This window comes from Undibacterium sp. FT79W (genome assembly GCF_014284215.1).
Classification (GTDB): Bacteria; Pseudomonadota; Gammaproteobacteria; order Burkholderiales; family Burkholderiaceae_D; genus Undibacterium; species Undibacterium aquatile.
This window is the reverse complement of record NZ_JACOGB010000010.1, coordinates 1-57671: the sequence shown is the minus strand read 5'-3', so window position 1 is coordinate 57671 and position 57671 is coordinate 1. Positions and strand designations below refer to the sequence as shown.

Genomic DNA, 57671 nt, shown 5'->3' with positions numbered 1-57671 from the left:
CACATGACCGTGTTCGCCGGCGTGGGGCTGACGCTGCTGTTCGACGGTGCGGCTGAATGGGCCATCCTCGTACTGCTGGCTGGTGTCAGCGTCGCGTGGGCACGGGTGTTCCTGGGCGTGCATTTTCCGCTCGACATGGCGGGCGCGGTCGTCGTAGCGGCGCTCGCCTATGTGACGGTGACGCCGCTGTGGCGCAAGACGGGCGGGCCGATGACCAACCTTGCCGAACGGCTGTATCGGAAGGGTCTTGCCTTCATCCCTTAACTATCGGATCGGTGCCAGTGTCAGCTTCCGCCTTGGCGCGGGCCGCGAAGCGCTGGTAACACTCTAACCCGCAGAAGTGTTCGACGTATTCCGCGCCTTCTGGTGTGAAGGCTGCATCGAGCGGGATTTCCTTGCAGCATACACAGCAGGCGACGGTCGGTTCGTCGACGTTCATGGCGGTGTCCCTCCATTGCTTGACGAAGGCGGCGAATGCCGCCGCCGGCATTGGTTTGGCGAACAGGAAACCTTGTCCTGCGTCGCAGCCGGCTTGCCGCAACAGATCAAGACTCACCGCCGTTTCCACGCCCTCGGCCACAACCTCCATGCCCAGCCCATGCGCAAGCTGGATCACGGCCCGGACAATGGTCCGGTCGTGGGCGTCATCGGCGAGTCCCGCGACGAACGACTGGTCAATCTTGAGCGTGGTGATCGGACAGCATTTCAAATGTTGCAGACAGGAATAGCCTGTCCCGAAATCATCGGCGGCGAAGCGCACGCCGATGGCGCGCAAGGTATCGAAGGTGGAGAACAGGGCCGGATCGCCGAACGCGACCGATTCGGTCAGCTCGATTTCCAGATACTCGGCGGGCAACTGCGCATCGGCCAGCACGCCCTTAACCCACTTGTCGAAATCCGGCCCCACCTGGCTTGCGGAAACATTAACGGCTAGCCGGAACGGCCGCCATTGCAGCGGCAGCCAGTCGCGCATCTGGCGGCAGGCTGCGCCCAGCACCCAAGCGCCGATTTCCGGCATCAGACCGGACGATTCGACCACGGGCAGGAATTGGCCCGGCGGCAACAGTCCGAGCGTCGGGTGACGCCAGCGCAACAGGGCTTCCGCGCCGACAATCTGGTCACTGCACAAATCGACTATCGGCTGGTAGTGCAGCTCAAGCTGCCCGCGCCCGACAGCCTGCGCCAGTTGCGCTACTGTCCATTCCGCTGGCGGGGAAGCGGTCATGATCTTCCCTTGAAGGCCCGTAGCAGCCGCGCCACGGACAGGACAAATAAGCCTGTCAGCGCGAGGGCTGCAACACCCCAATGGTCCCCGATGAACGCACCGGCGGTCGTGCCGGCGAGTACGGCAGCGAGAATCGGCAAATGGCAGGGACAGGTGAGCACGGCCAGCGCGCCCCATAGGTAGCCGGTGAACGGCTTGTGCGTCTCGGCCGGCATGCGCTCGGGGCTGTTCATGGCAGACTCTCCGCATGCTGTGCTGGCGCGGTCGGCATCGCGGCCAACTGCACTTCCAGATCGGCCAACGCTTCGCGCCGGCGTTCGACGAGCTGACGCAGCACGGCAAGCTGCGCAGCCGCTTCATCGCCATCCGCCGTATCCAGTGCCCGACATAGGCGAGCCAACGCGCCGAGGCCGATGCCCGCTTCGAAGGCGGCCCGCACGAAGCACAGCCGTTGCAAGGCGGCGTCATCGAACAAGCCGTAGCCGCCCGTGGTGCACGCGACCGGCCGCAGCAATCCGCGCAGCAAGTAGTCGCGCACGATATGCACGCTCACCCCTGCATTGAGGGCCAGCCGGGACACCGTGTAGGCGTTCATTGAACACCTCCCTTTTCCTCATCCGGCGCAGCACGAAAGCTGCTTCACGTCCTTGCTGAAGGTCTGCGCCGCGAGCTTCAACCCCTCGACCATCGTCAGGTAGGGGAACAACTGGTCGGCCAGTTCTTGCACCGTCATGCGGTTGCGAATGGCGAGCACCGCCGTCTGGATCAGTTCGCCCGCTTCCGGCGCGACCGCCTGCACGCCGATGAGCCGTCCGCTACCTTCCTCGATAACCAGCTTGATAAAGCCGCGCGTGTCGAAGTTGGCCAGCGCGCGCGGCACGTTATCCAAGGTCAAGGTGCGACTATCGGTCTCGATCCCGTCGTGATGCGCTTCCGCTTCGCTGTAGCCCACGGTCGCCACTTGCGGATCGGTGAACACCACGGCCGGCATCGCGGTCAGATTGATGGCAGCGTCGCCGCCGGTCATGTTGATCGCGGCACGGGTGCCGGCCGCCGCCGCCACATAGACGAATTGCGGCTGGTCGGTGCAGTCGCCAGCCGCGTAAATGTGTGGTGTGCTGGTGCGCATGCCTTTGTCGATGACGATGGCCCCCTGCGCATTGACGGCGACCCCAGCCGCTTCCAATGCCAAGCTGCGCGTGTTCGGTGTCCGCCCGGTAGCGACCAACAGCTTGTCGGCGCGCACATCGCCGTGTCCGGTGGTCAACACGAACTCGCCATCCGCATGGGCGACCCGGCTGGCTTGCGTGTGTTCCAGCACCGTGATCCCTTCGGCACGGAAGGCGACCGTAACGGCCTCGCCGATGGCCGGGTCTTCGCGGAAGAATAGCGTGCTGCGCGCTAGGATTGTCACCTTGCTGCCGAGCCGGGCGAAGGCTTGCGCCAGTTCCAGCGCCACCACCGACGAGCCGATCACCGCCAGGCGCTCGGGAATGGTGTCGCTGACCAGCGCCTCGGTCGAAGTCCAGTAAGGTGACTCTTTCAGGCCCGGAATCGGCGGCACGGCCGGACTGGCGCCCGTGGCAACCAGGCAGCGGTCGAACACCACGACGCGCTCGCCACCCTCGCTCAAACGGACGACAAGGCTCTGTGCGTCTCTGAAACGTGCTTCTCCGTGCAGCACGGTGATGGCCGGGTTGCCGTCCAGGATGCCTTCGTACTTGGCGTGGCGCAGCTCATCGACGCGCGCCTGCTGCTGGGCCAGTAGTTTGCCGCGGTCGATCTCAGGTACAGTCGCCGCGATGCCTCCGTCGAACGGGCTTTCCCGGCGCAGATGGGCGATATGGGCAGCGCGGATCATGATCTTGGACGGCACGCAGCCGACATTGACGCAGGTGCCGCCGATGGTGCCGCGCTCGATCAGCGTGACGTGCGCGCCTTGCTCGACGGCCTTCAGCGCTGCCGCCATCGCGGCTCCACCGCTGCCGATCACGGCGACTTGCAACGGGCGCTCGCCGCCGCTGCCCTTGTCGGCGGCACCCATCCAGCCGCGCACCTTGTCGAGCAGCCCGCTGCGGCTGCCCGCCGGAAGTGCATCGGCGAGCGTTGCCTTGTAGCCCAGTCCGGCCACGGCGGCAGTCAGCGCATCCGGCGATGTTCCCGGCTCGATGGCGAGTTGCGCTGTGCCCTTCGGATAGGACACCAGTGCCGACTGCACGCCGGACACTTTTTCCAGCGCTTCCTTGACGTGCGCCGCGCACGAGTCGCAGGTCATGCCGGTGATTTTTAGATTGGTCATGCAACAACTCCTATTTTTCCATGTTGGCAACGGCCTCGACTGTTAGCCGCGCTGGGGAGGCAATTCGCAGCCATCCGGCCCGCAACGACGGTTGGCTGGCGAGACGAAATCCCAGACCGACACCCCAACCATCAAGGCCAGGCCGACATACATCAATCTCGCTGTCCACCAGTTGCCGAGAAGCCAGACCGTTGCCGCGAACACGATGGCTGGCCCGATCATGCCGAGCAGACTGCGGTGCCATTGCCGATGACTGAGCCAGCCCAGCGCATTCGCCACGAACGCGAGCGCGGCAAACAGCGGCAGTAGTCGGCTGATGAACAGGCCCTCGTACTGGCTCAGAAAGCCTAGCCCGATGGCCGCGCCGAAGCTGGCGAGCGCCGGAAAGCAGGCCGCGCAGCCCATCGCGGAAACGACGCTGCCGAGCGCGCCGGTTTTATCGGCAATGCGTGTCATCCAGCCCATGATGTCGCTCCCGGTTCAGCGGCTCACTGCTTGACGCTGGATGGATATCCCGCGTCTTCGGTGGCCTTGGTCAATTTCTGGGCGTTGGTTTTGGCATCGTCGAAGGTGACGACGGCTTCGCGCTTCTCGAAGGTCACGTCAACTTTGCTGACGCCTTCGACCTTGGAAATCGCCTTCTTGACAGTGATCGGACAGGCGGCGCAGGTCATGCCGGGCACGGACAGCTTGACGGTTTGGGTGGCGGCCCACACGGGGGCAACGACGGCGACGAGAGCGAGGGAGGCAAACAGCTTTTTCATGGTGAACTCCTGTGATTAATAGAAAAATGGCATGACATAGGGAAATCCGAGCGCGACTAGAACCAGCACGGCCACGACCCAAAAAATGAGCTGGTAGGTAGTGCGCACTTGTGGAAGCGCGCACACCTCGCCCGGTTTGCAGGCTTGCACCGGGCGGTAGATACGACGCCAGGCAAAGAAAAGCGCCACCAACGCCGCGCCGATGAAGAGCGGCCGATACGGCTCCAGCACCGTCAGGTTGCCGATCCATGCGCCGCTGAATCCCAAGGCGACCAGGACTAGAGGCCCGAGGCAGCAGGTTGAGGCGAGGATGGCGGCCAGCCCGCCGGCGAAGAGCGCTCCGCGCCCGTTTTGTGGTTCAGACATGCGCTTGTCCTTTCGAATTTGAATTGGATAGCGTAACCTTACTTCCGTAGTCATGTACGGAGTCAAGCGAAATGGAAAATATTTTGGAGAATCTGACCATCGGCGTTTTTGCCAAGGCGGCTGGGGTCAATGTGGAGACCATCCGGTTCTATCAGCGCAAAGGTTTGTTGTCGGAGCCGGATAAGCCTTATGGCAGCATCCGCCGCTACGGCGGGGCGGACGTGGCGCGGGTACAGTTTGTGAAATCAGCCCAGCGGCTGGGCTTCAGCCTGGATGAAATTGGCGAACTGCTGAAGCTGGAAGACGGCACCCATTGCAGCGAGGCGGCCGAAATCGCGGCGCTGCGGCTGGCCGATGTGCGCGCCCGCCAAGCCGACCTGACGCGGATGGAGGTCGCGCTGTCAAAGCTGGTGAGCGAGTGCTGCACGCAGCATGGTCATGTGTCCTGCCCGCTGATTGATGCACTGCATAGCGGCTGAACGATCAGATGGCGGCTGGTGACACGACTGTTGGGGCTACCCCTCATGGCGGGGGCCGGAGCGACGGAATTTTCTGGGGTTCCGGCTTACAACCCCTATATCGGCGTTGCCTGGACACGCAAACTGGGCAATACTGCCGATCTCAGCCGGCGGGCGGGCGAGTATGTCTCCGAACGACAGGTGGTGGCCGGGGTGCGGATATGGTTTTAAGCGTCGAAAGCGAGGATGCCGTTGAAAAAATGGCTTGTTGCGGTGGGCGTGACGGTAATCGCGGTTGCTGCAGGCGCCGGCATGTATCTCTACGCCGGTTTTTATGATATTGGCGCCGATACGCCGCATTGGCCAATCATCCATCAAGTCATGGAATCCACGCGAACTCGCGCTGTCCTCAGGCAGGCCCGGGATATCCAGGTGCCGTCAAACTTGAATGATACGCAGGTGATTGCGAAAGGCGCCGGACAATATGCCGCCATGTGCGTCAATTGCCATCTCGCGCCTGGCCTCGAAAGCACGGAAATCCGCGCCGGCCTTTACCCGCAACCGCCGAATCTGTCGACACATCAAATGGACCCCAGGGCGACATTCTGGGTCACCAAGCATGGCATCAAAATGAGCGGTATGCCGGCTTGGGGACTGACCCATGACGACGATACGATCTGGAGCATGGTCGCTTTCATCAATAAGCTGCCGCACATGAGTCCGCAGCAGTACCAGGAGATGGTGGCCAATGCCGCGCCGCACGATGCGATGCCTGGCCCGGATGCCCATGGCCATAGTCCTGCCGCCAATTCAGGCTCTGGCAATGGGCACGGCCACAGCCACGGCGCTCACAGCCATGGTGCCAGGAAGTCTGGCGCCCGTGCGCATGATTGACTGGTGCGGCAGCAGCAAATCCGGCAGCGCCCCGACAGGCCATCACGCGGCAATCGACACGATGACAACGAAGGTCCCGACAAGCATGGCAAGCGCATAGCCTTTGCACACCTGCCAGCCGACTGCCGTACCTCCGGTGGTCCAGGCAATGGAAGCCTTGACCACCATGTTGCTCAAGGTGGCGAGGCCCAATGCCACCACTGCGGTTGCCGTGGACATGCCATCGCTGGCATGCATGCGCGCCAGCGAAATGACAATCGCATCCACGTCCGCCAACCCCGATACTGCCGAAAGCAGATAGATACCGCTGGCGCCAAACCACTGTTTGGCGGCCGGCACCAAGACGGCCATCACCGCCAGGAATACGCCAAATCCCAGTGCCGTGCCAAGGTCAAACGGCTTGATTGGCGCGATGGGACCGTCAAGGGGCGCGGACCTGGCGTGTCGACGCCAGGTCCAGACACTCAGCAGCAGCAGGACCAAGCCGGTCAAGCTCAACGCCAGCCCGTATGTGTTCAAGAGCGCCGGCTGGATCATGCCGATCAGCACGGCCATGCGAAAGAACATCACGCCACAGGCAGCCAGTATTCCTGCCACGGAAATCCCGGCCAATGCCGGTTGCGCGCGGGCGCGGCGGGCCAAAGTAACGGTCGCTGCGGTGGAGGAAGCCAGTCCGCCAAGGATGCCTGTCCACAGAATGCCCCGCTCGGAGCCGGTCAAGCGCATGGCGAGATGCCCCGCAAGAGACAGGCCGGCGATTAATACGACCGCCCACCACAGCGCATAGGGATTCAGCGCGCCATAGGGGCCAAAGCCGGCATTGGGCAAGTTGGGCAGTATGACGACGGAAAGCACCAGCAATTGCAGGGCGGCAGTCAGTTCACGATGCTCTATCAGGCGTAGCCAGCCGTGCAAGGTTGGTTTCAGGTCAAGCAGGACGGCGACAATGACGGCCGCCGCCAGGGCCAAGGCAATTGCGCCGCTGGCGGCCAGCGCCCCGAGAACGAGCGTCATCAGCATTGCGACAGCGGTCGTGATGCTGAGGTCGCGGGATAAGCGTACTTCCTCCCGGTATGCCACCGCCAGCAGCAGCGACAGGCCGAGAAAACCACTGAATAACGGCCATCCGCCGAAAGCATCGGGCAAACTGGCCAGCAGGCCTCCCAATAAGCCGGTCAAGGCAAAGGTGCGCAAGCCCGCGACCCGGCCACCTTCGGAAAGTTCGCGCTGGCGCCATCCACGTTCGAGGCCAATCAACAAGCCAACTGCCAGCGATGCGGCAAGAGACAACGCGTCGGGAAGAGATGCTGTGAAATCCACATTCAATCCAGTTTTTTATTATTTATTCTCGGTGCGCCCATTATTGCACAACCGTCGCCGCAACTTTTCAGGGAGCGCGATTGCATTCTGCTGCGTGGGCGCCCGCCGAATTTTTGCCGGTGTCGGGCAAGGCCTGAAAGGGGCGGGATATGCGAGAGGATCTGAGGAGGACGCTGCCCGCCAACCGGCACGGTGTGGCGGGCGCGTCAGGCTGACAGAGCGTTACTGGGACACTGCCACCTTGCCCACCATGCCCGACTCCATATGGCCTGGAATCGTACAGGCAAAATCAACCGTGCCGGCCTGTGTGAATTCCCACACAATGCCGCCACGCTGCCCTGGTTTTAGGTTGATCATATTGGGCTCCCCGTGTTGCATGTTGGGCATGCTGCGCATCATTTCCGCATGTTCTTTCAGTGACTTCAGATCGCCGAGTACCATTTCATGCTGGGCTTTCCCTGTGTTTTTGACGAAAAAGCGAATCGTTTCTCCAGCCTTGACTCCGATGCTTGCTGGAGTGAAGCGCATGTTGTCGTCCATGCTCACTTCCACTGTGCGGTCCACCTTGGCTGGATTGCCTGGTTTTCCGATCATCGCGGACTGCTCTTCTTTGTGCATGGAAGACATGTCGTTCCCCTTCATGTCGTGACCGCTAGAATGATTGCCTGCAGCAAGCGCCATGACAGGGAAAACTCCGACCATCAGCAGACCAACTATATATTTTTTGTTCATAAATGCTCCTTGTTGTTTAAAAAAGAAAATGTGTGCCGGGGTCATCCCAGCTTAAAACCAAAACCGCACACCAGCCACCCAGCGCGTATCCCTGGCAAGCTCGCCGGCAGTTCTAGCCATGGAGGCGGTTGAGCCGAATTTATGACTCCATTGAATGCCGACGTAAGGGGCGAACTGGCGCGAGAATTCGTAGCGCAGCCGTACGCCCGCCGACGCATCGGTCAAGCCGCTGCCGAGACTTTTTTCCGGATCCGCTTTGCCGTAAAAACTCCACTCCGTGCTGGGTTGCAGGATCAGCTTCTGTGTAAGCAGCACGTCATATCCCGCTTTAAGGCGCAACGCGGTCCGGCCGCTTTCGCCGACATAGGCTGTGGCATCCACATCGAACCAGTAGGGCGCCAGCCCCTGTATCCCGAAGGCTAACCAGGTACGGTTCGGCCCGTTGCCACTGTCGTACCGCAAGCCCAGCTGGGTATCCCAGTAACTTGCAATGGCATGACCCCAGAGTAGTTCGGTGCGGGCATCCTGCAACTTGCCCTTGGCTACATTACCTTCTGCCTTGATCACCAGGCGGTCGTAGTCGTGGCCGAACCAGGCCTGCATGTCGTAGGCCGTGCTGTTGCCATCTTTCCCATCGATACGCTCCAGCTTGTCGACCAACACGCTACCAAAGTTATGCTCATCTGCCATGTACAGTTGGCGCTGTTCGCCCAAGGCATACTTACCCACGCCAAGAACGTATCCGCCTGAATAAGCGTGCGGGTCGCGGGCATCCAACGGGGCCGATCCGCCCTGCATTTGCATATTGCCGTGGTCCATTTGCGCCGACGCTGAGGGCTGAGAGTCCTGTGAGGCGGAGCCGCCCGGCTGGCCCGAGCCGCTTTTTTCCGATGCTGGCGCAGGCGCGGAATGATCCATACCCGGCATGTTTGCGTGATCCTCTGTTGGAGGGACAGTTTGTTTCTCCGCGACTGCAGGTTGGGCGGCATCGTAGTGGGTAGAATGATCGGTTTGCGCCCATGCAGCCTGGACTGTCATGGTAGTAATGCCGGCGATCAGCATGGCTACGAATAATTGATTGCGACGCTTCACTTGGTTTCCTTTCGATTTGGTGGGGTTCATGCAACCACCACTTCGCGGAACATGCCCGCATCCATATGGAACATCAGATGGCAATGCCAGGCCCAGCGGCCCAATGCATCAGCAGTGACCAGGAAGCTGATGCGTTGTGCAGGCTGTACAGGAATGGTGTGCAGCCGGGCCTGGAACTTGCCTTCGGCGGTTTCCAGTTCGCTCCACATGCCGTGCAAGTGCATCGGATGGGTCATCATCGTGTCATTTTGCAAAATTACCCGTACGCGTTCGCCGTACTTGAAATGCACCGGCGTGCTCTTGCCGAATTCCAGGCCATCCAACGACCAGGTGTAACGCTCCATGTTGCCGGTCAGGTGCAACTCGATTTCACGCTCGGCGCCGCGCGGGTCAAGCGGGCCGCCAATTGTGGACAAGTCCGACAGCGTTAGTACGCGGCGACCGTGATTGCGCAGTCCAATGCCCGGATCGTTGAGATTATTGCGCGGCATGTCGACGCGCATATCGGTACTGGCGCCATACTCCGTCTTGGCGTGGCGGACGGTGCTGCTAGGCTTGCGCAGGCTGTTCCCTGTAGCCCCTGCCATGTCGTGCTGGCTGTGATCCATCGCCATGGCTCCATGATTCATGCCCGCCATGTTTTGTTGCATGGGCATGGAACCGTGATCCATGCCCTGCATGGCCCCGCCGCCATGGCCCATGCCGCCCATGTCCCCCATCATGTCGCCCATGGTCAGCCATTCCACCGGGTCAAGGGCAGGAACGGGAGCAGTCAGCCCGGCACGTACTGCCAACGTACCCCGGGCGTAGCCGGTGCGCTCCATCGATTGCGCAAACAGGGTGTAGGTATCATCTTTGGGCTGGACGATCACGTCGTAGGTCTGGCCCGGGCCAAAGCGGAACTCATCAACCGTCACCGGTTCCACATTGACGCCATCAGCTTGGACGACAGTTAATTTGAGTCCAGGGATGCGCACGTCATAAAAAGTATTGCCTGCGCCATTAATGAAACGCAGTCGCACACGCTCACCGGGGCGGAACAGACCGGTCCAGTTGCCAGCGGGAGTGGTGCCATTAACTAGATAAGTCAGTACTGCCGCCGACAAATCCGCAAGATCGGTCGGACTCATGCGCATCTCGTTCCACATCTTGCGCTTTTCGATGGCGGATTTCATGCCGTCGCGTGAAACGTCGCGAAAAAAATCGGCAGCCGTAGGCCGATTGATATTGTATTTGTCGCCCTGTACCTTGAGCTTGGAAAAAACCTGCATCGGGTCTCCATCCATCCAGTCCGACAGCAGCATCACGTAATCCCGATCGGCACGGATGGTTTCGCCTTCGCGTGGCTCAATAATGAGCCCGCCATAAACGCCGGTCAGTTCCTGAAAGCCCGAATGCGAGTGATACCAGTACGTTCCGCTTTGTTCAAGGGTGAAACGGTAAGTAAACGTCTCGCCCGGTTGAATGCCTGCAAAGCTGATGCCCGGCACTCCATCCATCTGGAATGGCAGGATGATGCCGTGCCAGTGGATGGAAGTGGCTTCACGTAGTTTGTTGGTGACACGAATGGTGACAGTGTCTCCCTCGCGCATGCGCAGGGTCGGGCCGGGCAGCGAGCCGTTGATGGTGGTGGCCATGACAGTCTTGCCGGTAAAATTGACGGGCGTTTCGGCAATCACCAGATCGAAGCTGCTGCCCCGCAGCTCGGGCCCGGAGCCGGTCTTGGTGGCTGCCGGGACGTCCATTCCGGCCAGGGCGAGCGAGGGAAACCCCGACAGACCCGTCAGGACGCCGCCGGCGACCAGGCCTTGCACAAAGCGCCGTCGGGAAAACTGGAGCGGCGCCGCCGGTCCATTGGGGGAGTTTCTGTTCATTGATTCCTCTTTTAAGTCGGTAAGCAAAGCACGTACTGCAAGAACATTTTTACAATAGGCATTGTGCTGGGACGAGGCCGACAGGAAAGTGACGGGGAGATTACATTTTTGTAACCTTGCCTGTAACCGTTTCTATACAGGCACACTATCGGCTGTGCAACAGGCTGAACATCAAGGGGAATGAATGAGAGTATTGATCGTGGAGGATGAAGCCAAGACGGGGGAATACCTGCGCCAGGGCTTGCATGAGGCAGGCTATGCGACCGATCTGGTGCGCAACGGGCCCGATGGCTTGCACCTGGCGCTCACGGGCGATTATGACTTGCTGGTGCTGGATGTCATGCTGCCCGGGATGGATGGCTGGCAGATCCTGCAGACCCTGCGCCAGACGGGCAAGCAGTTCCCGGTCCTGTTCCTGACGGCGCGCGATCAAGTCGAAGACCGGGTCAAAGGGCTGGAATTGGGGGCAGACGATTATCTGGTCAAGCCTTTTGCGTTTTCCGAGTTGCTCGCGCGTGTGCGCACCTTGCTGCGGCGCGGCCGTAGCGGCACCGAGCCGACGACCCTGGCGCTGGCCGATCTGGAACTGGATTTGCTGCGTCGGCGGGTCACGCGCGCCGGTAAGCGCATCGACTTGACCGCCAAGGAGTTTGCCTTGCTCGAACTGCTGTTGCGTCGGCAAGGCGAGGTGCTGCCGCGCTCGCTGATTGCCTCGCAGGTATGGGACATGAACTTTGACAGCGACACCAATGTGGTGGAAGTGGCCATCCGCAGGCTGCGCAGCAAGGTTGACGATCCGTTCGAGAGCAAGCTGCTCCAGACCGTGCGCGGCATGGGCTATGTCCTGGAAGTGGGCCAGAAGCCATGATGCGGCACCTGTCGCTCACCACCCGGCTCACGACCCTGTTTGCCATCGTCGCCAGCATTGCGCTGGCGATTCTGGGGGGGGTGACCATGATCGCCCTGGATAAACACTTCGAGGCCCAGGACCGCGATGTTTTGGATGGCAAGATCCAGCTCGCCCGCAACCTGGTGACGCGCATTGATTCATCGACAAGCCTTGCTGCATTGCCAGGGCAGTTCAGGGATGCGTTTGTCGGCCACCACGATCTGGCGGTGACCTTGCTGAGCCCCGATGGCAAGACACTCTATGCCAATGAGGCAGTCAGGTTTCCTGCGGCGTTGCTTGATCATGCGAATGCAGCAAGAAAAGCCGATTTCAAGCAGTGGCAGGATGGCGGCCGGCGGCTTTACGGCACGGCGATTGCCTTCTCCACCCGCATGCCGGGCACGGCGCCCGTCATCGTCGCAGTGGCGGTCGACGTCAACCACCATGCAGTCTTCATCTCAAAGTTTCAACGCGCGATGGGCATGTATGTGGTTGTGGCGGCATTGGTCTGCGGCTTGCTCGGGTGGCTGGTGGTGCGGCAGGGCTTGATGCCCCTCTATACGATGAAAGAGCGGGCATCGAGCGTCACCGCCGGCAAGCTGGACTTGCGCATGCCCATCGAGTCGGTGCCGGTCGAAATGGCGGAACTGGCCGCGACGCTGAACCAGATGCTCGGCAGGCTGGAAGATGCGTTTCACCGGCTATCCGAGTTTTCGGCGAACATTGCCCATGAACTGCGCACGCCGATCAGCAATCTGATGACGCAGACGCACGTTGCGCTCAGCCAGGCGCGCAGCAATGACGAGTACCGCGACATTCTGGCCTCGAACGCCGAAGAATTCGACCGGCTGGCGAGAATGATTTCAGACATGCTGTTCCTGGCGCGGACCGAGCAGGGCTTGCTCCTGCCATCCCGGGAAGAGATCGAACTGGCGCACGAGGTGGGGGCACTGTTCGAGTTTTACGAAGCCCTGGCCGAGGAAAAGCAGGTCGCACTGCGATTGATCGGCAGCGGCAAGATCCATGGCGACCGCTTGATGATGCGCCGTGCTATCAGTAACTTGTTGTCGAATGCGCTACGCTATACGCCGTCTGGCCAGGAAATCCTGGTATCGATCCAGGAGGAACGTGATAACGTAATTCTGTCTGTGCGCAATCCGGGTTCTGGCATACCTGCCGACGCACTGCCGCATTTGTTTGAGCGTTTTTACCGCGCCGAGAAAGACCGCAGTCATCTGAAGTTCGACAATGAAGGCGTCGGGCTGGGTCTGTCCATTACCAAGGCCATCGTGGAAAGGCATGGCGGCGACATCTCGGCACGGTCAACGACCGAAGCAACCGTCTTTTCCATGTCTTTTCCCCGGCAGTAGCCGGGGCGCTGCCACACTAGCGGCTGCCGGCGCTATGCCGGTCGTTCACGCCGTTCGTCGGCTGATAGTCGCAAATGCCGAATTTGTTGCACAGTTGCGTGCGCAGGTCATGAATTTCACGCGTCTGGTTTTCGACAATGCCTTCGCAGTACTGCCGCAACATATCATGTTTTAGTTCCGACTTGACTTGGCAATCAAGGCTCGGAATCAATGCATGGTAGTGATGGGTGCTGAAAATTTCCAGGAATTCGCGATTGAATTCTTCACCAGCCGCCGTCTGCTCCAGCAGGGCGATTTGCTGCTGGCCGATTTGAGACAGCTGAGCCGCGCTGCCCGTAGCGGTTTTAATCCGAGCAAAGGCACGAAGATCAAGATCCCGGCCGGCAAAGTCCCGAAGTTTGTGCCTGGCGCCGGGTTCAAGGCGGCCGTGGATCCCAAGGCGGCAAAGCGCAAAGCGGCGAAGTAAGCAGGTCGTACTGCACGCAAGCAGTCAAGCAGAATCCGTCGCCGGATTCTGCAGCGAATTCGCAGCAGCAGAATATCCTGATCTTTGCCATCAACTGCGAGGATCATGGGATCGCGCAGGCTGTAGAGGACCCGCATTGCGAAAGTGCAGTCAAAATGACGCTTGCGCCGGTCAATGGCTCGCCGGGAATGCAGAAGGACCACTTTCGTCGTGAAAGCGTTGGCGCTACTTGCTCAAAGATCTGTATGGCGATGCTGCGGCATCGTGTAAGCCAAGTGCAAGTGCAGCCGTCTTTCTTTGCCCAAGGATGTTTTGCAGGCACGCTTGCCATACCAGATGCAAATCCAAAGCATGCCCTGCGTGCGGTTTAGCTTGCACAGCAAGACAGCTGTTTAACATCCTTAAAGAAAGTCTGAGCGCACAGCTTGAGGCCTTCCACCATGGTCAAGTAGGGGAACAATTGCTCGCCTAGCTCCTTGACCGTCATGCGGCTGCGCATGGCGAGCGCGGCGGTCTGAATCATTTCTCCCGCTTCGGCTGACACAATCTGCGCACCAAGCAAATGGCCGGTATCTCTGTTGGCAACCAATTTAATGAAGCCAGTCGTAGCGAAATTGGCTAGAGCGCGCGGCACGTTTTCAAGGAGCAAAGTGCGGCTATCGGAAGGAATGCCCTGGGCTTTCGCTTCGGCTTCCGTCATGCCGACTGTGGCCACCTGTGGGTCGGTAAATATGACTGCCGGCATCGTGGTCAGGTCGAGCGACTCATCGCCACCGACCATATTGGCTGCAGCGCGCGTGCCGGAAGCTGCAGCGACATACACATATTGGGGCTGATTCGTGCAGTCACCGGCCGCATAGATATGCGGGACGGAGGTGCGCATGTGTGTGTCGATGATGACCGCCCCCGACGGGTCTACGCTGACACCTGCCGCCTCTAGATTCAGTTCCGCAGTATTCGGTGTGCGTCCTGCGGCCATCAATAGCTGGTCGCCAGCGATTTTTCTGCCGCCGATGTCCACCTCGAATGCGGTGCCACGATGGGTGACGTTTCTGATCTGGGTATGGGTCAGGACTTGCATGCCTTCCGCAACAAGTGCGGCATGTAGTGCAGCGCCAATGTCGGGATCTTCACGGGACAGCATTTTTGAGCGCGCAATCAAGGTGACCATTGTTCCCAGCCGCAGAAATGCCTGCGCCAACTCCACCGCAACCACGGAAGCGCCCACAATAATCAAATGCTTTGGCAGGGTTTCGGCAACCAGTGCCTCAGTCGACGTCCAGTAAGGTGTATCGGCCAGGCCAGGTATATCCGGCACAGTTGGCGAGCGGCCTGTCGCGATCAAAATGCGGTCGGCGCGAATTTCTTTCACTGTGCCGTCGGATCGTGTCACTTCAACGGTATGCGTGTCAACAAAGCGTGCCTTACCCCGCATGAAGCTGATATCTGGATTGGATTCCAGAATCGCCTGGTATTTATTCTGTCGCAGTTCGTCAACCCGGCTTTGTTGCTGTTTAACGAGCGTAGCACGGTCAATGGCGGGAGCGTGGCGTTCCAGTCCAACGAACGGATGATGTGTTTGCTGATGTGCCAGCTGCGCGGCACGAATCATGATCTTGGATGGTACGCAGCCGACGTTCACACAGGTGCCGCCGATCGTGCCTGCTTCAATGATGGTGACACGCGCGCCTTCTTCGATTGCGCGTAACGCTGCGGCAAATGCGGCCGAGCCGCTTCCGATGATCGCCACCTTTAACCCTTGGCCGGGGCCGTCTTTGCGCTGATTGGTGGGCATAACCAGCTGGACATCGTAACCTTCGTCGCGTACTGCCTGGATGATGGCATCGACCTGAACGCCAGGCTCCGCAACCACCCGTGCATGCTGCTCCTGATAGGACACGGCGGCCCGTTGCACGCCCTGCACTTTAGCCATCGCATTGCTGAGTGAATTGGCGCAATGCTCACAGGTCATGCCGGTAATGCGAAAATCGAATGTTTCCATGTTACTTCCCGGTTTTTACGGTGGAGGGGAATCCTGCATTGGTCGTGGCCGCGATTAATTTGCCTGGCGCAACCTTGCTGTCATCAAACGTCACGATGGCTTCCTTCTTTGCAAGGCTAGTTTGGACTTGGTGCACGCCATCCACCTTCATCAAGGCCTTTTTCACCGTGATCGGACAGGACGAGCAGGTCATTCCTTGCACATTCAAGGCCACCGTTTCAGTGGCAGCCACAGCCAATGACGATGAGCTGATGACAATAACTAAGGTAAGCATGTGGAAGATTTTTGACATGATGTACTCCTAATCTAAAAAGGGAATGAGATACGGGTAAGTCAGGGCGATCAGGACCAACGCAGAAACAATCCAGGACAGGCCCCGGTACACATGAGTGGTTCGCGGTGAGGCGCACAGGGTCCCCGGTTCGCATTGGTTGCTGGTAGGTGCGCCATAGATCTTGCGATAGGCCACAACCATACAGATCAACGCAATGGCTACAAAGTAGGGTCGAAATGGCTCAAGTATTGTGAGATTGGAAATCCACGCGCCACTGATCCCAATACTCACCAAAACAAGCGGGCCTAGACAGCAGGCAGAAGCTGCGATCGCGGCCAACGCGCCGCCTAACAGTGTGGTCTTTGTGAGTTTGTCCTGCTCCATATGTACTCCATCTAAGGCTGGTATGATCACTATAGATTCCGTACCATAGTACGGGGTCAAGCCCTTTTTTGAAGAATGAGAGATGGCAATGGAACGCAGCCTAACGATAGGGAAAGTAGCAGCAGCGGCGGGTGTGAATGTCGAAACAATTCGTTTTTATCAACGACGCGGATTGCTGCAGGAGCCTGCCAAAGAAAATGGCGGATTTCGATATTAGGGGCGAATAGGGAAAACGGAAAAAATCGGGCGCTAAGCCCTGTTACCGATTCTTGAAGTCCCGCAGCGGCCGATATTTTCCCTCGTCGACCTTCCTGCTCTGGCGCCAGACGTAATCTCCTGTCAGATTGATGTGCTCCCAGCCTAACGGCGAGAGGAATTGCAGCATGCCGTCATCGGCCAGTTTGCCGGACTCGCGCAGCGCTTCGGTTGCCCGCTCCAGGTACACCGTATTCCACAGCACGATTGCGGCGGTCACGAGATTCAGGCCGCTGGCGCGGTACCGCTGCTGCTCGAATGTCCGGTCGCGGATCTCACCCAACCGATGAATGAAGACCGCCCTGGCCAGTGCGTTGCGCGCCTCTCCCTTGTTCAGGCCTGCATGCACGCGCCGGCGTAGCTCGACGTTCTGGAGCCAGTCCAAGATGAACAGCGTGCGCTCGATCCGCCCCAGCTCGCGTAGCGCGATCGCCAGGCCGTTCTGGCGAGGGTAGCTGCCCAGCTTGCGCAGCATGAGCGATGCGGTGACTGTGCCGTGCTTGATCGAGGCGGCCAGGCGGAGCACGTCGTCCCCGTGTGCGCGTAGATGCTTGATGTTTAGACTACCGCCAATCATTGAGCGCAAGGCCGGGTGATCGCCCACCTTGCCCGGCACGTACAGCTTGGTGTCACCTAGATCGCGGATTCGCGGCGCGAAGCGGAAGCCCAGGAGGTGCATCAGTGCGAACACATGGTCGGTGAAACCGGCGGTATCCGTATAGTGCTCCTCAATGCGCAGGTCTGATTCATGGTACAGCAGACCGTCGAGCACATAGGTCGAGTCGCGCACGCCGACGTTGACAACCCTGGTGCTGAACGGCGCGTACTGGTCGGAAATGTGGGTGTAGAACAGCTTGCCGGGTTCGGCGCCGTACTTGGGGTTGATGTGGCCCGTGCTCTCGGCCCGGCCGCCCGCGCGGAAGCGTTGGCCGTCCGACGACGACGTTGTGCCATCCCCCCAGTGCACGGCGAAGGCGTGCTTGAACTGGGCGTTGACCAGTTCAGCCAGGCCGGCCGAATAAGTTTCGTCCCGGATGTGCCAAGCCTGCAACCAGGAGAGTTTCGCATAAGTGGCGCCAGGACTCGATTCCGCCATTTTGGTCAGGCCGAGGTTGATGGCGTCGGCCAGAATCGCGGACATGAGGAACGTCCTGTCGTTGGCCTGCTCCCCGCTCTTGAGGTGAACGAAGTGGCGCGTGAATCCGGTCCAATCGTCCACGTCCATCAGCAGTTCGGTGATCTTGATCCGGGGAAGCATGCCGCTGGCGAAGTCGATCAACGCTTGGGCCTCGTCCGGCACCACGGCATCCTGCGGGCTGATCCTCAGTCCAGTCTCAGTAATAATCGCATCGGGCAGTTCGTTCGTCAGTGCAAGCCGGTTGACGGTGGCCAACTGCTGTTCGAGCAGCAGCAAGCGGTCTTGTAAGTACTGGTCGCAGTCCTGGTTGACGGCGATCGGCAACTCGCGAGCCGTTTTCATGGCTCCGAATCTTTCCGTAGGCAGCAGATATTCCTCAAAGTCGCGGAACTGGCGCGAGCCCTGCACCCAGATGTCGCCTGATCGAAGCGAATTCTTCAGTTCCGACAAGACGCAAATCTCGTAGAAGCGACGGTCAAGCCCGTCGTCGGTGATGACAAGCGGTTTCCAGCGTGCCTTCACGAACGCGATTGGCGCGTCGTCCGGTACCTTGCTCGCCCCGGTCATGTTCATCTCGCGAAGGACGTCGATCGCATCGAGCACCGCTTGCGCGGCCGGCGCGGCTTTCAGCCTGATCACGTCCAGAAACTCGGGCGTATAACGCCTCAGGGTGCTGTACTGCTCTCCCACCAAATGCAGGTGGTCAAAGGTCTCGGGCTGGGCCAGCTCCGCGGCCTCGGTCACGCTTTGGGTGAAGTCGGTCCACGGCAGCACGGCCTCGATCGCGGCATACGGGTCCATCCCGGATTCCTTTGCCTCGACAAGCGCGCGGCCGATTCGACTGTACAGGCGAACCTTGTCGTTGATGGCCTTGCCCTGCTTCTGGAAGTCCTGCTGATGCTTGTTCTTGGCCGCGCTGAACAGCCTGATCATAATTCGGTCGTGGAGGTCGACCAGTTCGTCCGTCACGGTGGCCATGCCCTCGATAGCCAGTGCAGCCAATGTCGCATAGCGGCGCTCATCCTCGAATTTCGCCAGGTCACGCGGCGTCATCTGCGCACCCTCGCGCGCCATTTTCAGTAGCCGATTCTGGTGGATCTCGCGGCCAAGCCCCTCAGGTAGTGCCAGCGACTGAAATACCTTGAGCCGTTCGATATGTTCGCGCATGTAGCGGGAATTCGGCTTGAGCGGCGACTGGCGCAACCATACCAGCCAAGTAATGCTCATGTCGGGCGCGACGTTGAGCAGGTTGTCCAGGGAGCGCTTGTGGTGCCGCTCCAGGGGGTCGAGCAACGCGCGATAGATACGCCGGTTGGCCCGCGTCACGGCCTCGGCACAGGCCCGCTCGATGACGGTCAACGCAGGTAGGATAATCCGCTTTTGGCGCAGCGTTTCAAGGGAGTGAGCGCCGAGCACCATTGCCTTGTCCGTCTGCACCGCGAGGTCGGCCAGGCTGTGCACTAGCTTGCGGTAGTCCGGCAGCCCGAACACCGACAGGCCCAGGTAGGCGCGCAGCTCGTGCAGGTGTTCATTGCGCGTCTTTTCCCGCTCTGCGTATTCAGGCCAGGCCTCGGCGTCGCTGCACACCTGCTTGGCGATCCAGTGGAGCACCGGGTCGGGCAGCGCGGTGTCGCTTGCCAGCGCATAGCCAGGGTAGCGCAGCAAACACATCTGCACCGCGAAGCCGAGGCGGTTGGCAGCACCACGGCGTTGCCGGATCAACGCCAAGTCGGCGTCCGTAAAACTGTATTGCTGAATCAGGTCATCCTGACTTCGAGGCAGAATCAGTAAACTGGCGCGTTCGGTTTCAGAAAGTAGTGAGCGGCGTGGCATTCAATTCAGTGGAATGGCAGATTATTTTTTGGCCCTTGTGCGCCGTCGCTTTCGCCCTCCTGGAAGTGGGTCAAACTGACGGTGTCGTTTTGACTGGAGCTTGCTGTCAGATTTGGCATTCCTGTTTAAGCAGAAAACTGGCGAATTCCGCAGCGGGCGGGACGTGATGTGGCTCGGTCTGCCTTCGAATAATGAAAATTTCTTTCTTCGGCGGATCATTTTCGAGCGCGATTGCTTTCAATCTGCCCTCGCGACTTTCCAGTTCCACAGCCGACGCCATGACCAGAGAAATGCCTAGCCCTGCTTGTACGGCACGCTTAACCGCTTCGGTGCTACCTAATTGAATCGACACGCCAATGGACTGAGCATTGTTGCCAAAATACTGTTGCAGAACTCTGTTGGTACCGGTGCCTGATTCCCCGCCCAACAGTCGTTCGCCGATCAACCATTCGCGTGGAATACTCTGCCTGTCGGCCCAGCGGTGATCGTTCGGCACGATTAATACCAGCTCCTCATGGCGCCAAAATTGCGCGACATAGCCAGGGCGGTTGTCCCACCACTCCATGACCGCCACGTCTATTTCAAGACGCTCCAGCTTGTCGGCGATGTCAGGGTTCTTGCCGATTACGATTTTCATCTCGCGAGAGCTTGATTCCTGATACATCTTTAAATGCGGTTGAAGCAGATAGATTCCGGCATTGGAACTTGCGCCGATCACAATGGCGTTCTTGCGGAACAAGGCCTGGGCACGCTCGCTAAGTTGAATCAAATGTTCTGCAAAAGGCAGAAACTCCCTTCCTTGTAAGGTCAGAATGCAACCGTCATTCTTTCGCTCAATCAGGCTGGCGTTCAGCGACTGTTCCAAGCGCTTGATATGTTGCGTTACAGCCGGTTGGGAAAGCCCGGTTTTCTTAGCGGCTTCCCGAAATCCACTACACGATGCAACCGCAAGAAACGTCGCGACACATCCCAGGTCTAGCATCCTGCAGTCACCAAAGTAGGCTCAACCGGATTGTTGATGGCGCCAACAGGTCTCTGCCCGGAGAGTGCCTGAACAATATTCAGCGCCGCTTGTCGCTCGATCTCCAGGCGTACTTCCTTTACCGCCGAGCCTAAATGGGGTGTAAATAAAGTCTGCGCTTGATTAACGAGCAGCGATTGCGGGATGCCTGCTGGCCGGTCGGCGCGGCGCCATTCTTCCATTTCATATACATCGGCGGCGTAGCCTGATAAATGGCCGGCTTTTAATGCGGTACTCACGGCTTGTTCATCGACCACGGAGCCGCGGCATGCATTGATCAGGTAAGCGCCGCGTTTCATCCTGGCGATCGAATCGTCATTGATCAAATGAAAGGTCTCCGGCGTCATCGGCAGCATGGGAACCACGAAATCGCTTTCCTGCAGAAGCGCATCCAGACTGACTCGCTCCAATCCCCAGGCTTGCTCCCGTGCAGAATCGAGCGCAACGCTGTCGCAATACACCAGTCGCATATCAAAACCAGCCAAGCGCTTGGCGATTGCTGTTCCGACCGCGCCCATTCCAATAATGCCAAGCGTTTGGCCAGTCAATCCTGCGCCGTACAATTCCGGGCGCCAGCCTTGAAATTGCCCAGTGCGAATGCGGCGATCGCCTTCAAGCATGTGGCGCGTTAGACCCAGCAGCAATCCGATGGTCAATTCAGCCGTTGGAATCGTCAACAGATCCGGCACGATGGAAAACCAGATGCCGCGCCTCGTGCAGGCTTCCACATCGAAGTTGTCGTAACCCTTCAGGGCTGCCCCAACCATCCTTAGCTTCGGGCAAACATTCAAAAAATCCTCATCGATGCTATCTGGCATGAACACCATGATGGCGGCGGCGTTTTTTGCTCGGCTCAGCACTTCCTCGCGCGACAAGGTGTCGCGCGTATTGTTGGGAATGACTTCCGCAACGCTTTCCAGTAATTCGAGGATTTCCGGATGTACCCAGTGGGTGACGACTACTTGTGGTTTCATGATTGTTGCAGGTCCTTCCTTATTTGAATTTGTGACGCAAGCGCGAGCTGAGTGCATCAACCAATGTCACCATCGCGAGAATCACCAGCAGGATTGCCGACACTTCCTGGTATAGCATGATGCGCAGCGAGCCCATCAGCTCGAAGCCAATTCCGCCAGCGCCCACCATACCCATCACGGTCGAAGCACGGAAGTTATACTCCCACCGGTAGATCGCGGTATCAGCCATCTGCGGCAACACCTGTGGAAGCACGCCGTGCAGAATGACTTGCAGTCGGCTACCGCCGGCCGCGCGCGCGGCTTCAATCGGCCCTTCGTCGGCATGTTCAATCGCTTCGGCGAAGAACTTGCCGACCATGCCGATCGAGTGCAAGCCGAGTGCCAGCACCCCAGGCAAGGCGCCGAAACCGACGGCGGCAACGAATAGAATGCCCATGATCAGTTCCGGCACCGAACGCAATGCATTGAGTACGATGCGGGCCGCTTGGTACACCAATGGGTGAGGGCTGGTATTGCGTGCGGCCAGGATCGCCAAGGGCAGCGAAAACGCGACGGCTAGCGCAGTCCCGGCAATGCTCATGGCCAGTGTGTCCACCAATGGCTTGATCCAGTTTCGCCATTCAGTGAAGTTCGGCGGCATTGTTTCACCCATGAGCGTCGCAATCGCCGGCAAGCCGTCAGCCAGCTTGCGATAGTCAAGCAGCCCTACGTAGCTTGCGGCAATCAGAGCAATGGCAAGGACAGCGGTCAACTGCAAGGCGCCCCGCCACCATTGGCGCCGGTCAGCTTCAAGCATCTTGTCGTATTCGGCACCGGTGGCACCATTCATCACATTCGATGTCGTCATCATGATTCCCTGTCGCGCAATCGATCACATCTTTGAAAAGTCTAGCTTCAAGATTTTACCCATGTCGCGAATGACGTCGTAATCCTTGTCGGTCACGGAAGTGAAGCCTTCAGCCTTGAAATTCTTCAGCACTTCCGGATCCTTCAGGTCGACGAAAGCTTGCCGGATCTTTTGCTTGAGCTCGGGCTTGAGATTGGAGCGCATGGTCCACGGAAATTGCGGGTAGCCCTTGCTGTAACCCAGCACCTTGACCTTGGACGCGTCGATCAGCTTCCGGTCATTCATGTAGCCCCAGATGTCTTCCGACAGGCCCCCGACATCGGCGTTGCCGTTGGCGACGTTTATGGCGACCGCGTCATGGGTGCCGACGAAGTGGGCGGAATAGTCGCGGTCAACCCTCGCACCCGCGTCGGCCAGCACTGTCTTCGGGATCAGATGGCTCGACGTGGAAACGCGATCACCGAAGGCCACTTTCTTGCCCTTGATGTCCTTGTACGAATTGACGCCGGAATTGACATTGGCGATCAAAACTGAACGATACGTCGCTTTGCCACCTTTGACCATTGCTGCGAACGGCTCAATGTCGCTCTTGCTCTTGGCTAGAACGTAGGACAGCGGACCGAAATACGCCATGTCCAGGCGACCGAATCGCATCGCTTCAATCATCGACGAATAGTCTGTGGTCACGACCAGCTCGATCTTCTTGCCGAGCGCTTTTTCGAGGTACTCCTTGAGCGGCTTGTTGCGCTTGATGAGTTCGGAGGCATTCTCGTCGGGCAGCAGTGCGACCTTAAGGGTGTCAGGATCCGGATCGGCAGCGAGGGCGACATTGCCAAACAGGGTCAAGGCGGCGATGCCTATGACGGCGAACAGTTTTTTCATGCTGGTTCCTTTGCAGTGGCAAGTTGTACGAAAGTGGCTTTGGGTTCAATGGGCTTAGCTTGATGGTCCGGTGCTTCGGACGGCGCTGTCTTTTGCTCGTACAGCGCGGCAGCCTGGACTGGCGTCAAGGCATCCGGTGTGGAATCGAAGACGACATGTCCATGCGACAGGCCGATGATGCGGTCAGCGTATTCGCAGGCCAGATCTACCTGGTGCAGACTGACGACGATGGTGATTCCATCCTCGTGGCAAAAACGTTTGAGTTGGGCCAGCACCTGACGCGACGAAGCCGGGTCGAGGCTCGCTACCGGTTCGTCCGCCAACATCAGACGGGGTTGTTGCGCGAGCGCCCGGGCGATTCCGACGCGCTGCTGCTGGCCGCCGCTTAGGCAATCGACGCGTTCGAGCGCCTTGTGCAATAGACCGACGCGCTCTAGACATTCGAGCGCAATACGGCGTTCCCCGTACGGCAACGGAAACATTGTGCGCCAGGCCGGGTGGTAACCGATGCGGCCCAGCAGTACGTTGGCCAGCACGCTCTGGCGTGCGATCAATTGGTGCTGCTGAAAGATCATGCCTGTGCGCTTGCGATGTTCATGGACACGCCCGGCATGGTCCAACTCTCCCACGCCATCAACCGTAATGTGGCCTGCGCTGGGACGTGCGAGCAAGTTCAGGCTGCGCAACAGGGTGGATTTGCCGGCACCAGAAGCGCCAAGCAATACCGTGAATTGCCCAGGTACGAACGCCAGTGTTGTCGAATGCAAGGCTGTGAAGCTGCCGTACTGTACCGATACTTTGTGAAGTTGGATCATGGCCTCTCCGATCAATAAGGTAATCAATATGGAATATTGATTCGCAAATCAAATATGAGGCCATCGTAGCTAGGGATTGTTACTCAGGCGTGACAACTTGATGAAATTTTGATGTCAATGGGCCGGGTTTGATCCTGATTTCGGCTTCGCTCGCATGGAGGAAATTACTGTTGTGAAGGAGACGCCCGTCATCAAATCGTTCGTCCAGAAATTGCTCCAGCCGTTGATAATCAGATTCTCCTGAGTTTGGCGCGGTAGCAGCAAACCGGCACGTTGGGTTCCAGAAGGTAATTAGAGGCGTGGCATTCGATTCAGTGTCCCGCTTGCCAAGTCATTTATTGCTCGTTGTTCGGCTTTTTTCTGCGACTGAAGCGTTAATATCGCATACGGACTATAACGACCATACCCGAGAGGAACGTGATTGCTGCGACTAACCATACCGCGCTGACCACGCCGTACAGGTCGGCCACAACGCCCGCCAGCAAGGCCCCGATGGCATAGCCTAGATCGCGCCAGAAACGGTAGACGCCGACGGTCGAAGCGCGCCAGGCCGGGTTGACTACGTCGCCGATGGCCGCCAGTAGCGTCGGATAGACCATGGCAGTCCCGATTCCCAGGAGAATCGCGCCTGTCGCATACCATCCGAACGAGGACCGGAAGGCGATTATGGCAATGCCGGCTGCCTGAACCCACATCCCCGCCACGATCAATCCCTTACGACCAATACGATCCGACAGCGCGCCGGTGAAGAGTTGGCATACTCCCCATACGGTCGGGTAGATCGCGGCAAGCGTGCCGATTTGGGTGAGGGTCATGCCGGCGCCGGCGAACACAAAGGGGAACAACCCCCATGCCATGCCATCGTTGAGATTATTCACAAGTCCGGCCTGACTAATCGACGACAAGTTGGGGTCACGTACGCTGGTCTGCCAGAAAATCGCGCGCTGCGGCGGCACGATGGCCGCGCCGCGCGTGGCGGTCATTGCGGCTTCCATTTGCGCGTGGCCGCGCGTCTCGCGCACAACCAAAACCGATAGCAGCAAGCCGATCACTGCAAACGCCACGCCAAGGTAGAACGGCTGCGGTCGCAAGCCATAATTGGTTGCAATCCAGCCGGTCGCCAGCGCCGCTGCGCCGACGGCGAAATAGCCCGCGAATTCATTGATGCCCATCGCCGTGCCCCGATTTTTGGGACCGGCAAGATCGATCTTCATGATTACCGTGGTCGACCAGGTCAGCCCTTGGCTCACGCCCAGAAAAACGTTGGCCAGCAAAATCCAGTTCCATGACGGCGCCCACATCAGCAAAAAGGGGACCGGCGTGGCGATCAGCCAGCCAATCACTAGCACTACCTTGCGTCCGTAGGCGTCGGAAAAGCGGCCGGCAAAATAATTAGTGATGGCCTTGGCAACACCGAAGACAACAATGAAAGCCAGAATCGCCGTGTGGGCGACCAGCTTGAATTCCTGTTCGGCAATGGCGGGCAAGATGCTGCGCTCCATCCCGACCATGGCGCCAACAAATGCATTGACGACAACAAGCAAGCTAAATGGGGACGTCTCAGAAAACGGAAAATAAAGCACGTTAAGCCCATTGCAGACTCTAGATATTGACGAGTACGTCGGGTTTTCTCTTGTTTGAGTTGCCTCTTGTGGTAAGATAGTAATCAATTACTATCTTACAGGGAGTGCTCGTGGACACCCATCCAAAGCATCTGCCGGCCGATGAACGTCGTGCCGTAACTGTCGAGTCCGTCGTGGCGCTTGCCGGTTCACAAAACCCAAGCGAGATAACCACTGCGGCTATCGCTAAACACATGAACTTGACCCAGGGTGCGCTGTTTCGGCACTTCCCGAACAAGGAAGCCATTTGGCAGGCGGTCATGGAGTGGGTAGCAGAGCGCCTATTAGCCAGAATCGATCGATCCGCACAAGGAATCGAGTCGCCCTTGGCAGCCATGGAGGCGATGTTCATGAGTCATATCGAATTCGTAGCTGAGCACCCAGGCGTGCCAAGAATGATGTTTGGTGAGCTTCAGCGTGCCGAATCGACACCGGCCAAGCGCATGGTGCAAACCTTGATTCAGCGCTACGGCGAACGTTTGCATCGTCTCATCGAGAAAGGCAAGGCCAGCGGCGAGTTGTCTCCCTCGCTTGACAACGAGGCGGCGGCAACGCTGTTCATTGGCACGATCCAGGGCTTGGTCATGCAATCGCTGTTGGCGGGTGATGTGGGACGTATGCACCGCGATGCGCCGCGCGTCTTTGCAATTTATCGGCGTGGCATAAGGAGTGCGCAATGAAAAAGTTACCCTTGCAAGGCCGCACCCTGGCGCTGCTTGCCGTCATCATTCCTTTGCTGGTGCTTTTTATTTATGTCGGTCTGCGATCAGGGCCGCTCGCCCCGGTCGCTGTGACGGTGGCAAGCGTGGAATCACGGGCTATCACACCGGCGCTGTTCGGCATCGGCACGGTGGAGGCGCGCTACACCTACAAGATCGGGCCGACGTTTGCCGGGCGCGTCAAACGCCTGGAGGTGCATGTAGGCGACCAGGTCAAGGCCGGACAGGTGCTCGGCGAGATGGAGCCGGTCGACCTTGATGATCGGGTGCGCTCACAGGAGTCTGTATTCAAGCGGGCGGAAGCGGCTTTGCGCGAGGCAGAAGCCCGGCAAGCCTACGCGCAAACCCAGGCGCGCCGCTATGAGCAATTGTTTGCGGTGCGCTCGACCAGCGAGGAAATCGTCGCTACCAAACGGCAGGAACTGATGATCGCCGATGCCTCACTTTCTGCAGCGCGCGAAGACCTTGCCCGTACCCGAGCTGATCGCGAGGCATTGGTGGCGCAGCGAAACAATCTGCGCTTGATTTCCCCCGTTGACGGTGTAGTCACCGTGCGCGATGCTGATCCTGGCACGACCATCGTCGCAGGCCAAGCCGTGGTGGAGGTGATCGACCCCAAGAGTTTGTGGATCAATGTACGCTTCGATCAGAGCAGTGCATCAGGACTTGTTGCAGGACTGCCCGCGCGCATCGCGCTGCGTTCACGCAGCGGACAAGTATTGAAGGGCCGCGTGCTGCGGATGGAACCCAAGGCCGATGCGGTGACCGAGGAGACCTTGGCCAAGGTGATCTTCGATACCCACCCCGAACCCACGCCGCCACTAGGTGAACTGGCCGAAGTCACGCTCGATATGCCGGCGCTCTCCGTCGCTCTGGTGATACCAAACGCCGCTGTACAACGTGAAGGCGACAAGCTCGGCGTCTGGCAAATCGTCAATGGCGATCTGCACTTCACGCCCGTCACGCTCGGCGCTTCCGACCTTGATGGCAGTGTGCAGGTGCGTGACGGACTCAAGAACGGCGACCAGTTCATTGTTTACAGCGAAAAGGCGCTAACTTCGCGTAGCCGAATCCAGGTGGTCGAGCGCATCCCCGGAGTATCACGATGATCAGTCTGGCTGGCCGTGACATTCTCCATTCCTGGGGAAAATTTGTATTCACGGGCATCGGTTTGGGTTTGCTGATCGGCGTCACCCTGGTCATGGCCGGGGTGTACCGGGGCATGGTGGACGACGGCAAGGCGCTGCTCGACAACAGTGGCGCCGACCTTTGGGTGGTGCAAAAGGATACTCTGGGTCCTTATGCGGAGTCGTCAAGCCTCAACGATGACGTGTATCGCGCCATCCTCGCCATGCCGGGAGTCGCCCAGGCAGCGAACGTGACCTACCTGACCATGCAGGTACGCAAGGGCGAGAGTGATGTACGCACCATGGTGGTCGGCATCGCGCCCGGCGCGTTGGGGGCTACACCCGGATGGCCTCCTTATCTCGTCGCTGGACGCCAGATCACGCGCGGTCACTACGAGGCTGTGGCCGACATCGCCACCGGCTTCAAACTGGGAGATCGTCTTGCCATTCGCCGAAATCATTACACCGTCGTGGGGCTGACACGGCGCATGGTGTCGTCCAGCGGCGACCCGATGGTATTCATTCCACTCAAGGATGCCCAGGAGGCTCAGTTCCTCAAGGACAACGACGCCCTTTGGCAAAGCCGGCGTCGCACCGAAGCCAACCCGGCCTTCAATCGACCCGGTGTTCCAGGTTTGCTGGATGCCGTGATTGCTTCACAGAGCAGCAACGCGTTCGTCAATACCGTACTGGTCACACTGAAACCTGGCCATGCGCCGGACGAGGTTGCCGAATCCATCCGGCGCTGGAAGCGTTTGACGGTCTACACCCGGGCACAGATGGAAGACATCCTCGTCGGCAAGTTGATCGCCACCTCGGCCAAGCAGATCGGCATGTTCTTAGTGATTCTGGCCATCGTTAGCGCGGCCATCGTTGCCTTCATCATCTATTCGCTGACGATGGACAAAATCCGCGAGATCGCGGTGTTGAAGCTCATCGGCACACGCAACCGAACCATCGCCGCGATGATCATGCAGCAGGCGATCGCCCTGGGCGTGATTGGTTTCGTGGTCGGCAAGATCACAGCCACTTTCTCAGCGCCGCTGTTTCCCAAGTACGTACTGCTGATGCCGTTCGACTCCATCGCCGGTTTTTTCGCCGTGCTCGTGATCTGCGTTCTAGCCAGCATCGTCGCCATTCGCATGGCACTCAAGGTCGATCCGGCCGAAGCCATTGGAGGTTGAGATGAGTGGCAAAGGCATCCACATCGAAAGTTTGAGCAAGCGGTATGGCGATGGTGACACCGCTGTCTTTGCCTTGAAAGACGTGAATATGCATGTTGCGCCAGGTGAAGTGGTGGGGCTGATCGGCCCTTCCGGGTCCGGCAAGAGCACGCTGCTCAAATGTCTGGGTGCGGTGATCGAACCGACCGCTGGTCGCATGACGCTGGGCGATGAAGTGATCTACGACGATGGCTGGAAAGTCCGCGACTTGCGTGCCTTGCGACGGGACAAGATTGGTTTCGTATTCCAGGCACCATACCTGATTCCGTTTCTCGATGTCACCGACAACGTGGCGCTACTGCCGATGCTTGCAGGCGTCGCGAATGGGGAGTCGCGCGCGAAGGCACTGGAACTGCTCACCGCGCTCGATGTGCAACACCGGGCTCGTGCCATGCCCTCGCAACTCTCCGGTGGTGAACAGCAACGAGCCGCCATTGCGCGAGGCTTGGTCAATCGCCCGCCGGTGATTCTGGCTGATGAGCCCACGGCTCCCCTCGACAGTGAGCGCGCCATGGCTGTGATCCGCATCCTCAACGACATGGCCCGCAAGTTCGAGACCGCCATCATCGTCGTCACCCATGACGAAAAAATCATCCCCACTTTCAAGCGCATCTACCACATCCGCGACGGCGTGACCCATGAGGAAGCGGGCGAAGGGCGAGGATTCGAATGAGAGAACGATTGAATTACAGGAGAATTTCATGACCCACCGCAAACACAGCCACGCATTTGGAACTATCACCCTGACCGTTACGGCCTGCCTGCTTCTATGGGGTTTTCAGTTGCCAGTTTGGGCTGGTGACGCTACCCAGGTTAAGCCACTGGCGCTACGCAAGATCATGCAGGAACTCGGGCGCAACATGCAGGCTATTACCGGTGCGATTTCGCAGGAGGAATGGGTTCAGGTCGTTCAGCTCGCCCCAAAAGTTGCTGCACACCCCGAGCCACCGCTTACTGAAAAAATGCGCATCCTTGCTTACCTCGGCGCTGATGCGACCAAGTTCAGAAACTTTGACGCGCAGACTCACGAGGCGGCGCTGGCCATGAAGCTGGCTGCTGCGAGCAGCGACGGCAAGGCGGTGATCCAATCATTCGCCCACGTGCAGGAAAGCTGCTTGGGCTGCCACCAAGCTTTCCGTAAACCTTTCGTGGAGCATTTTTATGGAGCACGCTAAAACATGCCAGCGCCCCATCAGCCTCGAAAGACGGCTTGCGGCAACTTACCTGGTAGCTGGTCTGATCACCGCCGGTCTGGCCGGCTGCGCCGCTGGCCCTGATTTTAAGCGTCCCACCGCACCCGATGTGGCTCGCTACACTGCAATACCAGTGGCTGATAGAACCGCGTCCGCTCCCACGCAGTTCGGCGAAACACAACGTCTAGTCGAAGGGCTTCCGATCGAAACGCAATGGTGGCAAAGCTTGGGTTCATCCGCACTCGACGGACTGATAAACGAAGCTTTCCATGTCAGCCCGACGCTGGCGAGCATCAGCGCCAATTTGCGACACGCGCAGGAGCTTCTTGCCGCACAGGCGGGCTCGACGCAATATCCACAGGTAGATGTCGCACTGGGATCTCAGCGCCAGCAAATGAGTCCCAGTAGCCAAGGGTTGAGCGGAGACGCACGTCAATTCAGCCTCTACAACGCCAGCGTTGGCGTGCATTACAACCTCGATCTGGCTGGCGGCAACCGGCGCGCACTCGAAGCCTTGGCTGCTCGCGCCGACTACCGTCGCTTCGAACTGAATGCTGCGCGCCTGGCCCTTGCCGGCAACATGGCAACCGCTGCCATTACCCGAGCACGCCTCGCCGCGCAACTAGAAGCCACTACTGCCATTTTGCGCGTGCAGGATGAGCAACTGCGCCTAGCCCATGAACGCGTGCGTATCGGTCAGGCCTCACCTGATGAAGCGTTGAGCCTACAAGCTCAGGCGGAGCAAACGCGGGCAGAACTGCCTGCGCTGCGTAAACAACTGCAACAAACCGAACATCTACTGGCGGTGCTAGCCGGTCGTGCCCCAGGCACGGGTGGCATCCCGGCCTTCACTCTGGCCGATTTCACTCTACCCGTCGAGATGCCGCTCGTCGTGCCCTCAGAACTGGTGCGCCGCCGACCGGATATCCAGGCGTCAGAGGCGCTGTTGCATGCGGCCAATGCAGACTATGGTGTGGCTGTCGCCAAGCTCTACCCACAGATCAACCTGAGCGCCAACCTTGGTTCTCAGGCGCTGACCACCGGTGCCCTGTTCGGTGGTGGCTCGGCAGTGTGGGGCCTGGTTGCGCAGCTCACCCAGCCTCTTTTTAATCCAGGGCTACCCGCTGAAAAAAGAGCGGCGCTCGCCGCTTTTGATGCCGCCGTAGCCAATTACCAGAGCGTCGTATTGGAGTCTTTGCGTAACGTCGCCGACACCCTGCGCGCGGTGGAAAGCGATGCACAAACTTTGACTGCCCTCGCTGCCGCTGATATGGCTGCACAGGCCTCCTTGCAGTCGGTCGAGCGGCAATACCGGCTGGGCGCGGCCAGCTACCTGCAACTGCTCATCGCGCAGCAACAGGCACAGTCAATCCGGATCAATATGGTTGCGGTCCAGGCACAACGCCTAGTCGATAGTGTTGCTTTATATCAGGCCCTGGGAGGTGGTGTCAGTTAAGACTATACCCTATCCTGATGTCAGGAAGGGCCGCCCGATATCGTCAGAATAGAGTTGATATTTGTATTTCTTGGCACATACAAGGAAAGGTCATAGATTTCTTCCTGACACTTTCGTATTGGGAGGCATCTTGCAGGGTCAACGCATCGGCTACGTCCGGGTCAGCAGCTTCGACCAGAACCCTGATCGGCAACTGGAGCAAATAGAAGTCGGCAAGGTATTCACCGATAAGGCTTCCGGCAAGGACACCCAGCGTCCCGAGCTGGAAAGGCTGCTGGCCTTCGTCCGCGAGGGCGACACCGTGGTGGTGCATAGCATGGACAGGTTGGCACGCAACCTTGATGACCTGCGCCGCATCGTCCAAGGGCTGACACAACGGGGCGTGCGCATGGAGTTCGTCAAAGAAGGGCTGACGTTCACCGGCGAGGACTCACCGATGGCCAATCTGATGTTGTCGGTCATGGGAGCCTTTGCTGAGTTCGAGCGCGCCCTGATCCGCGAACGCCAGCGCGAGGGAATCGTGCTTGCCAAGCAGCGCGGTGCCTACCGGGGACGAAAAAAATCGCTGAACAGCGAACAAATTGCCGAGTTGAAAAGGCGAGTCGCGGCAGGCGATAAAAAAACCTTGGTGGCCCGTGACTTCGGCATCAGCCGCGAGACCTTATACCAATACCTACGGGAAGACTGACCATGCCGCGCCGCTCAATCCTGTCCGCCACCGAGTGCGAAAGCCTGCTGGCACTGCCAGATGCCAAAGACGAACTGATCCGGAATTACACTTTCAACGAAAGTGACCTGTCGGTGATTCGTCAGCGGCGCGGCGCTGCGAATCGGTTGGGCTTCGCCGTCCAGCTTTGCTACCTGCGATTCCCTGGCATCTTCTTGGGCGTCGATGAACCTCCATTTCCGCCCCTGCTGCGCATGGTGGCCGCACAACTCAAGGTGCCGGTGGAAAGCTGGAACGATTACGGCCAGCGCGAGCAGACACGGCGGGAGCACTTGGTCGAGCTGCAAACGGTGTTTGGATTCAAGCCATTCACCATGAGCCACTACCGGCAAGCGGTGCATACATTGACCGAGCTGCCTTTGCAGACCGACAAAGGCATTGTGCTGGCCAGCACCCTTGTCGAAAACCTGCGGCGGCAGAGCATCATCCTGCCCGCCATGAATGCCATCGAGCGCGTGAGCGCCGAGGCTATCACTCGTGCCAACCGGCGTATTTACGCGGCGTTGACCGATTCTTTATTATCGCTCCACCGTCAGCGCCTGGACGAACTTCTCAAGCGCAAGGACGGCAGCAAATTGACGTGGTTGGCATGGCTGCGCCAGTCGCCCGTCAAGCCAAATTCCCGGCATATGCTCGAACACATCGAGCGCCTCAAGGCTTGGCAGGCTCTTGACCTGCCCGCAGGCATCGAGCGACAGGTTCACCAAAATCGCCTGCTCAAAATCGCTCGTGACGGTGGGCAGATGACGCCCGCCGACCTGGCCAAGTTCGAGGCACATCGACGCTACGCCACTCTCGTTTCGCTGGCCATTGAAGGCATGGCCACCGTCACCGATGAAATCATTGACCTGCACGACCGCATCATCGGCAAGCTGTTCAATGCCGCCAAAAATAAGCATCAGCAGCAGTTTCAGTCCAGCGGCAAGGCGATTAACGACAAGGTGCGAATGTATGGGCGCATTGGTCAAGCGCTGATTGAGGCCAAGCGAATCGGCGGCGATCCGTTCGCCGCCATTGAGGCCGTCATGCCGTGGGACACCTTTGCCGCAAGCGTCACTGAGGCGCAAACGCTCGCACAACCGGAGGGCTTCGACTTCCTGCACCGCATCGGTGAAAGCTATGCCACGTTGCGCCGCTATGCGCCGCAGTTCCTGGACGTGCTCAAACTGAGGGCGGCACCGGCCGCCAAGAGCGTTCTCGATGCCATCGACGTGCTGCGCGGTATGAACAACGACAACGCACGCAAGGTGCCCGCCGACGCACCAACCGAATTTATCAAGCCACGCTGGGCTAAACTGGTGCTCACTGACGATGGCATCGACCGTCGCTACTACGAGCTGTGCGCCCTGTCGGAGCTGAAGAACGCGCTGCGCTCGGGCGATGTCTGGGTGCAGGGGTCACGCCAGTTCAAGGACTTCGACGAATACCTGGTGCCGGTCGAGAGGTTCACCACTCTGAAGCTGGCCAGCGAATTGCCGCTGGCAGTCGCCACGGATTGCGATCAGTATTTGCACGACCGGCTGGAATTACTGGAACGGCAGCTCGCCACCGTCAACCGCATGGCGGCGGCAAACGATCTGCCGGATGCCATCATTACCGAGTCCGGCCTGAAGATCACGCCGCTGGACGCGGCGGTGCCGGAGACCGCGCAAGCCCTGATCGACCAGTCGGCGATGCTGCTACCGCACGTCAAGATCACCGAACTGCTGATGGAGGTCGATGAGTGGACAGGCTTCACCCGGCATTTCACGCATCTGAAGACCGGAGACACGGCCAAGGACAAAACTTTGCTGCTGACGACGATCCTGGCTGATGGCATCAATCTTGGGCTAACCAAGATGGCCGAGTCCTGCCCAGGCACGACCTACGCCAAGCTGTCGTGGCTGCAAGCCTGGCACATCCGGGATGAAACGTACTCAACGGCGCTGGCCGAGCTTGTGAACGCGCAGTTTCGGCAACCCTTCGCCGCAAACTGGGGCGACGGCACCACCTCATCGTCGGACGGACAGAACTTCAGAACCGGCAGCAAGGCCGAGAGCACGGGGCACATCAACCCGAAATATGGCAGCAGCCCAGGCCGGACTTTCTACACGCACATCTCCGACCAATACGCGCCCTTCAGCGCCAAGGTGGTTAACGTCGGCGTGCGTGATTCGACCTATGTGCTCGACGGCTTGCTGTACCACGAGTCAGACTTGCGCATCGAGGAACACTACACCGACACAGCGGGCTTTACCGATCATGTCTTCGGTTTGATGCACTTGCTGGGCTTCCGATTCGCGCCGCGTATCCGTGACCTAGGCGACACCAAGCTGTTCATCCCCAAGGGCGATACCGCCTATGACGCGCTCAAGTCGATGATTAGCAGTGACCGGCTAAATATCAAGCAGATACGCGCTCATTGGGATGAAATTCTGCGGCTGGCCACCTCTATCAAACAGGGCACGGTGACGGCCTCGCTGATGCTGCGCAAGCTCGGCAGCTATCCGCGTCAAAACGGCTTGGCCGTAGCGTTGCGCGAGTTGGGCCGCATCGAGCGCACGCTGTTCATCTTGGACTGGCTGCAAAGCGTGGAGCTGCGCCGCCGCGTGCAGGCCGGACTCAACAAGGGCGAGGCGCGCAATGCACTGGCCAGGGCTGTGTTTTTCTACCGATTAGGTGAGATTCGTGACCGCAGTTTTGAGCAGCAGCGTTACCGGGCCAGCGGCCTCAATCTGGTAACGGCAGCCATCGTGCTGTGGAACACGGTCTATCTGGAACGGGCAACCAACGCTTTGAACGGGCACGGCAAACCGGTAGACGACACGCTGTTGCAATACCTGTCACCGCTAGGGTGAGAGCACATCAACCTGACCGGCGATTACCTCTGGCGCAACAGCACCAAGGTCGGCGCGGGAAAGTTCAGGCCGTTGCGACCGCTACCACCGGCTTAACGTGCTTTATTTTCCGTTTTCTGAGACGACCCCATGTATGGTGAAGCCTCTGCATCCTTGCGTCGTTGGTTGCGGTGCCTCTCTGCTGCGAACATCACGGCTTCCAGCAGCTCCGCTGCGACTGCGCTCTTGGTCATGGCTTATCCTTGGTTATTTCAGCTTGTCTTCAATCTGTTTGAACACATTCCGCCCTGATTCTTATACACATCTGCCAAACACGCACTGTATGACGTTTAGCTACAGTTTTGTATAACATTTAGTTCCGAGAGCTCCAATTTGGCTAAATAAGCCCAACCCCCAAAAATGTAAAATTAGCCTAATTCAGTTCTTATAATATGTGCCAATTTAATCATTTTTTCCGGAATTTTCAGCTCTTAAGTATCGTTCTTTTACGTTTTTGGGGAAGGTTCGAGGGTTGGCCGGGATTCAGGAAATTTTCGCCAAAAAGTGAACTAAGTAATTGATATTATTGAGTTAATTTGCGTTAAAAGTAGTTGACTGTTTTTACATCGATATTTCTGGAGAGTGATTAGTTTCTGAAGTCCATATGACCCAGAAATCACTCCCTTTACGGGAGTAATTTCTGGTTTGAGATGCTTAAAAGACAAAGGCTTCTCGCGAAAGATGGTTCGAGAGAAGCCTTGCTGAGAAAGTACTCTTGTTACGCTGACCGCCAGTGATCCCGGTTTCCCTTGTTTGTATTCCGAACATGTGCGACCAATGGATGATATCCGAGCTTTTTCGCGGCATCGATGGCTTCCTGTTGGGTTTTATAAGCAACGTTAGTAACCAAAGCACCATGTGCATGCTCCAAGACATAGTCGGCAATAGCGGTTCCTTCTGGTTTGCCTTTAGGACGAGGTTCTACATATACGTTTGACATATTTATCTCCCTCTAAATCCGCCAGATTGGCGTGGCGAGCATATGGTGTCATTGGCAAAATAATCAAGTTGTTGAAACAGGTGACGGGTCATCGGTTGAAACAAAACTTCCCCACTTTCTGAAGACAAAGTATCCCACCAGCTCGATTGTAATATCTTTCAGGCGATCGATACTACAGTTCACGATGCCTTATGGTGCCGTTAGCTTGCGAAAAGCTGTTCCCAGATTTTGCATAAAATTATTCTATGCACTGTAGTCGAACGGCTTTTTTCGATGTGCGATGAATGCCGAGATCCTTCATGAGCACTGCCTCCTGAAGGCCAAGACTTTGTGCCAATTCCTTGACCTCGGAGGGCCTTCCCCCTGCACGTACCTATCGTGACGAACAACGCCGTGAGGCGGTTACCCGGACTGTTGGATATAATCCATCGGTGGCCCTCCATCGACTCCCTTGATTCGGTTACTGACCGTCAGGTTTCACGAACTTGAACGGACGCTTGGCATTGCTCAGCTTAGAACACCACCGTTCAAATTGATCTTTGTCGAGAGTGGACAACCGCCGCTGACCATCACCCGCGGATTCAACCGAAATAGCCCCGGCATTCGTAGTGAGACTCAAGTTGTCGCAATCTACGGATGAAACCGTGATTTCCCAACCCACCTGAATTTTCTTGATTGGAATATTCATTTACTTTTTTCCTGTGTGTTTACGGTTGTTGGTCGACCAGCATGCGCGCAAGTTTTTCCCGCGCACGAGCATCTTTCATAGCATCATTTTCGAGGTCATTCAAAAAACAAACTAACGCTGCGGCAAATGCGCTTCCTAAACACTCCAGAGATAAAATCAGAATAGTCGGGTCTTTCGACCCAACTTGGCCACAATTGGATGAATAGTAGATTCGACGCGCATCGCCTTTTCGAAAGTCATTCGATTCCGCAGCACCAGTGTGCAACACCCCGCATCGCGCACCCCAGAGATCAGCAGCGGTTGCACCGGAAAGGAGTTCTGGATTTCTGTCGACCATGTACTGTTGCACCCACGCTTTAAAGCCGTCGTTGCCTACCATTTCTTTGTCACTTGCTACCCAGGCTAATTGATCTATAGCAGCAAAGAGTAAAACAAGCGTGGCTTGCTTGAATCCTTTTTCGCGAAGGCATGCAACCGCCTCTGACTGGCGCTTACCAAATTCCATCACAGGGTGTAGATTCGACATTCCCATTTTTCCTCGACGTTATTGAATTTGTTCGAAAATTGGCTTAACTTGAGGGTCGGCCGGGATTCATGTAAAAATATTCAAATACTGATGTAACTATTTGATTTATTGGAAATGTTACTTCTATGATGACCTCAAAAATAGCCCTAGTATCTCTTGATTGGGCGATCAAAATATGTGGCTGGTAGCCTTAACTTCCACAACATCAAAAATGGGTTTAGTTTGTTTTTTGATCAGTATTATTCAGGCGATACTGAGTTATCAATTCTCGCGCAACGTTTAGTTCGGACTGGTAGATGTTGTTCGAAGTTCTTAAGTAATTCTGGACGACTTCTTGATGGGCTTCGTAGCTAACCTCATATAGAAGAGCACCAAAGCGACTGGCAATGTTGTCAATAGTTGCCAATCCCCACGCGTCCTCCCCCATGCCGTCCGGGTGCACAACGATACTATGTACGTAGCCATCGTCGGATCGGATAGTGCCCCGGTAAAATGGAGTAAATTTTTTTACCATGATAGCAGCTGTTTGTAAGCCAGTTAGTTCACGCAATGCTTCTGCATAGGCAACGCATTTTCCGAAAGTGTATCTTGCCGCATGATATGCCGGTATTTTTGACTGTGGTTTTGCTGGGATGGCATTTAAAAATTGTGGGCGCGCTTTAATAGCCTCAGTAGCGATGGCAATTTTCTCTTCAGTCGGAAAGTATTTGAGCGGCAGATTCAAAAGAGCGGCTTCATCATAATACCGGGTACGAATGCCACCTTGCTTGGGCTTAAAACTTTTTGCTATTTTGAAAACAGTGCCTTGAGAAAAGTCCTCTATCGACTTGACTCCGCGCACATCAAATACTCCCTCTCGATTGTCGCCAACATACACCCGCAATGGTTTTAATTCTGATTCGGGAATATCTTCTTCATCCGACGGAGTCAGCCAGTCTACGTGAAGAAGCCAGCCTGTTATGCGTGCCAATGCTACGGCAAAGTTCACACAGTCTTCCGCTTCCCATTCTTCGATCAGTTTTGGTGCAAAGCCCTCGCGCTGTCTAATTTTTGCTTGTCCCATATGCTGTTTAACTCCCTCTGGGAAATTGACAAAATGTCCTATCATCTCAATTTCCTCAACGCTGACATCAAAGGAGCTGAGGATGCCCGTATACTACTATCCCACTGGCGGAGCTTCTCCACTATTAACAACAACACTTGTGCTGAGTAATGATTTCAGATCTGCCATCATTTGTTCTTGAGCCTCTAGTTTGGCATTGGCGCTGGCCAGGTCGATCTCCATGTGGTGCAACTGATGTTTCAATTCATGCTGGTTAGCCTCTGATTGACTTTGCATTGCCTCCAAAGCTTTGATCTGGGTGTCCTTTTCAGTCAAAAGTGCTTGCAAAGTTTTAGCCTTCTGCTCTACGGCTTTGTGGGCTTCAATTTGATTATTAAGCTTGGTGAGGTTTGCCTTATCTTCATAGATTGTTTTTTGTGCTTGGGATATCTCTGCAACCCATCTTGCACCATCCTGATTGAGTCGGGTGATTTCATTTTGCTTGGCTACCAAGGTTTGTTGTAGTTGTCGCAATTCTGCCTGGAGTTGCTGCATTTGCTGTTCGTGACGACGTATATCCTGGTCGCGCTGTTCTTTGACTGATGCGCGATAGTGATCAAGTGCATCCCGGGCATGTTGATGTTTCTCTTCGAGAGAATGGCGGTAGGCATCGTTTTCTGCCAGGCGCTCCTTGAGGTCTATCACTTGCTGAGCGAGGGTGTGACGGGTCATGGATTCACTTTGCAAAGCCTCTCTTGTTTGCTCATGCAAATCGATTTCCTGCTTGATAGCAGCAATTGTCAGATCAAGCTTTTCCTTTGTTTGCGTGTGTTTTGCATTGACCTCTTCAATCTCTGCAGCATGTAGGCGGTCTTTTTCAAGAACCTCAACAGACATGTCAGCGATGCGGCTGCTTGCCTCTGCTTCTAGCTGGGTAGCGAGCTGAGCGACCAGGTTTTGTAAGGCCGCACTTATCGTGACTTGCCGGACCACTGTTCCGCCATTTTCCTCTTCCAATTCCTTTAAATACTTATGGATCGTGGTTTTTGAACCGGTATTGCCGAGAGCAATTCTGACAGCATCAACAGAAGGATGACGTCCTTGAGCAATGAGCGAATTACGCGCTTTTTCGACTTCTGATTTATATAATCCGGTTCTGGCCATTGATTACTCCATTGAATATAATAATATATTACGTACCATGTAATTACATACTAAATGGACTCTAATTTCAAGTCAAATCTGACTATAAATAAATACAGGATAAAGTAATCTTATCCAGTGTCAGTCCAAAAAACGCGTTAAAATTGACGCAATATTTGATGCGGGCCGAATTTACCCAATAATCTCAAAATCTGGGGATGAGTAGCATGAGCAAAATCGATCACTACCTCCATGCAGGAACGCGTGACAATACCCGCGTGGCATACCAGTCCGCCGTCCGGCACTACGAAATTGAGTGGGGTGGTTTTTTGCCTGCCACCAGCGAGAACATTGCTCAGTACCTCGTTGACCACGCTGAAAAGCTGGCAATCAACACGTTGCGTCAACGTCTTGCTGCTCTGGCGCAATGGCATATCGATCAGGGATTCCCTGATCCGACCAAGGCGCCCCTCGTTAAAAAAGTCATCCGAGGCATACAAAGGGAACATCCTGCACAAGAAAAACAGGCCAAACCATTTCAGCTTGAGCAGCTTGGTATGGTGGATCGATGGCTAGATCAAGCAATTACAACTGCAAGCGCATCTGGAAATCGCGCTGCGGAACTACGTCATACCAGAGACCGAGCTTTACTGCTCCTTGGTTTCTGGCGAGGTTTTCGTGGCGATGAGCTTACCCGCTTGCAGGTCGAATACATTGAAGTCTCTCCAGGTCATGGTATGAGTTTTTTCTTGCCGCACACAAAAGGTGATCGCCAGAATAAAGGCGTAACTTTGAAGGCACCAGCACTGAAGCAGTTCTGTCCTGTTGCGGCCTATATTGCATGGAAAGAGGCGGCTGAGCTTGACTCAGGGCCGGTGTTCAGGTCTGTGAACCGCTGGGGGGGAATCGGCAATCAGGGGCTTCACATGGACAGCTTGATACCTCTGCTCCGCACAATATTCAAAGATGCCGGCGTGGCCAATTCCGACGATTATTCCGCTCACTCTCTTCGACGTGGATTTGCCAACTGGGCAAGCGGCAATGGCTGGGATATCAAAACATTGATGGAATATGTTGGCTGGAAAAGTGTGCAAAGCGCGATGCGCTACGTGGATGCAATTGATCCATTTGCTCAGCATAAAATTGAGGCCAGCTTGTCAGCTTCCCCCACAATTGCCGCACTGAAAATTGAAAACAAAGATGATCTTACTTGAGCGCAATTTTTAGCTTGCTTAAGGAGTATCGAGCATTCAGATGCTGCACGGTTTCCTGTGCGAGCCTTCGTTCAGCCGCTGTCCGTAGAAACGATACCCGGCGGGTCGCAATTGCGGCCCGCCATTTAGAAAGTTATTTCGAGTTATTGAGCAGTTTGTGCGTCATCAGGTACAACTTCCTTTTCTTCCGGATCACCTCTATGCATCAAGCAGTAAAGTAGAGGTAGCACCAGTAAAGTCAGTGCTGTCGACGACAGAATGCCGCCTATGACTACTGTTGCCAACGGTCTCTGCACCTCTGCACCTGTCCCGGTTGCCAACGCCATAGGTACGAAGCCAAGCGAAGCGACCAGTGCGGTCATCAGTACGGGACGCAAACGTGTCAAAGCACCAGTAATAACTGCGGTGTCCAAGCTCATCCCGTCCTCACGCAAGGATCGGATGTAAGAGATCATTACCAGACCATTAAGGACTGCCACGCCTGACAGCGCGATGAAGCCCACCGCAGCAGAGATCGACATTGGAATACCGCGCATCGACAGCGCGATGATACCGCCAGTCAGTGCAAACGGAATGCCCGTGAACACCAGAAGACCATCCTTGACGCTGTTGAACATAACAAACAGCAGCGTAAACACAAGGAACAGAGCTAAAGGAACGACAATCTTCAGTCGAGTTGTTGCGGACTGAAGCTGCTCAAAGGTGCCACCCCAGGTTGTCCAATATCCGGAGGGAATCTTGACGTTCTTGGCGATTGCCTGCTCCGCCTCAGGAACAAAACTACCGATATCACGACCGGTGACGTTAGCACTGATCACAATGCGACGCTTACCGTTCTCGCGGCTGATCTGGTTCGGACCTGGAGCAAAATCAAGCAAGGCCACTTCGCTCAGCGGAATGAACGAGGTTGTGGCACCAGCTTGCGCCGGCAGCGAGATAGGCAAGCGGCGCAAGGCATCCAGGTCACTACGCAGCGTTTCCGGCAAGCGGACCAGTATATCGAAGCGGCGGTCGCCTTCGAACATGATGCCGGCCTCGCGGCCACCGGTGGCAATCGCCAACGCTTCTTGTACATCGCCGATATTCAAGCCATAACGCGCAGTCTTCTCACGATCGATTTTTACGGTCAGCATTGGCAATCCACCAGTTTGCTCCACCTTTACTTCGGTGGCGCCCGGTATGCGCTGCAGCACATCCGCAATCTTCTTACCTGTCTCAGCCAGAACATCCATATCGTCGCCATAGACTTTGACCGCGACGTCACTACGCACACCAGAAATCAGCTCATTGAAACGCAGTTGAATAGGCTGCGAGAACTCATAGGCATTGCCGACGTATTTCTCGGCTTCTTCCTTGATTTCGGCGACCAATTCGTCGCGGGTTTTCTTCGGCTTAGGCCATTCCGAGTCTGGCTTGAACATGATATAGCCGTCCGAGATATTCGGTGGCATCGGGTCCGATGCAATTTCTGCGGTACCGGTACGTGCAAAGACACGATCGATTTCCGGGAATTTGGCTTTCAGGCCAGCTTCCAGCTTCTTTTGCATCTCCAGTGACTGGCTCAGACTGGTGCCTGGGATGCGCAGCGCCTGAATAGAGATATCGCCTTCATTCAGGTTTGGCACAAATTCACTGCCCAAACGGGTCGCCAGCAAGCCGCACAGAATGATCAATACTACGGAGCCGGTGATCACGGTGGTGGCATTGTTCATGACCTTTGCAAGCAAAGGCTCGTAGCCGTTCTTCGCCATCACCATCAGGCGATTTTCCTTCTCAGCCACGCGCTTGCCGATGAACAGTGCTACTGCAGCCGGAATGAAGGTCATGGACAGAATCATGGCGCCCAGCAGTGCGACAACCACGGCAAAGGCCATCGGATGGAACATCTTGCCTTCGACACCAGCAAGTGCAAAGATCGGCAGGTATACAACCATGATGATCAACTGGCCGAACAGAAGCGGACGGCGAGCTTCCTTGGCTGCGGCAAACACTTCATGGAATCGTTCACGCAGAGTGAGTTCACGCTTGAAATGCTCTTGTGCATGCGACAGGCGGCGAATGCAGTTTTCGACTATCACAACGGCACCGTCGATGATGATACCGAAGTCTAGCGCCCCCAGACTCATCAGGTTGGCACTCACTTTGTACGTGACCATCCCGGTAAAGGTGAAGAGCATTGCCAGCGGGATCACCATCGCAGTTATGATTGCTGCACGCATGTTGCCCAGGAACAGAAACAAAATCACGATGACCAGAATTGCGCCTTCGAGCAAGTTTTTCTTAACTGTTGCGATAGCTTTGTCGACCAACACTGTACGGTCATAAACGGGTACGGCCTTGACCCCTGTCGGCAGGGAGCGGTTCACGGCTTCCATGCGCTTGGCGACAGCCTGGGAGACCACGCGGCTGTTTTCTCCGATGAGCATGAAGACGGTGCCCAGCACAACCTCACGACCATTCTCCGTGGCAGCACCGGTACGCAGCTCGCGACCAATAGCAACCTCTGCGACATCGCGCACACGAATTGGGACGCCTTGCACATTGTTCAGAATCGTGTTGCGAATATCATCCAGTGTGCGTACTTGTCCAGGCGCACGGATCAGGAATTGCTCCCCCTTGCGCTCAATGTAGCCGGCGCCAACGTTATTGTTGTTGCGGTCAATGGCGCCTACAACATCCTTGAGCGTTAAACCATAGGAACTCAGTTTCACAGGGTCAGGAGTAATGTGATATTCCTTGGCATAGCCACCGATCGAATTGATCTCAGTGACGCCTTCCACCTGGCGCAATTGTGGCTTGATGATCCAATCCTGGATCTCGCGCAGATCAGTTGGAGTGTAAGGCGTACCGTCAGGCTTTTTTGCATTTGGCTCGCTCTCAACCGTCCAAAGGTAGATCTCTCCCAAGCCGGTAGAGATTGGCCCCATCATAGGCACGACACCCTGAGGCAAATTTTCCTTCGCTTCCTGAATGCGCTGATTGACAAGCTGTCGCGCAAAGTAGATATCGGTGCCATCCTTGAAGATGACAGTCACCTGAGACAAACCGTAACGCGACAGCGATCGAGTCTGCTCCAGATTAGGAAGTCCCGCCATCACCGTCTCGATTGGGAAAGTCACGCGTTGCTCAACTTCCAGTGGCGAATAGCCACTGGCACTGGTGTTGATCTGCACCTGCACATTGGTAATGTCGGGAACAGCATCAATCGGTAGCTTCTGATAGCTGTAGACACCAATGGCGGCCATTGCAAGCACGGCCAGCATGACAAGCCATCGGTGCACGATGGCAGATTGAATTATTCGTTCAAACATGGTTGATTCCTTAGTTAGTCTTCGTGTCCAGCACTACCTTTGCCCTGCTCAGCTTTGACTACGAAGCTATTACTCGCGGCATACTGGCTTCCGGCGGGCAAGCCCTCTACGATCTCAACAAGCCTGCCATCGCTGCTGCCTATCTTGACGGGTTGGACTTTGAAACCTTTTTCGACTTTCACGAAGACTACGGATTTACCGTCGATGGTCTGGACCGCGTCAGCAGCGACGGCGACAGGAACATTCTTTTCACCGCGCTTCATAGCGGCATTGACGAAGAGGCCTGGGCGCCACGCCATATTCGGATTAGCGATGACAACGCGCGCCTTGGCGGCGCGGGTTTGCTCGCCAAGTAGATTGCCGACGTAGCTGACTTTTCCGGTAGCAGCTGTGTCATTGGCTGCAGAGGTGATCGTAACGGTTTCACCTACTCGAACCAGCTCCAGATCCTTTGGTGTCACCACAACTTCCACCCACACACTGGACAGATTCGAGAGCAGAAAAACATTTGCGTCTTCTTTGACTGCTTCCCCTTGTGTGATGTGCTTCTCCACGATGACGCCGTCGAACGGTGCACGCAGGACATAGCGATTGAGTGCACCGTCAAACTCGCCTGCACCCAATGCTGCCAGTTTGGATCGAGCTGTCTGAGCTTCGATTTCAGCTTCGCGCAGCACGGTCTGTGCTTGGAGATAGTCCTGTTCTGCCGAGATCTTGTCTTCCCACAGCTTTTTCTCGCGCAGGTAGGTGGTCTGTGCCAGGCCCAGTCGCTTTTGCGCCGCGAGCGACGCGCTACGCAGGTCTGCCAAAGCAGGGCTGGAGATCACTGCCAGAACTTGGCCTTTCTTAACGCTTTGCCCCAGATCTGCGGAAACAGACTCGGCCACACCAGGCGTGCGCGGTACGATGTGCGCCGTCAGGTCTTCGTTAAAGCGCACCTCGCCCGGCAACTGGATGATGTTGCCCATCGTGGCCGCTTCAGCTTTTGCGAGCGTCACACCAGCAGTCTGAATCTGCTTTTCGCTCATTAGTACCACGCCTTCTTCGCCGGCGTGATCACCAACATCCTTCTTCGCGGAATTTTCTGCATGTTGAGCTTCAGCGGTGCCACCGCCACTGTCCTTTTTCCATAACAGGATGGCTGCACCCAGTACGGCACCAATAAGCACTATGATCAGCGCGGCTTTTTGAGATTTCTTATCAATATTGAGCATCATTTTGCATTCCTGTCAGTTATGTAGTTGCCAACGATGGGTTCTACTGAGATATAGCGTTCCAGATCGGCAAGAGAGCGATAGCGGGCGGAGAGCGCGCTCAGATATTGAGCGCGGCTTTGGAATAAGGTGCGTTGGGCATCGAGCACATCAATAAATCCAAACTTGCCCAGTTCAAAGCCAGTAACTGCCGCGTTGAATGCACTTTGTGCGGCAGGCAGGATCTCGCTGCGCATGCTCTCAATCTGCTCCTGAGCAATGGACGCCCGTTGGTGTGCGTCGGCTAAGGCTTGGGTTGCATTCAGATACGCAATCTCGGCATCGGTCTTTGCCTTATCAACTCGGCGCATTGCGGACAGGAGGTTGCCCTGATTTAGGTTAAAAAACGGCAACGGTATCGCCATGCCTACAACCGTCTGAGAAACGTTAGTCTGGAAGTCTTTCTTTTTCCCAAATGTGAGCGTCAGATCAGGAACTCGATCTGACTTTGCCAGATTAAAGCTGGCCTCTTCGCGTTCGATCTGCGCGCGCGCTCGTTGTATCTGTGGTGAAGCATTTAGACGGGATTGCAGTTCTTGCAATGACGGAATGACAGTCAGGTTGATATCAGGCGTCACCAAGTTGCGTTCTTCAGGCTGAGTGCTGCCCCAGAACGCAGCCAGGCGACGCCGCGCCAATGTAGCGTCTGCGACCGCTTGCGATAGCTCCAAACGTGCGCTTGCTTCCGCTACGCTTGATCGAGTTTGCTCTAACGGGGAGATCTTGCCAGCAGCAACGCGACGACCAGCGGCATTAGTAGACTTACTTGCCAGGCTGAAAGATTCCTTAGCGAGTGCAACGTGCTCTTGCGTCGTAAGAGCCTCTAAATAGGCAGCAGTGACGTTCGCACGCAACTCCGCAGCTGTAACATTCACATCGCCGCGGGCCAGAACCTGGTCTTGTTCTGCCAGCTTGATGCGGGCGCCTCGTTTGCCGCCAAGCTCAATGGGCAGGCTTAATTGATAGGTGTCGGAACGATTACTACGCGAAGAAGTACCTTCGCGCAGTAGTGCCAATTCAGGATTTGGCCGGACTCCGGCTTGGACGCGAGCACCTTCGGTGATCTCAACACTGTGTGCGGCCGAACGCAGCTCAGGACTGATCGATAGGGTCATTGCGATAGCCTGTTCCAGCGTCAGCGATGCGGAATTTGTATTTGCTGCGGTTGCTACTTCACCGATAGTGAAGGCATCACTTTGTTGTACAGCAGCCTGAGTACTAAAAGGGATCAACTGTGCCAATAGGACAGCCGCTCCCAAAACTAAATGTAGGGATTGCATGGATAACTCCGAAAATTAAAGACGAAGGAATCCGGCGGTGTACAGCAACCTCCGCCCACATTCAGGCGTAAGTCACAATTTTAGAGAGACGAACGAATACAGCCGCCGGAGTTAAGCGACGGCTACCCACTGAGGACGCTCTGGAGGAGCGGTATAAAACGAGGAGAGGACGATTTCAGTGAACATTGGAGCAGCTTCGGCGATCTGAGGATGCGAAATACTTTCGAAGCTATCAAGCGATAACGTCCCGTGTGCGCACGAAGCACAGTGAGAATGAACGGAGATCTTTTTCGTGTCCGCCTGTTTTTCTTTCAGAACCGAAACGACGTTATCCGAGGGATTGGTGTCGGGATGATGTCCCCAGTGATTTGCTGCTTTACCCGTTTCATGCGTGCAATAGACCGCAGCCACACTCCAGCTAAACTGCAGCGTAAGTATAGTAATCAACATGATAAGAGTTCGACGAGCCATATGATGAGTATATCACTACGAGTGCATACACATTTCCGCCTCGCCAAAAATTTTCCAAATCCAATAGTCGCTTTTGCATCCTGTATCTAAATGCAATCCAGTCGAATCCTGAAGATGAAATAATGAAAAACGCCGGGCTAAGATAAAACTCCCGGCGGTTGTCGAGGATCGTGCAGGCCAGAAGCGAAAAATAAAAGTATAATGATTCTCATTTCTAACTTGGGCGCTGTGCGCAGAGATCTTTCAAACGCTATGTCATTCCTACGCATACTTCTATTTTTATTGATTAGCTTCCTGTACGCAGTATCGCCGGTGATTGCTCAAACTACTGTTGAGCAAGACAAGGCGAAGCAAATCTGGCAATTGCTGGATTACCTTGCCGTTGATTATGGTGGTGCAGTCAAAGATGGGAAGGTTGTCAGTGCCCCGGAATATGCTGAGATGCAGGAATTTGCCTTATCAGCAGAGCGCCAGTTAGGAGAATTGCCTGCCAACGCCGCTCAAAGAGATTTACTACTACAGGCGACTCAATTACGCAGTTTGGTCGCAGAAAAATCTGCTGCAGTAAACGTATCAACTAAAGCGCGCGGCTTGGCAGGCGCCTTGCTGGCTGCTTATCCAGTGCCAGTATCCCCGGGAAAGACGCCGGATTTAAAGCTGGGGGCGCAGTTATTTCAGGCGCAATGCGTTAGTTGCCACGGTAGTTTGGGTCGCGGCGATGGTCCTTTGGCGGCTAGTTTGAATCCGCCACCCATCGCCTTGACCGGGCATGACCGGGCCAAAGAAAGAAGCTTGTTTTCATTGCACCAAATTATCACTCAAGGGGTAAAAGGTACATCAATGCCTGCTTTTGCCCAATTGACCGACAATGAGCGCTGGGCTCTCGCTTTTTTTGCATCGAACTTACCTTATAGTGACGCGGATCGTGAGGCTGGCAAGAAGTTGTGGGAAACAAATTCAGCTTTGCATGCATCGGTACCGTCGTTGAGTATATTGAGTCAGACATCAGAAACGGCGCTTGCCAAGAGTTTGCCAGACGGGCAAGCAGTACAAGTGATGGCGTACTTGAAGAGTAATCCGCAAATACTGGAACAAAACAAACCCGATTCTTTGGCATTGTCAAAATCACGTTTGAAAGAAAGCCTTGCTGCTCTGGATAAAGGTGATATTTCTGAAGCATCTCGCTTGGCAATTTCTGCTTATCTTGACGGTTTTGAGCCAATTGAACCGGCACTTGTTACCAAGAATAAGGTGCTCTTCAATAGTATCGAAAAAACCATGGGTGAATTCCGTGCAGCAGTGACTGCCGGAAAGAGGGATGAAGCTCATACCATCGAACAGCAATTGGTGGTGCAACTCGACCAGGCGAAAACAGCTTTACAGTCGCGTAACAGCGACCCCATCAGCACCTTGATCAGTGCCTTAACTATCTTGCTGCGTGAAGGGATCGAGGCACTTCTGGTGGTAGTAGCGATGATTGCTTTTCTTAAACGGGCAGAACGCAAGGATGTGCTGCCGTATGTGCATGCTGGTTGGATCGCCGCATTGGCTGCTGGCGGATTGACTTGGGTGGCAGCGACCTATTTGGTGACGTTTAGCGGTGCCAGCCGAGAAATGACCGCAGGCTACTCATCACTGTTCGCAGCAGTGATATTGCTCAGTGTTGGCATCTGGATGCACCAAAAGAGCCTCGCCGGACGCTGGCAACAGTATGTCAAAGACAAATTATCCTCCGCACTTAACAAGCGCTCGGCAGTGATGTTATTCCTGCTGTCGTTTGTTACAGTCTACCGGGAGGTGTTCGAAACTGTGCTGTTTTACGCAGCATTATGGAGCGACGGTAACGGCGGTTATTTATTAATAGGCTTGTTGGTGGGTATCGTGATTTTGGCTGTGATTGCTGTTGTTTTGCTCAGGACTACAGCAAGATTGCCAATTAGTCAGTTCTTTGCGGTCAGTTCTGCCTTGGTGGCGATTCTGGCTTTCGTTCTGGTAGGCAAAGGTATCACTGCACTGCAAGAGGCTGGCGTAATCAATGTCACACCGATTGCAATACCTCGTATTGATCTGCTGGGAATTTATCCATCAACGGAAAGCATTATGGCGCAAACAGCAATTCTGGTGATTATTATTATCAGTTTTATACTAAATCAGCGCATCGGGAACCAAAACCGTACTTAATCCATCATTAACCGATAGTAACCAAGCTTCAGAGGAGTCCTGAAATTATTACTTTCGGAAATTGGCGAACCGAAGAAAATGAGCGTTGTTGAAGATCACTCGATGATTAGCCATGTTTATATGTATTTGAGCGTTCCGTCAAAGTCTTCAGTGTCAAAAATTGTCGGATTCATGAATGGTAAGAGTGCTATTTTGATCGCCATGCACGTTGGTGGGAGGCAAAGGAATTTCACAGGAAAAGTGTTTTGGTAAGAGGTTATAATGGCTTGCGCTTGGTGGACAAGCTGGAGTAAAACAAAAAATGGAGCGCATGCCAATCGCGAGTATGGTCTGTAGGGTTCCCCCCCTGTATATCGATCTGATATTTACAACTTTGAAGGAGCAATAAAATGAAAAAAATTGTATTGGGAGCATTTGTGCTCGCTAGTTCGTTTGCGCTCGCACAGCAACCATCTTTACCTGTACAACCCAAGACAACGCAAGCCGCGCCAAAAACACCAGTACCTCCAAGCCCTGCTGAATTCGACAAGCAGATGACGCAGGTACAGGACAATATGAAAAAAATGCAGGATCAAATGACGAAGTTGCAGCAAACTCAGGATCCTCAGGAACGTCAGCAGTTACTACAGGATCACTGGGTGACCATGCAAAACGCAATGTCCGTGATGCAAGGCATGTGGGGGCCGGGTATGATGGGATGCTGCGGCAATGGCCACATGATGGGCGGTCACATGATGGGCGGTATGATGAATGGCCCAATGGGATGGCATGCGATGGGTAATTATTATTCAAAGCTGACATCTGAGCAGGTCAGGCAACGGCAGTACATGATGGATCAATATTTGGGTTCGCAACAAATGATGATGAATCACATGATGTGGCATCAACAATGGATGAGCCAACTCCCTCCTGCGCAAAAATAGTCGAATTCACATACAGACTTGTTCGACGTTGCGGGTGCAATGATTGCCTTGATCGGAGTACGTTTACCTTTTTTAGACCAGAAGGTATTGCGTTGACCGGTTGAACTGTATTAGTTTCGATTTGATCTGACAGTTGGTCCTTGCAAAAGGAGAGATTACCCGGTTTGATAGAGGTGCAAATCTTTATTAAACCAGCACGAAAGTGCCATAGGAGTAATCTCATGAATAGTATTTCTCAAAACATCATCAAACACAAGGTTGGGCTGCTCAACCTTGCTGCCGAACTAGGTAACGTGTCCCGAGCCTGCAAAGTGATGGGCTTTTCAAGGGACACGTTTTACCGTTATCAATCTGGCGTTGAGTCTGGAGGAGTTGAAGCTCTGATCGATTCCAACCGGAGAAAACCAAATCTGCGCAATCGTGTTGATGACGTCGTTGAAGATGCAGTTAAAGCGTTTGCAATTGAACAGCCGGCATTCGGCCAAGTCAGGGTTTCCAATGAACTGCGGCAGCGCGGCGTATTTGTTTCGCCCTCTGGCGTGCGTTCAGTCTGGTTACGGCACGACCTGGAGTCATTCAAAAAGCGGCTGTCAGCCTTAGAGAAACACATCGCTGAAACGGGTGAAATTCTGACTGAAGCGCAAGTCGTTGCTCTTGAGCGTAAGCAGGATGATGATGTTGCGGTCGGCGAAATTGAAACTGCACATCCTGGTTATCTTGGCAGCCAGGATACGTTTTACGTTGGCACGATCAAGGGCGTTGGGCGTATTTACCAGCAGACATTCGTTGATACCTATTCGAAGGTCGCTACCGCTAAGCTATACAGTACCAAAACCCCGATTACGGCTGCGGATCTGCTCAATGACAAGGTATTGCCGCTCTTTGCCGACTACGAAATGGGCTTAATTCGAATCTTAACTGATCGGGGAACCGAGTATTGCGGCAGGCCAGAAGCGCATGACTATCAACTCTATCTTGCGTTGAATGAAATCGAACACACGAAAACCAAAGTACGGCACCCTCAGACCAATGGCATTTGCGAGCGCTTCCATAAAACGATTCTGAATGAGTTTTACCAGGTCACGTTCAGGAAAAAGATTTACTTGTCGATGGAGGAGTTGCAGAAGGACCTGGATGACTGGCTGTATGACTACAATCACGAACGTACTCATCAAGGAAAAATGTGTTGTGGTCGCACACCAATTCAGACACTCATTGACGGAAAGGAGGCGTGGCACGATAAAATCACAAAACTAAATAACTGAATTTGATCTGACAATTCCGCACTTCAAACCGGGTGACTGTCAGATCGGGTCGCAACTACTACAGTTGAACCGACCTCTGCTGTTTTATGATGTCATTCTCCCGCTTCAGCCGAGTGTTTTCAGCGCGCAGTCTGGAGAGTTCCATTGCCTCTGGCGTCACCTCTTTGTTGTCGGCGGCACGTTTGGGTTTTACTTCTGCTGCCCTGATCCAGTTTCGCAGCGTCTGGTCGCCACCAATTCACAATCTTGGACGAGTTTGATGACCAGTTTCTTGGACTCGGTCGGTATGCCTACTTCGGCATTTTTCCATTTCCAGTCTTTATCAAGCAATATTAACTTTACATCACTTGCAGCAGACTAGATTTCAGGGAGAGCTCAGTTTCTTGCTCGGTTGTTGATGTTCACCAGTAGCCTTGTGCTAATGATCGTGGTGACCAAAATGTTGTACGGACATCCTGTTTCACGCCTGCAATACTCACACGCCACTCTCCAGCTTACCTGGAGAGTGAAAACAAGAAATAGCAGATAAACGCTTTTTGGCCGTGATGATTTATTTCGATATGCTTATGATGATGGCTGATCTCTTATTTAACTTTGCGTACGAGACGCAAACCATTAAATACCACCAACAGACTCGCTCCCATATCCGCAAATACAGCCATCCACAAGGTGGCAATCCCCATCACGGCCATGATCAGAAAGATCAACTTAATGCCCAAGGCCAAAGTGATATTTTGTTTCAAGACGGCAGCAGTACGCTGACTCAAACGAACAAACTGTGGAATTTTACGTAAGTCATCATCCATTAGAGCCACGTCAGCAGTTTCAAGAGCAGTATCAGTCCCGGCAGCTCCCATAGCGAAGCCTATGCTGGATTTAGCCAGTGCGGGTGCATCATTAATCCCATCACCGACCATCCCAACAGTACCGTAGTTCATCAATTCATCGTTGATAGCAGTCAGCTTATCTTCTGGCAGCAGATTGCCGCGCGCATCGTCAATACCCACACTCTTTGCTATCGCTTTCGCAGTCATTTCATTGTCACCGGTCAACATGACGGTTCGAATACCAAGTGCATGCAATTCTGCAATTGCTTCGCGACTACTTTCACGCACAGTGTCTGCCACGCCTATCACGGCAAGCGGCCTTTCTTCATCGGCGATGATCACTGCTGTCTTACCATCTGCTTCCATTGCAAACAGTATAGCTTCGGTACCTGGGTTGCAAATCTTAAGTTCTTCTATCAAACGGTGATTGCCCAGGTAATACCACTTTCCTGCAATTTGACCTTTAACGCCACGTCCAGTGATCGCTTCAAAGTCGCTGACTTCCCATACTGGCGCGTCACTGCCTTGTGTTTTCCAATGTGTAGTTACTGCACCAGAAACCGGGTGATTCGATCGCACCGCCAGACTAGCAGCGAGCTGGATTGCCGTATTCTGATCACCACTCAGTTGTCTAACGTCAGTGACGATGGGCTTGCCTTGCGTAATGGTGCCGGTTTTATCCAGCGCAAGGGATTTCAGTTTGCGGCCTTCTTCCAGATAAACACCTCCCTTGATCAGGATGCCAGCCTTTGCCGCAGCGGCCAAGCCGCTGACTACGGTCACTGGAGTTGAGACAACCAAAGCACAAGGACAAGCAATGACCAATAAGACCAGAGCTTTGTACACCCACACCATCCATGGGAGCCCTAATAACAACGGTGGCACGATCATCACTCCCAATGCGAGGATAAACACGACGGGTGTGTACACTTTGGCAAAAGCATCAACGAAGCGCTGGGTCGGTGCGCGGCTACCTTGCGCTTCCTCAACAGCATGGATAATTCTCGACAGCGTGGAATCAGTTTGTGTCGCCGTTACTCGGTATTCGAAAGATCCGGTTTCATTGATGGTGCCAGCAAATACTTTATCTCCTACTATCTTGGCAACCGGTATGCTTTCACCAGTGATAGGTGCCTGGTTCACCGACGATTGTCCCTTGCTCAGCTCACCGTCCAGTGGAATGCGCTCTCCTGGGCCAACTCGGACGGTAGCACCAATGGCAATTGATTTGGCTTCAATGATTTGCCAATTGCCATCTTGCTGTAAAACACTGGCTTGTTCTGGTGTCATAGCCATCAGTCCACGTATCGCATTGCGAGCACGGTCAAGTGACATCGCTTCAATTGCTTCTGACAGGCTAAATAAGACCATAACCATAGCGGCCTCCGGCCATTGCCCGATGATCAGCGCCCCCGTGACAGCAATCGCCATAAGGGCATTAATGTTCAGATTCAGATTTTTGAGGGCTATCCAACCCTTTTTATACGTACCAGTGCCACTGATCAGTATCGCAAAAACAGACAAGAGTATGACCGGCCAGGCTTTTTCAGATCCGTTGATATAAGTATATGTCTCGGCCAGGACTGCAGCCGCTGCCGCTGCGCCTAGCAGCCACCACTTGCGGAACACGTTTGGTGGCGGGGTATCGGTGACATCCTGATTGCTGTTACCTTCTTCGCTTAACAATACTGCCTGCATGCCGATCGAAGTCAGTGCTGCTTGAATCGGATCGGGATTTTCCAGTGTATGAGTGACCGTCAATTTACGCTGCATGAGATTGAAATCAAGCTGAGCTATCCCAGGCATCGGCCCGATTTTGTTGCGTATTAAACCTTCTTCTGTTGGGCAATCCATGTTTTCTATGGAGTACACAATCGTGGAAGTACTGTTTGCTCCTTGGGTATTTTCAGCGACTGGTGTCATGCCCAATCCAGTAATAACCTCAACTATTACAGACATGTCTGCGAGTGTGTGCTTAATGGTGAGGCGGCGATTCACCAGATTGAAGACAAGACTGCTCACTCCCGGCATTTTGTCTAGTTTACTGCGGATCAAGGCCTCTTCAGTTGGGCAATCCATTTGATCAATTCGCAGAGTTAATGTCTTTTCGGCATTGTCATTTAGAACAGATGCTTCCTGTGTAAATGAAATCTTGTCGTTGCCGGCAGATTTGGAACTACATCCACAGCACCCAGATTCTTGCTCGCTCATCACGACTCCTTTGATTGCGTTTATATTTTCGCATTAAACACTCTGTAGCAGCTACAGGGTCAAGCATTATTTAAGAAAACTGAAACTAAAAATGGAATTAACAATTGTGCGCATACAAAGTGAACTGTTGCTTAGATGCAGTCTGAACAGTCCTATGACCAAAATACCCGGAAAAGGCTGATTTTCCAATAACGTAATCTACCATTGCCAATGAAATATCATTTTCGTTTCATCATTGACAAATGATTCCAAGAAAGGCAATGTTGATATTCTTCAACTATGGCATTGTGCACTTTCCATAAATGGCCTCCGAATCCCATCGCCTATCGATCTTAAGCGACGACGAGATCGAGGATTTATATGGGCTACCGCGCTTTACCGACGATGACCGCCAGCTCTATTTCGATTTAAGTTCTGTCGAAAAGGCCGCGGCGGGTGATATCCGCAGAGCATCTGTTGCAGCCCACTTGATACTGGAACTGGGTTACTTCAAAGCAAAGCGCCAATTTTTTGCATTTGAACTGTCCGAAGTTGAAAATGACCTTCTCTATATCATCAAAACGTATTTCCCTGAGCGTACGATTGACGATATCCGCGTGCCATCGCGGCCTACGAGAGGTTTGCTGCAAAAGACAGTATTAGAACTCTTTGATTACCGGTTGTGCGGCACACAGGAAAGAAGCGAAATCGAAGCGAAGGCTGAACGTTTTGCAACGCTCTCAACTCAACCGATTTTTATCCTCAGGGAAATACTCCAGCAACTGTCGATCAATAGAGTCGTAGCTCCGTCGTATTCGTCGCTTCAGGATATTGTCGGAAAGGCGGTCTCAGGCGAACGTGCCCGCATTACTGGATTACTAACGGAGGCGCTGACGCCGGAAATTCGTAAGAAGCTGACTGCACTTCTGGAAGCTGATGAACAGATCTACACTATCAGCGCATTGAGACGGGAAGCAAAGGATTTTTCCTATGGAGAGTTACGTAGGGAAGTTGCACGTCGCGAATTTTTCGAGCCATTACACGAATTTGCGGCGACGTTTCTTTCTTCTGCCGGCTTATCGCAAGAGAGCAGCAGATATTTTGCATCGATGGTTAGTTTCTATACTGTTTATAAACTGCAACGGATGCAACGGCAAACCGCGCAACTCTTTCTCTTGTGTTTTGCATACCAACGCTTTCGTCAGATTAACGACAATCTGACAGACGCCTTCATCCACTTGGTACACCAATACTCAAGGCAAGCCAAATCGCATGCTGAGGCGGCGATGCAGCAGGCACTGGAAGACGCACTGAAAAATCTCCAGGCAGCAGGAAAGGTTCTAGGCCTTTTTGTCGATGATACTATCGCGCATGATGCACCATTTTCTGAAATTAAAGATAAAGCTTTTTTGTTGTTAGATCGTGAGCAATTTCCTATTGTCTCAGACTATATGCGCCGGATTGCCTTCGATAAATCAGCTTTTGAATGGGCGTACTACGGGACGCTGTCGCGGACATTCAAGCAGAATCTACGTCACCTGTTTGCCGTGCTCGACTTCGCAGGACGCGTCGAGAATGCACCACTGATCAATGCTGTCGACTATCTGCAAGACTTGTTCAGGCGGGACAAGCATCCGGGAAAAATAGACCCTGCGTCGCTCCCACCCGACCTGATTCCTAAGCACCTTCAAAAATATCTATACGTTCCCTCTGAAGTAGATCGCCGTCGCAAAGTGATTGAACCTGACCGCTTTGAATTTTTGGTCTACCGAATGCTTCGCAACGCGCTGGAAGCTGGTGACGTTTTTGTTCAAAAGAGCACCGAATACCGGCGTTTTGAAGACGATTTGATCAACGACGACAAATGGGAAAACAGCCAGAAAATTATTGCAGAACTGAACTTACCTCTCTTGTCAGCACCAATCGAAGATACTTTGACGGCTTTTCAAGAGTCGATCGAGTCGCTCCTGGAAAGAGTCAATCAGAGGATCAGCGAAGGGGAAAATAAGCATATCAAATTTCGGGGTAATGGTGAGAAGCGCCGTTGGAGGCTTTTGTATCCAACATCGGAAGAGCCTATCAACAGTCCATTTTTTACCCAGCTCCCTGGTATTGGGATTGCAGATCTGTTGTGGTTCGTCGCTGGCGAGACATCCTTTCTAAATGGATTTACGCACGTCCTGGACAGGTACGTTAAACATGATCCAGACCCCAAGGAAATCCTTGCCTGCGTAGTGGCAATGGGCACGAATATGGGACTAGGAAAAATGGCTGAAGTCTCCGGCATACCTTACTCATCACTAACATCGAGTTCGCGCAACTTCTTGCGGCAAGAAACGTTGAGGGCAGCCAATGACGCCATCATTAATGCGATTGCCCAGTTACCAGCATTTCATCTTTTTGATATTGAGGATGCGATGCACTCAAGTTCCGATGGCCAACGCATGGAGACGCAGGTCGATACACTAAATGCGCGCCATTCTCCCAAATATTTTGGATTGCAAAAAGGAGTCAGCAGTCTGACATTAGTGGCCAACCATGTGCCGGTGAATGCCAAGGTCATTGGTACCCATGAACATGAAAGTCACTATGTTTTTGATTTGCTTTATAACAATACTTCCGATATTAGACCAGAACGCCATTCGACCGATACACATGGAACTAACCAGGTTAATTTCATTATCTTGCGTACTTTCGAGCATGAGTTTGCTCCCCGATACAAGAATTTCACTAAAAAAGCAGAATCAATCATTAGCTTTCAACATCCAAACCAGTACGCAGATGTGTGGATCAAACCATGCCGTAGAGTGAATGACGAGCTGATCATCAAAGAATGGCCGAATATCCAGCGCATCCTTGTATCACTTGCACAAAAGGACGTAACCCAGTCAACAATTGTGAGGAAGCTATCAAGTTACACCCGTCAAAATTCGACCAAACGGGCGCTATGGGAGCTTGATCACCTATGTTTTACCGAATATGTGTTGAAATACATTGATGACCCGAAACTACGGCAAGGCGTGCAAAAGGCACTGAACCGGGGCGAGGCTTATCATAAATTCAGGCGAGCAGTTGCATTTGTCAACGGTGGCAAGTTTAGGGTTAGAACTGAAGAAGAGCAGCATAATTGGAATGAATGTTCGCGCTTGATTGCAAATGCAGTCATTTACTACGGTAATCCCCCCAGCAAATAATCGGACTTATAAGTAGAATTTTCTAAATATGATTTTTAGAGGTTTTACATGAAGACATCCCGTTATACCGAAAGCCAGATTATCGCAATCCTGAAGCAGGCAGAAG

52 protein-coding genes and 4 pseudogenes (1 of these 56 running past the window's edge) are annotated in these 57671 nt (G+C 55.0%); 23 read left to right on the top strand and 33 right to left on the bottom strand.

The genetic code is table 11. The features are described from left to right. Window positions 1–264: the 3' end of an undecaprenyl-diphosphatase gene (locus H8K38_RS17055; RefSeq protein ID WP_186886050.1), read on the top strand. The gene continues 318 nt to the left of window position 1, outside the view; only the last 264 of its 582 coding nucleotides appear in the window; the start codon falls outside the window, past its left edge; the stop codon is at window positions 262–264. On the opposite strand, the gene H8K38_RS17050 is transcribed toward H8K38_RS17055, so the two are convergent. The 7 genes from H8K38_RS17050 to merT (H8K38_RS17020) are packed head-to-tail and all read right to left on the bottom strand — an operon-like array spanning window position 254 to window position 4654. After that, complete coding sequence (locus H8K38_RS17050) at window positions 254–1225, bottom strand: DUF3330 domain-containing protein (protein WP_186886049.1); 972 nt, start codon at window positions 1223–1225, stop codon at window positions 254–256. The two genes, H8K38_RS17055 and H8K38_RS17050, sit on opposite strands and share 11 nt — an antisense overlap. Beyond that, window positions 1222–1458: a broad-spectrum mercury transporter MerE gene (gene merE / locus H8K38_RS17045; protein WP_186886048.1), complete on the bottom strand. Its 237-nt coding sequence runs from the start codon at window positions 1456–1458 to the stop codon at window positions 1222–1224. The genes H8K38_RS17050 and merE overlap by 4 nt, the downstream gene beginning before the upstream one ends. Further along, on the bottom strand, window positions 1455–1820 hold the full coding sequence (gene merD / locus H8K38_RS17040) for a mercury resistance co-regulator MerD (protein WP_186886047.1): 366 nt from the start codon (window positions 1818–1820) through the stop codon (window positions 1455–1457). Before merD ends, merE begins: the two co-directional genes overlap by 4 nt. An 18-nt stretch (window positions 1821–1838) precedes the next feature. Continuing rightward, the gene (gene merA / locus H8K38_RS17035) at window positions 1839–3524 is read right to left on the bottom strand and encodes a mercury(II) reductase (protein WP_186886046.1); all 1686 of its coding nucleotides are present in this window, start codon (window positions 3522–3524) and stop codon (window positions 1839–1841) included. A 42-nt stretch (window positions 3525–3566) separates the two neighbouring features. Further along, the gene (gene merC, locus H8K38_RS17030; protein WP_186886045.1) at window positions 3567–3989 is read right to left on the bottom strand and encodes an organomercurial transporter MerC; all 423 of its coding nucleotides are present in this window, start codon (window positions 3987–3989) and stop codon (window positions 3567–3569) included. A 23-nt stretch (window positions 3990–4012) separates the two neighbouring features. Continuing rightward, window positions 4013–4288, bottom strand: a complete 276-nt coding sequence (gene merP / locus H8K38_RS17025; RefSeq protein ID WP_186886044.1) for a mercury resistance system periplasmic binding protein MerP — start codon at window positions 4286–4288, stop codon at window positions 4013–4015. A 15-nt stretch (window positions 4289–4303) separates the two neighbouring features. Then, window positions 4304–4654: a mercuric ion transporter MerT gene (gene merT / locus H8K38_RS17020; RefSeq protein ID WP_186886043.1), complete on the bottom strand. Its 351-nt coding sequence runs from the start codon at window positions 4652–4654 to the stop codon at window positions 4304–4306. Between the two features lie 71 nt (window positions 4655–4725). Here merT (H8K38_RS17020) and merR point away from each other — a divergent pair, with 71 nt between their 5' ends. From merR to H8K38_RS17005, 3 genes are read left to right on the top strand one after another with little or no spacing between them, the layout of a single operon-like run. After that, window positions 4726–5133, top strand: a complete 408-nt coding sequence (gene merR / locus H8K38_RS17015) for an Hg(II)-responsive transcriptional regulator (RefSeq protein ID WP_186886042.1) — start codon at window positions 4726–4728, stop codon at window positions 5131–5133. 45 nt (window positions 5134–5178) lie between these two features. Beyond that, entirely contained in the window at window positions 5179–5343 is a 165-nt protein-coding gene (locus tag H8K38_RS18755; RefSeq protein ID WP_186886076.1) for a copper resistance protein B, read from the top strand. Between the two features lie 21 nt (window positions 5344–5364). Further along, window positions 5365–6006: a cytochrome c gene (locus tag H8K38_RS17005; RefSeq protein ID WP_222610902.1), complete on the top strand. Its 642-nt coding sequence runs from the start codon at window positions 5365–5367 to the stop codon at window positions 6004–6006. Window positions 6007–6048: 42 nt separating this feature from the next. Here the strand turns inward: H8K38_RS17005 and H8K38_RS17000 are convergent, their stop codons facing one another. The 4 genes from H8K38_RS17000 to H8K38_RS16985 form a co-directional block, all read right to left on the bottom strand. Continuing rightward, window positions 6049–7326 (bottom strand): DUF4010 domain-containing protein, encoded by a 1278-nt coding sequence (locus H8K38_RS17000; protein WP_186886040.1) that lies wholly within the window; start codon window positions 7324–7326, stop codon window positions 6049–6051. A gap of 222 nt (window positions 7327–7548) precedes the next feature. After that, window positions 7549–8058: a plastocyanin/azurin family copper-binding protein gene (locus tag H8K38_RS16995; RefSeq protein WP_186886039.1), complete on the bottom strand. Its 510-nt coding sequence runs from the start codon at window positions 8056–8058 to the stop codon at window positions 7549–7551. Between the two features lie 51 nt (window positions 8059–8109). After that, entirely contained in the window at window positions 8110–9120 is a 1011-nt protein-coding gene (locus H8K38_RS16990; protein WP_255423055.1) for a copper resistance protein B, read from the bottom strand. Window positions 9121–9176: 56 nt separating this feature from the next. After that, entirely contained in the window at window positions 9177–11024 is a 1848-nt protein-coding gene (locus H8K38_RS16985) for a copper resistance system multicopper oxidase (RefSeq protein WP_186886038.1), read from the bottom strand. A gap of 184 nt (window positions 11025–11208) precedes the next feature. On the opposite strand from H8K38_RS16985, the gene H8K38_RS16980 reads away from it, so the two are divergent. Together H8K38_RS16980 and H8K38_RS16975 are read left to right on the top strand one after the other, a co-directional pair. Beyond that, on the top strand, window positions 11209–11892 hold the full coding sequence (locus tag H8K38_RS16980) for a heavy metal response regulator transcription factor (protein WP_186886037.1): 684 nt from the start codon (window positions 11209–11211) through the stop codon (window positions 11890–11892). Then, entirely contained in the window at window positions 11889–13283 is a 1395-nt protein-coding gene (locus H8K38_RS16975; protein ID WP_186886036.1) for a heavy metal sensor histidine kinase, read from the top strand. The genes H8K38_RS16980 and H8K38_RS16975 overlap by 4 nt, the downstream gene beginning before the upstream one ends. 16 nt (window positions 13284–13299) lie before the next feature. Here the strand turns inward: H8K38_RS16975 and H8K38_RS18750 are convergent, their stop codons facing one another. Next, on the bottom strand, window positions 13300–13569 hold the full coding sequence (locus H8K38_RS18750) for a DUF305 domain-containing protein (protein WP_370587113.1): 270 nt from the start codon (window positions 13567–13569) through the stop codon (window positions 13300–13302). Between the two features lie 27 nt (window positions 13570–13596). On the opposite strand from H8K38_RS18750, the pseudogene H8K38_RS18560 reads away from it, so the two are divergent. Beyond that, window positions 13597–13749, top strand: a pseudogene (locus H8K38_RS18560) (HU family DNA-binding protein); the annotation flags it as partial. Window positions 13750–14116: 367 nt separating this feature from the next. Here the strand turns inward: H8K38_RS18560 and merA (H8K38_RS16965) are convergent. From merA (H8K38_RS16965) to merT (H8K38_RS16955), 3 genes are read right to left on the bottom strand one after another with little or no spacing between them, the layout of a single operon-like run. Next, entirely contained in the window at window positions 14117–15751 is a 1635-nt protein-coding gene (gene merA, locus H8K38_RS16965; RefSeq protein WP_186886034.1) for a mercury(II) reductase, read from the bottom strand. 1 nt (window position 15752) lies between these two features. Further along, on the bottom strand, window positions 15753–16043 hold the full coding sequence (gene merP / locus H8K38_RS16960) for a mercury resistance system periplasmic binding protein MerP (protein WP_186886033.1): 291 nt from the start codon (window positions 16041–16043) through the stop codon (window positions 15753–15755). A gap of 9 nt (window positions 16044–16052) precedes the next feature. Further along, window positions 16053–16409 (bottom strand): mercuric ion transporter MerT, encoded by a 357-nt coding sequence (merT, locus tag H8K38_RS16955; protein WP_186886032.1) that lies wholly within the window; start codon window positions 16407–16409, stop codon window positions 16053–16055. An 88-nt stretch (window positions 16410–16497) separates the two neighbouring features. Between merT (H8K38_RS16955) and H8K38_RS16950 the strand changes: the two are divergent. Beyond that, window positions 16498–16620: pseudogene (locus H8K38_RS16950) on the top strand (MerR family DNA-binding transcriptional regulator); the annotation flags it as partial. A 48-nt stretch (window positions 16621–16668) separates the two neighbouring features. Here the strand turns inward: H8K38_RS16950 and H8K38_RS16945 are convergent. From H8K38_RS16945 to H8K38_RS16915, 7 genes are all read right to left on the bottom strand, one after another. Beyond that, the gene (locus H8K38_RS16945; protein WP_186886030.1) at window positions 16669–19635 is read right to left on the bottom strand and encodes a Tn3 family transposase; all 2967 of its coding nucleotides are present in this window, start codon (window positions 19633–19635) and stop codon (window positions 16669–16671) included. Between the two features lie 106 nt (window positions 19636–19741). After that, entirely contained in the window at window positions 19742–20617 is an 876-nt protein-coding gene (locus H8K38_RS16940) for a LysR family transcriptional regulator (RefSeq protein ID WP_186886029.1), read from the bottom strand. Beyond that, window positions 20611–21630 carry a phosphonate dehydrogenase gene (locus H8K38_RS16935; RefSeq protein WP_186886028.1) on the bottom strand — a complete coding sequence of 340 codons (1020 nt, stop codon included), beginning with the start codon at window positions 21628–21630 and terminating at the stop codon, window positions 20611–20613. The genes H8K38_RS16940 and H8K38_RS16935 overlap by 7 nt, the downstream gene beginning before the upstream one ends. A gap of 19 nt (window positions 21631–21649) precedes the next feature. Next, a complete protein-coding gene (phnE, locus tag H8K38_RS16930; RefSeq protein WP_308925953.1) occupies window positions 21650–22426 on the bottom strand; it encodes a phosphonate ABC transporter, permease protein PhnE in 777 nt (258 codons plus the stop codon). Between the two features lie 75 nt (window positions 22427–22501). After that, window positions 22502–23359 (bottom strand): phosphate/phosphite/phosphonate ABC transporter substrate-binding protein, encoded by an 858-nt coding sequence (phnD, locus tag H8K38_RS16925; RefSeq protein ID WP_186886027.1) that lies wholly within the window; start codon window positions 23357–23359, stop codon window positions 22502–22504. Then, window positions 23356–24174 (bottom strand): phosphonate ABC transporter ATP-binding protein, encoded by an 819-nt coding sequence (gene phnC / locus H8K38_RS16920; RefSeq protein ID WP_186886026.1) that lies wholly within the window; start codon window positions 24172–24174, stop codon window positions 23356–23358. Before phnC ends, phnD begins: the two co-directional genes overlap by 4 nt. 374 nt (window positions 24175–24548) lie before the next feature. Then, window positions 24549–25757, bottom strand: a complete 1209-nt coding sequence (locus H8K38_RS16915; protein ID WP_186886025.1) for an MFS transporter — start codon at window positions 25755–25757, stop codon at window positions 24549–24551. Window positions 25758–25867: 110 nt separating this feature from the next. On the opposite strand from H8K38_RS16915, the gene H8K38_RS16910 reads away from it, so the two are divergent. From H8K38_RS16910 to H8K38_RS16875, 8 genes and pseudogenes are all read left to right on the top strand, one after another. After that, window positions 25868–26476 (top strand): TetR/AcrR family transcriptional regulator, encoded by a 609-nt coding sequence (locus H8K38_RS16910; RefSeq protein ID WP_004393990.1) that lies wholly within the window; start codon window positions 25868–25870, stop codon window positions 26474–26476. Next, entirely contained in the window at window positions 26473–27624 is a 1152-nt protein-coding gene (locus tag H8K38_RS16905) for an efflux RND transporter periplasmic adaptor subunit (protein ID WP_186886024.1), read from the top strand. The genes H8K38_RS16910 and H8K38_RS16905 overlap by 4 nt, the downstream gene beginning before the upstream one ends. Continuing rightward, window positions 27621–28826 carry an ABC transporter permease gene (locus H8K38_RS16900; RefSeq protein ID WP_186886023.1) on the top strand — a complete coding sequence of 402 codons (1206 nt, stop codon included), beginning with the start codon at window positions 27621–27623 and terminating at the stop codon, window positions 28824–28826. The genes H8K38_RS16905 and H8K38_RS16900 overlap by 4 nt, the downstream gene beginning before the upstream one ends. A 1-nt stretch (window position 28827) precedes the next feature. Next, window positions 28828–29538 carry an ABC transporter ATP-binding protein gene (locus H8K38_RS16895; RefSeq protein WP_186886022.1) on the top strand — a complete coding sequence of 237 codons (711 nt, stop codon included), beginning with the start codon at window positions 28828–28830 and terminating at the stop codon, window positions 29536–29538. A gap of 28 nt (window positions 29539–29566) precedes the next feature. After that, a complete protein-coding gene (locus H8K38_RS16890; protein ID WP_186886021.1) occupies window positions 29567–30040 on the top strand; it encodes a cytochrome c in 474 nt (157 codons plus the stop codon). Beyond that, the gene (locus tag H8K38_RS16885; protein WP_087756354.1) at window positions 30027–31514 is read left to right on the top strand and encodes an efflux transporter outer membrane subunit; all 1488 of its coding nucleotides are present in this window, start codon (window positions 30027–30029) and stop codon (window positions 31512–31514) included. Before H8K38_RS16890 ends, H8K38_RS16885 begins: the two co-directional genes overlap by 14 nt. 130 nt (window positions 31515–31644) lie before the next feature. Next, window positions 31645–32202, top strand: coding sequence for a recombinase family protein (locus H8K38_RS16880; RefSeq protein ID WP_186886020.1), 558 nt, complete (start codon window positions 31645–31647; stop codon window positions 32200–32202). Window positions 32203–32204: 2 nt separating this feature from the next. Next, window positions 32205–35174: pseudogene (locus H8K38_RS16875) on the top strand (Tn3 family transposase). Here the strand turns inward: H8K38_RS16875 and H8K38_RS16870 are convergent. The 6 genes from H8K38_RS16870 to H8K38_RS16845 form a co-directional block, all read right to left on the bottom strand. Beyond that, window positions 35171–35311: a hypothetical protein gene (locus H8K38_RS16870; RefSeq protein WP_186886019.1), complete on the bottom strand. Its 141-nt coding sequence runs from the start codon at window positions 35309–35311 to the stop codon at window positions 35171–35173. The pseudogene H8K38_RS16875 and the gene H8K38_RS16870 sit on opposite strands and share 4 nt — an antisense overlap. Before the next feature lie 524 nt (window positions 35312–35835). Then, window positions 35836–36057: a hypothetical protein gene (locus H8K38_RS16865; RefSeq protein ID WP_186886018.1), complete on the bottom strand. Its 222-nt coding sequence runs from the start codon at window positions 36055–36057 to the stop codon at window positions 35836–35838. A 460-nt stretch (window positions 36058–36517) separates the two neighbouring features. Continuing rightward, window positions 36518–36745 (bottom strand): hypothetical protein, encoded by a 228-nt coding sequence (locus H8K38_RS16860; protein WP_186886017.1) that lies wholly within the window; start codon window positions 36743–36745, stop codon window positions 36518–36520. Between the two features lie 19 nt (window positions 36746–36764). Next, complete coding sequence (locus H8K38_RS16855) at window positions 36765–37271, bottom strand: hypothetical protein (RefSeq protein WP_186886016.1); 507 nt, start codon at window positions 37269–37271, stop codon at window positions 36765–36767. A 217-nt stretch (window positions 37272–37488) separates the two neighbouring features. Beyond that, window positions 37489–38379 carry a hypothetical protein gene (locus tag H8K38_RS16850; protein ID WP_176805260.1) on the bottom strand — a complete coding sequence of 297 codons (891 nt, stop codon included), beginning with the start codon at window positions 38377–38379 and terminating at the stop codon, window positions 37489–37491. 51 nt (window positions 38380–38430) lie between these two features. Further along, the gene (locus H8K38_RS16845) at window positions 38431–39477 is read right to left on the bottom strand and encodes a DNA-binding protein (protein WP_186886015.1); all 1047 of its coding nucleotides are present in this window, start codon (window positions 39475–39477) and stop codon (window positions 38431–38433) included. Between the two features lie 206 nt (window positions 39478–39683). Here H8K38_RS16845 and H8K38_RS16840 point away from each other — a divergent pair, with 206 nt between their 5' ends. Next, the gene (locus tag H8K38_RS16840) at window positions 39684–40670 is read left to right on the top strand and encodes a site-specific integrase (protein ID WP_186886014.1); all 987 of its coding nucleotides are present in this window, start codon (window positions 39684–39686) and stop codon (window positions 40668–40670) included. Window positions 40671–40813: 143 nt separating this feature from the next. On the opposite strand, the gene H8K38_RS16835 is transcribed toward H8K38_RS16840, so the two are convergent. The 4 genes from H8K38_RS16835 to H8K38_RS16820 form a co-directional block, all read right to left on the bottom strand. Continuing rightward, window positions 40814–43981: a CusA/CzcA family heavy metal efflux RND transporter gene (locus H8K38_RS16835; RefSeq protein ID WP_176805253.1), complete on the bottom strand. Its 3168-nt coding sequence runs from the start codon at window positions 43979–43981 to the stop codon at window positions 40814–40816. 14 nt (window positions 43982–43995) lie between these two features. Next, a complete protein-coding gene (locus H8K38_RS16830) occupies window positions 43996–45198 on the bottom strand; it encodes an efflux RND transporter periplasmic adaptor subunit (protein ID WP_186886013.1) in 1203 nt (400 codons plus the stop codon). Further along, a complete protein-coding gene (locus H8K38_RS16825) occupies window positions 45195–46514 on the bottom strand; it encodes a TolC family protein (protein WP_176805161.1) in 1320 nt (439 codons plus the stop codon). Before H8K38_RS16825 ends, H8K38_RS16830 begins: the two co-directional genes overlap by 4 nt. A 111-nt stretch (window positions 46515–46625) precedes the next feature. Further along, on the bottom strand, window positions 46626–46964 hold the full coding sequence (locus H8K38_RS16820; protein ID WP_176805163.1) for a hypothetical protein: 339 nt from the start codon (window positions 46962–46964) through the stop codon (window positions 46626–46628). A 273-nt stretch (window positions 46965–47237) separates the two neighbouring features. Between H8K38_RS16820 and H8K38_RS16815 the strand changes: the two genes are divergently transcribed. The 5 genes from H8K38_RS16815 to H8K38_RS16795 all read left to right on the top strand — a co-directional run bounded on the left by H8K38_RS16815 (window position 47238) and on the right by H8K38_RS16795 (window position 51614). Further along, window positions 47238–49166: an FTR1 family protein gene (locus H8K38_RS16815; RefSeq protein ID WP_186886073.1), complete on the top strand. Its 1929-nt coding sequence runs from the start codon at window positions 47238–47240 to the stop codon at window positions 49164–49166. A 39-nt stretch (window positions 49167–49205) separates the two neighbouring features. Next, window positions 49206–49418: a transposase gene (locus H8K38_RS18745; protein ID WP_223827392.1), complete on the top strand. Its 213-nt coding sequence runs from the start codon at window positions 49206–49208 to the stop codon at window positions 49416–49418. Window positions 49419–49555: 137 nt separating this feature from the next. Next, window positions 49556–50089 (top strand): hypothetical protein, encoded by a 534-nt coding sequence (locus H8K38_RS16805; RefSeq protein WP_176805165.1) that lies wholly within the window; start codon window positions 49556–49558, stop codon window positions 50087–50089. Between the two features lie 221 nt (window positions 50090–50310). Then, complete coding sequence (locus H8K38_RS16800) at window positions 50311–51354, top strand: IS481 family transposase (RefSeq protein ID WP_186886012.1); 1044 nt, start codon at window positions 50311–50313, stop codon at window positions 51352–51354. Window positions 51355–51440: 86 nt separating this feature from the next. Further along, window positions 51441–51614 carry a hypothetical protein gene (locus H8K38_RS16795; RefSeq protein ID WP_176805167.1) on the top strand — a complete coding sequence of 58 codons (174 nt, stop codon included), beginning with the start codon at window positions 51441–51443 and terminating at the stop codon, window positions 51612–51614. Between the two features lie 324 nt (window positions 51615–51938). Here the strand turns inward: H8K38_RS16795 and H8K38_RS16790 are convergent, their stop codons facing one another. Continuing rightward, a complete protein-coding gene (locus H8K38_RS16790; protein ID WP_186886011.1) occupies window positions 51939–54392 on the bottom strand; it encodes a heavy metal translocating P-type ATPase in 2454 nt (817 codons plus the stop codon). A 302-nt stretch (window positions 54393–54694) separates the two neighbouring features. On the opposite strand from H8K38_RS16790, the pseudogene H8K38_RS16785 reads away from it, so the two are divergent. Further along, window positions 54695–57544 (top strand): annotated as a pseudogene (locus H8K38_RS16785) (Tn3 family transposase); the annotation flags it as partial. Window positions 57545–57671 lie beyond the last annotated feature (127 nt).

What these genes read in the sequence shown, in the direction of transcription:
- H8K38_RS17050 (WP_186886049.1), bottom strand. Translation starts at nt 1,225, where the DNA reads ATGACCGCTTCCCCGCCAGCGGAATGGACAGTAGCGCAACTGGCGCAG.
- merE (WP_186886048.1), bottom strand. Translation starts at nt 1,458, where the DNA reads ATGAACAGCCCCGAGCGCATGCCGGCCGAGACGCACAAGCCGTTCACC.
- merD (WP_186886047.1), bottom strand. Translation starts at nt 1,820, where the DNA reads ATGAACGCCTACACGGTGTCCCGGCTGGCCCTCAATGCAGGGGTGAGC.
- merA (WP_186886046.1), bottom strand. Translation starts at nt 3,524, where the DNA reads ATGACCAATCTAAAAATCACCGGCATGACCTGCGACTCGTGCGCGGCG.
- merC (WP_186886045.1), bottom strand. Translation starts at nt 3,989, where the DNA reads ATGGGCTGGATGACACGCATTGCCGATAAAACCGGCGCGCTCGGCAGC.
- merP (WP_186886044.1), bottom strand. Translation starts at nt 4,288, where the DNA reads ATGAAAAAGCTGTTTGCCTCCCTCGCTCTCGTCGCCGTCGTTGCCCCC.
- merT (WP_186886043.1), bottom strand. Translation starts at nt 4,654, where the DNA reads ATGTCTGAACCACAAAACGGGCGCGGAGCGCTCTTCGCCGGCGGGCTG.
- merR (WP_186886042.1), top strand. Translation starts at nt 4,726, where the DNA reads ATGGAAAATATTTTGGAGAATCTGACCATCGGCGTTTTTGCCAAGGCG.
- H8K38_RS18755 (WP_186886076.1), top strand. Translation starts at nt 5,179, where the DNA reads ATGGCGGGGGCCGGAGCGACGGAATTTTCTGGGGTTCCGGCTTACAAC.
- H8K38_RS16995 (WP_186886039.1), bottom strand. Translation starts at nt 8,058, where the DNA reads ATGAACAAAAAATATATAGTTGGTCTGCTGATGGTCGGAGTTTTCCCT.
- H8K38_RS16990 (WP_255423055.1), bottom strand. Translation starts at nt 9,120, where the DNA reads ATGCTGATCGCCGGCATTACTACCATGACAGTCCAGGCTGCATGGGCG.
- H8K38_RS16985 (WP_186886038.1), bottom strand. Translation starts at nt 11,024, where the DNA reads ATGAACAGAAACTCCCCCAATGGACCGGCGGCGCCGCTCCAGTTTTCC.
- H8K38_RS16980 (WP_186886037.1), top strand. Translation starts at nt 11,209, where the DNA reads ATGAGAGTATTGATCGTGGAGGATGAAGCCAAGACGGGGGAATACCTG.
- H8K38_RS16975 (WP_186886036.1), top strand. Translation starts at nt 11,889, where the DNA reads ATGATGCGGCACCTGTCGCTCACCACCCGGCTCACGACCCTGTTTGCC.
- merA (WP_186886034.1), bottom strand. Translation starts at nt 15,751, where the DNA reads ATGGAAACATTCGATTTTCGCATTACCGGCATGACCTGTGAGCATTGC.
- merP (WP_186886033.1), bottom strand. Translation starts at nt 16,043, where the DNA reads ATGTCAAAAATCTTCCACATGCTTACCTTAGTTATTGTCATCAGCTCA.
- merT (WP_186886032.1), bottom strand. Translation starts at nt 16,409, where the DNA reads ATGGAGCAGGACAAACTCACAAAGACCACACTGTTAGGCGGCGCGTTG.
- H8K38_RS16945 (WP_186886030.1), bottom strand. Translation starts at nt 19,635, where the DNA reads ATGCCACGCCGCTCACTACTTTCTGAAACCGAACGCGCCAGTTTACTG.
- H8K38_RS16940 (WP_186886029.1), bottom strand. Translation starts at nt 20,617, where the DNA reads ATGCTAGACCTGGGATGTGTCGCGACGTTTCTTGCGGTTGCATCGTGT.
- H8K38_RS16935 (WP_186886028.1), bottom strand. Translation starts at nt 21,630, where the DNA reads ATGAAACCACAAGTAGTCGTCACCCACTGGGTACATCCGGAAATCCTC.
- phnE (WP_308925953.1), bottom strand. Translation starts at nt 22,426, where the DNA reads ATGCTTGAAGCTGACCGGCGCCAATGGTGGCGGGGCGCCTTGCAGTTG.
- phnD (WP_186886027.1), bottom strand. Translation starts at nt 23,359, where the DNA reads ATGAAAAAACTGTTCGCCGTCATAGGCATCGCCGCCTTGACCCTGTTT.
- phnC (WP_186886026.1), bottom strand. Translation starts at nt 24,174, where the DNA reads ATGATCCAACTTCACAAAGTATCGGTACAGTACGGCAGCTTCACAGCC.
- H8K38_RS16905 (WP_186886024.1), top strand. Translation starts at nt 26,473, where the DNA reads ATGAAAAAGTTACCCTTGCAAGGCCGCACCCTGGCGCTGCTTGCCGTC.
- H8K38_RS16900 (WP_186886023.1), top strand. Translation starts at nt 27,621, where the DNA reads ATGATCAGTCTGGCTGGCCGTGACATTCTCCATTCCTGGGGAAAATTT.
- H8K38_RS16895 (WP_186886022.1), top strand. Translation starts at nt 28,828, where the DNA reads ATGAGTGGCAAAGGCATCCACATCGAAAGTTTGAGCAAGCGGTATGGC.
- H8K38_RS16890 (WP_186886021.1), top strand. Translation starts at nt 29,567, where the DNA reads ATGACCCACCGCAAACACAGCCACGCATTTGGAACTATCACCCTGACC.
- H8K38_RS16885 (WP_087756354.1), top strand. Translation starts at nt 30,027, where the DNA reads ATGGAGCACGCTAAAACATGCCAGCGCCCCATCAGCCTCGAAAGACGG.
- H8K38_RS16870 (WP_186886019.1), bottom strand. Translation starts at nt 35,311, where the DNA reads ATGACCAAGAGCGCAGTCGCAGCGGAGCTGCTGGAAGCCGTGATGTTC.
- H8K38_RS16865 (WP_186886018.1), bottom strand. Translation starts at nt 36,057, where the DNA reads ATGTCAAACGTATATGTAGAACCTCGTCCTAAAGGCAAACCAGAAGGA.
- H8K38_RS16860 (WP_186886017.1), bottom strand. Translation starts at nt 36,745, where the DNA reads ATGAATATTCCAATCAAGAAAATTCAGGTGGGTTGGGAAATCACGGTT.
- H8K38_RS16855 (WP_186886016.1), bottom strand. Translation starts at nt 37,271, where the DNA reads ATGTCGAATCTACACCCTGTGATGGAATTTGGTAAGCGCCAGTCAGAG.
- H8K38_RS16850 (WP_176805260.1), bottom strand. Translation starts at nt 38,379, where the DNA reads ATGATAGGACATTTTGTCAATTTCCCAGAGGGAGTTAAACAGCATATG.
- H8K38_RS16845 (WP_186886015.1), bottom strand. Translation starts at nt 39,477, where the DNA reads ATGGCCAGAACCGGATTATATAAATCAGAAGTCGAAAAAGCGCGTAAT.
- H8K38_RS16840 (WP_186886014.1), top strand. Translation starts at nt 39,684, where the DNA reads ATGAGCAAAATCGATCACTACCTCCATGCAGGAACGCGTGACAATACC.
- H8K38_RS16835 (WP_176805253.1), bottom strand. Translation starts at nt 43,981, where the DNA reads ATGTTTGAACGAATAATTCAATCTGCCATCGTGCACCGATGGCTTGTC.
- H8K38_RS16830 (WP_186886013.1), bottom strand. Translation starts at nt 45,198, where the DNA reads ATGATGCTCAATATTGATAAGAAATCTCAAAAAGCCGCGCTGATCATA.
- H8K38_RS16825 (WP_176805161.1), bottom strand. Translation starts at nt 46,514, where the DNA reads ATGCAATCCCTACATTTAGTTTTGGGAGCGGCTGTCCTATTGGCACAG.
- H8K38_RS16820 (WP_176805163.1), bottom strand. Translation starts at nt 46,964, where the DNA reads ATGTTGATTACTATACTTACGCTGCAGTTTAGCTGGAGTGTGGCTGCG.
- H8K38_RS16815 (WP_186886073.1), top strand. Translation starts at nt 47,238, where the DNA reads ATGTCATTCCTACGCATACTTCTATTTTTATTGATTAGCTTCCTGTAC.
- H8K38_RS16805 (WP_176805165.1), top strand. Translation starts at nt 49,556, where the DNA reads ATGAAAAAAATTGTATTGGGAGCATTTGTGCTCGCTAGTTCGTTTGCG.
- H8K38_RS16800 (WP_186886012.1), top strand. Translation starts at nt 50,311, where the DNA reads ATGAATAGTATTTCTCAAAACATCATCAAACACAAGGTTGGGCTGCTC.
- H8K38_RS16795 (WP_176805167.1), top strand. Translation starts at nt 51,441, where the DNA reads ATGATGTCATTCTCCCGCTTCAGCCGAGTGTTTTCAGCGCGCAGTCTG.
- H8K38_RS16790 (WP_186886011.1), bottom strand. Translation starts at nt 54,392, where the DNA reads ATGAGCGAGCAAGAATCTGGGTGCTGTGGATGTAGTTCCAAATCTGCC.